Consider the following 55915-nt stretch of genomic DNA (forward strand, 5'->3'; position numbering starts at 1 on the left):
CACACGCGCCAGCGACTCCACCCGATAACCCTGCGCATCCAGCTCCGCGCGGCCACCCTGGAACGACTTCTCGATCACAATCCCCAAGCCGGCAACGGTCGCGCCCGCCTGCTTGATGATCGAAATCAGCGCCTGGGACGCTTTCCCATTGGCCAAAAAGTCATCGATCACCAGCACGCGGTCGCTGCTGGTCAGGTGACGTGGCGAGATGGCTACGGTGCTTTCGGTTTTCTTGGTGAACGAGTACACCGTCGCCGACAGCAGGTTTTCCGTCAGGGTCAACGATTGCTGCTTGCGCGCGAAGATCACCGGTACACCCAGGTTCAGACCGGTCATGATCGCCGGGGCGATGCCAGAGGCTTCGATGGTGACAATCTTGGTGATGCCCGAATCCTTGAACAGCGCGGCGAATTCATCGCCGATCAGTTTCATCAGTGCCGGGTCGATCTGGTGGTTCAAAAAGGCGTCGACCTTGAGTACCTGATCGGAAAGCACGATGCCTTCTTCGCGAATTTTCTTGTGCAGTGCTTCCACGGAAAGCTTCCTCTAATGGCGCGGTGCGCGCCGAAAGTAGATTAAAAAGTAGTCGATTCTAGCGCTTTAACATCGCGCGTATATCCGCCAGGGCGGTGTTGCCGCGAACGGCCTTCACCTCGGTCGGGGTGTCGTCATTGCCTTCCCAGGCCAAGTCGTCCGGCGGCAGTTCATCCAGGAACCGGCTGGGCGCGCAATCGATGATTTCGCCGTACTGCTTGCGCTTGGCTGCAAAGGTGAAGGCCAGGGTCTGACGCGCGCGGGTAATGCCCACGTAGGCCAAGCGGCGCTCTTCTTCGATGGTGTCGGCTTCGATGCTGGAACGGTGCGGGAGGATTTCCTCTTCCATGCCCATGATGAACACGTAGGGGAATTCGAGGCCCTTGGACGCGTGCAAGGTCATCATCTGCACACCTTCGGCGCCGTCTTCCTCTTCTTGCTGGCGCTCGAGCATGTCGCGCAGCACCAGCTTGCCGATGGCATCCTCGACGGTCATCTCGCCGTCTTCGTCTTTTTCCAGGGTGTTCTTCAACGCTTCAATCAGGAACCAGACGTTGCCCATGCGGTAATCCGCGGCCTTGTCGCTGGAACTGTTGGTGCGCAGCCAGTTTTCATAGTCAATGTCCATGACCATGCTGCGCAGGGCGCTGATCGGATCTTCGCCGGCGCATTGCTCGCGCACCTTGTCCATGAAGCGCTTGAAGCGCGACAGGCGGTCGGTGAAGCGCGTGTCCAAGTGTTCGCCCAAGCCGATTTCGTCGGTAGCAGCGTACATCGAGATCTTGCGTTCCGTGGCGTAGTTGCCGAGTTTTTCCAGGGTCGTGGAGCCGATCTCCCGGCGCGGCACGTTGATCACGCGCAGGAACGCGTTGTCGTCGTCCGGGTTCACGATCAGGCGGAAGTAGGCCATCAGGTCTTTCACTTCCTGACGTCCGAAAAAGCTATTGCCGCCCGACAGTCGGTACGGAATCTGGTGGTGCTGCAGCTTCAGCTCGATCAACTTGGCCTGGTAGTTGCCGCGATACAGGATCGCGAAGTCGCTGTAGGGGCGGTCGGTGCGCAGGTGTAAGGTCAGTAACTCGACGGCCACGCGCTCGGCTTCGGCGTCTTCGTTGCGGCAGCGGATCACTCGGATTTCGTCGCCGTGGCCCATCTCGCTCCACAGTTGTTTTTCAAACTCGTGGGGGTTGTTCGAGATCAGCACGTTGGCACAGCGCAGGATGCGGCTGGTGGAGCGGTAATTCTGCTCCAGCATCACCACTTTCAGGGACGGGTAGTCGTCCTTGAGCAGCATCAGGTTTTCCGGGCGGGCGCCACGCCAGGCGTAGATCGACTGGTCATCGTCGCCGACCACGGTGAACTGGTTGCGCTTGCCGATCAGCATCTTCACCAGCAGATACTGGCTGGCGTTGGTGTCCTGGTATTCGTCCACCAGCAGGTAGCGCACCTTGTTCTGCCATTTTTCGAGGACGTCGGCGTGTTCCTCGAACAGCTTGACCGGCTGCAGGATCAGATCATCGAAGTCCACCGCGTTGAACGCTTTGAGCGTGCGCTGGTAGTGGGTGTAGACGATCGCGGCAGTCTGTTCCTTGGGGTTGCGTGCGTTTTCCAGGGCCTGGGCGGGCAGGATCAGGTCGTTTTTCCAGGCGCCGATCATGTTCTTGATCTCATCCACGCCGTCGTCGCCTGCGTATTCCTTTTGCATGATGTCGGTCATCAGCGACTTCACGTCGGTCTCGTCGAAAATCGAGAAACCTGGCTTGTAGCCCAGACGTGCATGCTCCTTGCGGATAATGTTCAGCCCCAGGTTGTGGAACGTACACACGGTGAGCCCGCGGCCTTCGCCACCCTTGAGCAGGGTGCCGACACGTTCTTTCATTTCCCGCGCGGCCTTGTTGGTAAACGTCATGGCGACGATGTACTGGGCGCGGATGCCGCAGTGCTGGATCAGGTGCGCGATCTTGCGGGTGATCACGCTCGTCTTGCCGGAGCCTGCGCCGGCGAGCACCAATAGAGGGCCGCCGACGTAGTTCACGGCTTCTTGCTGCCGGGGATTGAGTCGGGACATACGGAATTCAGGGAGTCGTTGTTCAAAAGGGCGGGCATTTTAACAGGCTGGCAGGATTCTGCCCTGTCAGAACGACAGTGTGACGTACCACTCGATCTAAATTTGCCGGTTTTGATACTTTGCCGCAGGATGTGGGGGTTGTTTGAGACTATTGTTTACATTTTGAGTGTTTGATACCCCCTATCATTGGTGATTCTAAGGGCGCACGTCATAATGCCCGCCGCCAACGAAATATTGCAGAGTCTAGGGAGCTAGCTTGTCTACGCCTGTCGAACCCTTGCGTTTGCTGCTGCTGGCCGATGAGCCCGCGTGGGCAGCGTTATTGCGCGAGTGCCTGGCGCCGATGGGCGATGGGGCTGTGCTGATCAGCGCGCCAAACTGGGAGTCCGTGAGTCGTTTGTTCGATGACGACCACAGCGCCGTGCTATTGACCACGCCCAGCCTGCAACCCGGCCCTGGCCGTTGCAGCCTGCCGTGCGTGTTGCTGCTGGAGCAAGAGCCCCTGGTGTCGCCCCTTGGCGTCAGCGATTGGCTGGTCAGTAATGTATTGGACGCCGATACACTGCGCCGCTGCCTGCGCCACGTTCGCGAGCGCGGGCTGCTGGAAAATACCTTGCAGCGCCTGGCCGAACAGGACCCGCTCACCGGCATTGCCAACCGCCAGGGCTTCCAGACCCTGCTGGCGGCGCGGCTGGCCGAGAATGAGGGGCGCGGCCTGGCCCTCGGTCACCTGGACCTCGACAACTTCCGGCACGCCAACGATGCCCTCGGGCACCAGGCTGGCGACCGGCTGATCCTGCAAGTGGTCTCACGGCTCAAGAGCCAGCTTGAGGTCGGAGACCAATTAGCGCGTCTGGGCAGCGACGAATTCGCCCTGCTGATCGACACCCGCCGTGCACCCCAGCGTGCCGAGTGGATGGCCGAGCGCATCACTGAAGTCATGGCCGAACCTTACTGGGTGGATGGCGAAAGCTTACTGATCGGTTGCAGCCTGGGTGTGGCGCATGCTCGGGCTCGCGCCGGTGCCGACCCGCTGATGTGGCACGCCCATATCGCCATGCAGCAAGCCAAAAGCACCCAGGGCTGCACCTTTCATATCTTCAACGAACGCATCAACCGCAACGCGCGCAGCCTGGCCGACCTGGAAAGCGAGCTGCGCCGCGCCTTGCGTCGTGATGAACTGGAGCTGCATTACCAGCCGCGCCTGGACCTGGACGACGGGCACATCGTCGGCCTGGAAGCCCTGGTGCGCTGGCGTCATGGCGAGCGGGGCCTGTTGCCGCCGAGTGAATTCGTACCGTTGGCCGAGCAAAGCGGCTTGATCGTGCCGCTGGGCTACTGGGTGATTTCCCGAGCCCTGCGCGACATGCAGGACCTGCGTGAACGCGGCCTGCCGCCGCTGCACATGGCGGTCAATCTGTCGTTTCGCCAGTTTCAGGACAGCCAGTTGCTTTCGACCCTCAGCCGGCTGATTTCCGAGCGTGGTGTGGACGCGCAATGGTTGGAGTTCGAACTGACCGAAACGGCCGTGATGCGTCGCAGTGACCTGGTCAAGCAGACCATGGATGCGCTGGGTCGCCTTGGCGTGCGGTTTTCCCTGGACGATTTCGGCACCGGTTTCTCGTCGTTCGTGCACCTCAACAGCCTGCCGATTGCCTTGTTGAAGATCGACAAGAGCTTTGTCGGTGGGATGGAAGAACGTGAAGAAAACCGCAAATTGGTGCACGCCATGATCAACCTGGCCCACAACCTCAACCTGGAAGTGGTTGCCGAGGGGGTGGAAACGCCTGAGCAGCTAGCGTTGTTGCGGCTGTTTGGGTGTGACCAGGCGCAGGGTTACCTGATCAGCAAGCCACTGCCATTACCGGAGTTAGTGGATTACCTGACGTTTGGCAAAGGACAGCAGGCTTTGCTGGGTTGAGCTGTAAACCCAATCCAAATGTGGGATTTCTAGTCCGGCTGCATCGCCTGAAATTCAGCGCGAACCTCCGGCTCCCGCCGAATCATCCGCTTCATCTTCACTTCAAACGCCCATGTCAGGCTGACCGCCGCACACGCCAGGCCCAGCGCCAAACCCCACCACACGCCGGTCGGCCCCCAGCCCAGGGTGAAGGCCATCAGCCAGGCCGAAGGCGCACCGATCAGCCAGTAGCAGCCGAGGCCGACCAGGAAGGTGGTCTTGGCATCTTTCAACCCGCGAATACAGCCCATGGCGATGGTTTGTACGCCATCGAACAACTCGAACCAGGCCGCGACGGCCAACAGGCTGACGGCCAACACGATCACGTCGTGAAACGCCGGGTCGTTATGGTCGAGGAACAGCCCGATCAGCGGGTCGGAGAATAGCCAGAACACCAGCGCAAATCCCAGCATCACGGCAGCACCAAAGCTGATCCCGACGCGACCGGCCATACGCGCCTGCAGCAACTGACCTGCGCCGTAATGTTGGCCGATGCGCATGGTGACCGCGTAGGACATCCCCGCCGGCACCATGAACGCCACCGAGACGATCTGAAGCGCGATCTGATGCGCCGCCAACTGTGTGCTGCCCATGGTGCCCATGCACAGCGCCGCAAAGGCAAACAAACCGACTTCCACCGCGTAGGTGCCCCCAATCGGCAGGCCCAGACGCCACAGCTCGCGCAGATATTGAGTGTTGAGGCGCAGCAGGCCGTTGCTCAGCGGATAGGCGGCATAGGTGCGGTTTTGGTGGATGTACCACATCAACGCCAGTGCCATCCCGTTGGCGACGATGGCCGTGACCAGCCCGATGCCCATGAGGCCGAGCTTCGGCAGGCCGAACATGCCTTCGATCAGTGCATGGTTGAGCAGGTAGTTGGCCACCGCGCCGCCGAGGCTGATCACCATTACCGGCGTCGCCTTGCCTATCGCGCTGGTGAAGCCGCGCAGGGCCATGAAACTCAGGAAGCCGGGTAGGGCGAACGGCAAAATCGTCAGGAATTGCCCGGCCGAGTGCACATTGGTTTCGGTCTGGCCAAACAACAGCAGCAGCGGTTTGAGGTTCCACAGCAACAGGCCGGCCGCCAAAGCCATCAGCCAAGCCAGCCATAGCCCGGCCTGGGTCAGCCGAGTGGCGCCTTCGATATCGCCCGCGCCGTGACGAATAGCCACCAGCGTACCCACGGCGGCGATCACGCCGATGCAGAAAATCGAAACGAACGAATAGCTCGCCGCACCCAGGCCGCCACCGGCCAGCGCTTCGGGGCTGAGACGGGCCATCATCAGGGTGTCGGTCAGCACCATCAGCATGTGCGCCAACTGTGAGGCAATCAACGGCCCCGATAGCCGCAGAATGGCCCAGAGTTCGGTACGCGCCGGATGCTGCATGATCATCACGCTCGAAAAGTCAGAGGGGTGGGGAAGGGTTGATTCTCGGCGCTCTCCGGCCGTTGCACAAAGGGATAAATGCGATCGTTAGCATGACTAATACTCATGGTAGGGTGCGGCATTGCCTTGTAGGAGCTTCCCTATGTCGCGTCGTCTTCCTCCGCTTTATGCCTTGCGCGCATTTGAAGCCGCGTCACGGCACAACTCCTTTACCCGCGCGGCAGAGGAGCTTTCGATTACGCAAAGTGCAGTGAGCAGACATATCCGCACGCTGGAAGAGCATTTCGCCTGCCGCCTGTTCCAGCGCAGTGGGCGCACCTTGCAACTCACCGAAGCCGCGCGCCTGCTATTGCCCGGTGTCCGTGAGGGTTTCGCCGCGCTGGAACGGGCCTGCCATACCCTGAACGCCGAAGATGACATCCTGCGCATGAAGGCACCGTCGACCCTGACCATGCGTTGGCTGTTGGCGCGGCTCAGTCGCTTCCGCGCATTGCAGCCGGGCAATGAAGTGCAATTGACCAGCGCCTGGATGAACATCGACGAAGTGGATTTCAATCAGGAGCCGTTCGATTGCGCGGTACTGCTGAGTAACGGCCACTTCCCGGCAGATTGGGAGGCGTGTTACCTGTTTCCCGAAATGCTGATACCGGTCGGCGCCCCCAACCTGCTGAACGACGGCCCTTGGGATGTGGCACGGCTGGCAACCGCCGAGCTGCTGCATCCGACGCCAGATCGTCGTGACTGGCGTTACTGGTTGGAGCGCATGAGGTTGTCATCCGAAGTGTCGCTCAAGGGCGGCCAGGTATTCGATACCCTCGAGCTGGGCATGATCGCCGCCGCACGGGGTTATGGTGTGTCGATGGGCGACTTGCTGATGGTGGCCGAAGATGTGGCGCAAGGGCGGCTGAGCTTGCCCTGGCCAACCGCCGTGGCCAGTGGCGAAAATTACTACCTGGTGTGGCCGAAAACCCGTCCCGGTGGCGAGCGTTTGCGGCGCTTGGCGGAGTTTCTGCAGGCGGAAGTCAAGGCGATGGAATTGCCTCGGGTCGAATGCCTCGATTAAGGGATGGCAAACCGTTCGTGCAATCGTTTGCGCGATACCCCTGTAGATCGCTCAAGTATTGTCTCGGCCTGCCGAAGTAGGTGTGTTGGAACAATCGTGCACAACGTTCCCCACCCGATAATTTGCCGAGCAGCGCTATGAGATCAGGATGATCCTGGCCTCGGCCAGGAGCCTTCATGTCTCAACCTCGCGCCCGGATAGCCTCACAGTTAGGTATCGCTTTAGCCTTGATTCTGGCTGTCGCCATTGGTGGCAGCACTGTCTTTGCCCTGCGTTCCCTCGACTCAGCCAACCTCGATACCCGCGAGGAACACTTGGCCAGTGAAGCGCGGCTGCTCGCCGACCAACTCAACACGTTCCACAGCACGCTGCGTGAGAGCACCGAGCGCCTGACCGGGCTGTTCGAGAAGCGCTTCAGTGCCGGCTTGAGCGTACGGGCCGATCAACCCGTCGCGGTCGCTGGTGTACAGACGCCAAGCTTGTACTTGGGCAGCGATCTACTGAACAACAACTTCGATGAAGTGGACAAGTTCAAGCAGATGTCAGGTGGTGTGGCCACGGTATTTGTGCGCAGCGGCGACGACTTCATCCGTGTCAGCACCTCCCTGGCCAAGCAGGATGGCAATCGCGCCATTGGCACTGTGCTTGACCGCAATGCGCCGGCCTATTCGCGTGTGTTCAGTGGGCAAACCTACATCGGCCGAGCGGTGTTGTTCGATCGCTCCTACATGACTCAATACAGCCCGGTGCGCGACGCCAGCGGCAAAGTCATCGCGGTGCTGTTCATCGGCTTTGACTATACCGACGCCCAGAACGTGCAGTTCGAGAACCTCAAACGCTTCCGTATCGGTAAGACCGGTTCCCTGGCCTTGCTGGATGAGCAGAAGCGCTGGCTGGTGCCGCCGGCTGGCGTGCAGGCGCTGGATCAAGCAGTGCCCGTCATGTTGGACCTGGCTAAGACGCCAAGTGTCGGCCGCTTTTGGGCTGACAAAAACGAAGACTTCTACAGCGTGTCGGTGCCCTTCGAAGGCGGGCCGTGGGCCGTGGTTGCGAGCATGCCCAAAGCCGAGATTCGCTCGGTGACGTGGGAAGTCGGCATCCGCCTGGTGATTGGCAGCGTGCTGGCGATGCTGCTGGCAGTGGGCGCAACCGTCTGGCTGCTGCGCAGCAAACTGGCGCCACTGGGCGACCTGGTGCGCCAGGCCGAAGCCTTGGGCGCGGGTGATTTGAGCGCACGCCTGAATGTGTCCAGCCATGATGAAATCGGCCAGCTAGCGCGCAGTTTCAACCAGATGGGTGAAGCGCTGTCGACCATGGTCTCGCATATCCGCAACGCCGCCGGAGAGGTCAACAGCCGCGCCCAGGCGTTGTCCGGTTTGTCCGGTGGTGCCTATGAAGGCATGGAGCAGCAGTCCGGCGAGATCACCAGCATGGCCGGCGCGGTAGAAGAGTTCAGCGCCACCTCGCTGAACATCGCCGACAACATGGGCGCCACCGAGCGCCTGGCCCAGGAAAACGCTCAGCAGACCCGCATCGGCCGTAACTCGATGCAAGAGGCATCGTCGTCCCTGGAGCACATCGCCACCGCCCTCAACAGCACGGCCACGGTGATCAACACCCTGGGCCAGCGCTCCCAGGAAATTGGGGGGATCGTCGGGGTGATTACGTCGATCGCCGATCAGACCAACCTGCTGGCACTCAACGCGGCTATCGAGGCCGCACGGGCCGGTGAGCAAGGGCGTGGTTTTGCCGTTGTCGCCGATGAAGTACGCAACTTGGCGTCGCGCACCCGAGAGGCTACGGACGAGATCTCTGGGATGATCCAGAGTATCCAGCAAGAAACCGGCAATGCCATCAGCACCATGGAAGACGGTAACGTGCTGATGCAGGAAGGTCTGTCGCGTAACGCCGACGTGGCTTCAGCCCTGGCGCGTATCGACGAACAAAGCCGTTCGGCCGGTGAGCAGTTCGCTGCGATCACCACCGCCACCCAGGAACAGAGCAGCACCGCGACCTTGCTTAGCAGCAACTTGCAAAGCATTGCGCTGGCCAACAGTGAGCAGCGTGAAGTGGTGTCGAACCTGGCAGTTACCGCCAAGGAACTGGAGACGCTGGCGGCGGGTTTGCGGCATGAGGTGGATCGGTTCCGCTGAAACTCCGCAGATAAATTGTGGGACCTGGCGTGTGTGGGAGCAGGGCTCGACAGCTGCTACGCACGTTCAACCTTGAAGATCTATAGGTGTCGAAGGCAGGCCAGCTCCCCTGTTTGATTATGTGCACGGCTCAGGTGATCGCTGCCGGCCGGTATTGCAGGGCCTCTTTAAGGTGATCGCGCGAAATGGCGACCGCTTGCTCCAGATCTGCCAAGGTGCGCGCCACCTTCAGCAATCGATGGGCTGCACGCAGCGACAGCGTCAGACGCTCGCAAGCGGTCTCCAGCCAGCCCTCATCGACCTTGGTCAGCTTGCAATGCTTGCGTAGCCCCGGCAGATCAAGAAACGCGTTGGCACACCCCTGGCGTTTTTGCTGATGCTCTCGGGCCTGGGCGACCAGCGCCGATGCATGAGCAGTTGTGTCGCCAGCTTGGCGGATTGGGTTCAGCGCAGTCGTTTCCCGTGCCACCGTCAGGTGCAAGTCAATCCGGTCCAGCAATGGCCCGGAGAGTTTGTTGCGGTAACGCTGGATCTGCTCCGGCGTACAACGACAACGCCCGCTGGGTTCGCCCAAGTAGCCGCAAGGGCAGGGGTTCATGGCGGCCACAAGTTGAAAACGCGCCGGGAAACTCACGCGGTCGCGAGCGCGGGAAATCACGATATGGCCAGACTCCAACGGCTCTCGCAGCACCTCCAGCACCTTACGGTCAAACTCCGGCAACTCATCTAGGAACAACACACCATGATGGGCCAGGGTGATCTCCCCTGGTTGCGGTTTTGATCCGCCGCCCACCAGCGCCGGGCCTGAGGCCGAGTGATGTGGCTGGCGAAACGGCCGATGCGGCCAATGACTCAGCGGGGCCAGGCTGACCACGGACTGAATCGCTGCAACCTCCAAGGCTTCCTGCTCACTCAAGGGTGGCAACAATCCAGGCAGACGACTGGCGAGCAACGTTTTACCGGTACCAGGCGGGCCGCTGAACAACAAGTTATGCGCCCCCGCCGCCGCTATCAGTAACGCCCGCTTGGCCGCCAATTGGCCTTGTACTTCACTCAGGTCGGGATAGGGTTTATTCAAGTACAGCAAGCCATCGGACTTGTACGGCTCAATCGGCTGATGCCCATTCAGGTGCGCGACCACCTGAAGCAAATGGTCCACTGCGATCACTTTCAACCCCGACGCCAGGCACGCCTCTTCGGCATTCGCCCTGGGCACTATCACGGTACGCCCGGCCTTGCGCGCCGCCAGCGCCGCCGGTAACACGCCTTTCACGGCGCGTACTTCCCCGGACAGCGCCAACTCCCCCAGGCATTCCACGTCATCGAGCATCAACGCCGGCACCTGCACACTGGCTGCCAGGATGCCCAGGGCAATCGCCAGATCAAAACGCCCGCCGTCCTTGGGCAGGTCGGCGGGCGCGAGGTTGAGGGTGATGCGCCGGGCCGGGTATTGCAGGGCGGAGTTGAGGATAGCGCTGCGCACGCGGTCCTTGCTTTCCTTGACCGCCGTTTCCGGCAGGCCCACCAGCGTCAGGGACGGCAAACCATTGGCCATATGCACTTCAACGGTGACGGCGGGGGCTTCGACGCCAATCTGGGCGCGGCTGTGGACGATCGCGAGGGACATGCTCGTTCCTTGAATGGGAGGCCGCTTCCTGCGGTTTTTCAAGGGTAGACGAGGGATGGCAGGGGTAAGGGATCAGACTTTTACAGGACGTATCAACGCGCAAAGGCGTCGGGATATTTATCCAGGTAAGCATCGCTGAGTTGTGTGTCGGGGGAGCGCATGACTCTGCGCAAGTCGGGAATCAGGAACACCAGCGGCGACAGCCCCAGCACCATCGCACCCAGTGACGTGATGGTCAGTGCGACACCGAGGTGAGCGATCAGGCCGTTCACGGCAAAACTGCCCAGCGGGCTGGCGGCTGCGGAGAGGAAGGACACGGTGGCAAAGATCCGATTGCGATGCTGCTTGGGTGTCGCCAGCAACCTGACGGCAGAGGTAGGAATGTTTATCAGCATCAGGCCTACCCCGCCGCAGAAAAACGCCAGCGGTACCTCGAATATCGACGAGAGCGTGCCTGCCACCCACAGATTGCCTCCCAACAGTGCCGCTCCCAGCATCGCAAAACAGTCGACGGTAAAAGTCAGCAGGGTTCCAAAACCGAAAATCAGCGCGCTGGCGATGACGGGGCCAAGCAAGTTGGCAATGGACGACAGCATGCTTTTGGTGCGAACGGCGAGCGAGACCTGATCGGCGCCTGCGAACAACGGAATAATCGACGATTGCAGCGGGTCGAGCACGCCGGCGACGGCACTGCCGATCAGCATCAGGGCGCCGACGCTCCACGGGTTGAACAACTGCGTAGCGGACAGCACAACCATCAGCAGCGCGGTCAGCACGCTTGTCAGGGAGGCCAGCTTGAGGATCAGAATCTTGTTGTACTTGTCACCCAGCCATCCCAGCAGTGGCCGGGCGAGCACTTCCGCCGCGATTGAACAGGCGATCATGTTGGCGAAGGCGAGGGCGGAGCCGATTTCCTGCAAGGCCCACCACGCCACAGCAAGCTGGTTGCAGCGTCCACCGAGCACGACCAGCAAAAAGCTGAATTGTATTTTCAGCAGGCGCCGGTCAAGGGCGGGTAAGCCCCACATGGAGGGTTTGATGCCGGTTATTCGCCCGCTGGCGTCAACCGTGCTTCCAACTCCGCGACTTTAGCCTCCAGGCTCTCCAATCGCGCACGCGTGCGGGCAAGCACCACCATCTGGCTATCGAACTCTTCCCGGCTGACCAGATCAAGTTTGCTGAAGCCGCTTTGCAGCAATGCCTTGAATTGGCTTTCGATCTCATTGCGAGGCAGCGGGGTATCGCCGTTGAACAAGCGGGAGGCGTGGCCGCTCAGGGCGTCGAGGAGGTCTTTGGGCGCGAGCATGGGAAATATTCCGGAAAACTGTTGGCCGCCAGTGTATCACGCAGCGTCTATAGTCTTTTTCATGGCGGCGCACGCACGCTTTTCGCGCAGGGGGCTGGGCGCTGGCGCACTGTTTTTGTGCGCATTGCCGCCGCCATTAGGCCCAGCAGGTGGACATAAGTGGTCAAAGGACTGATTTCAGTCATTTTTACGGAGCTGGCAAGGTTTCTGCTTAGACGATCATGACCCATGCACTGATGCAGTCGCTGTGACGAATGCAGTGCGCCGACGGATCAGGGGTACAGGTTTCGTCACCAGTGGTTCGCTGGCGTCGCAAAGGCAAATGCCGAGGCGACGACGCGTTACAAAGCCAGGCACTGCGCTTAGACTTGAGACGGGTTTGTTTTCCTGGGGCAAGTCCACCAATTCGGGAGAGAGTTTTCATGAAGCTAGTCACTGCCATCATCAAGCCGTTCAAGTTGGACGATGTACGCGAGTCGTTGTCCGAGATCGGCGTGCAGGGCATTACCGTTACTGAGGTCAAAGGCTTCGGTCGGCAGAAGGGTCACACCGAGCTGTATCGCGGCGCGGAATACGTGGTCGATTTCCTGCCAAAGGTGAAGATTGATGTCGCCATTGACGACAAGGATCTTGACCGGGTTATCGAGGCGATAACCAAGGCTGCCAATACCGGCAAGATCGGTGACGGCAAGATCTTCGTGGTCAATCTGGAACAGGCTATTCGCATCCGTACCGGCGAAACCGATACCGACGCAATCTAAGCCGCCAAACCCCAACGCCCCAGGAGAAAACAATATGACTCTGCGTAAATTCGCAGGGCTCGGAGCCCTGTTGTCCATCGTAATGCCAAGCCTGGCCGTGGCGGCAGACGAAGTGGCGGCTCCAGTCCTCAATTCCGGTGACACCGCGTGGATGCTTACGTCCACCGCGCTGGTGCTGTTCATGACCATTCCAGGCCTGGCGCTGTTCTACGGCGGTATGGTGCGCTCCAAAAACATTCTTTCCGTGATGATGCAGTGCTTTGCCATCACCGGCCTGATCAGCATCCTGTGGGTCGTCTACGGCTACAGCATCGCGTTTGATACGACCGGGATGGAGCAGGGCGTCGTCAACTTCAACTCCTTCTTCGGCGGCATGGGCAAGGCGTTCCTGGCGGGCGTTACCCCGGCCAGCATCACCGGGCCTGCGGCACTGTTTCCGGAAGCCGTGTTCATCACCTTCCAGATGACGTTCGCCATCATCACCCCGGCGCTGATCGTCGGTGCCTTCGCCGAGCGCATGAAGTTCTCCGCGATGCTGATCTTCATGGCTATCTGGTTCACCCTGGTCTATGCGCCAATCGCGCACATGGTCTGGAGCGGTAACGGTGGGCTGTTGTGGGACTGGGGCGTGCTGGACTTCGCTGGCGGCACCGTGGTGCACATCAACGCCGGTGTGGCTGGTCTGGTGGCGTGCATCGTGCTCGGCAAGCGCAAAGGTTTCCCGACCACCCCAATGGCACCGCACAACCTGGGTTACACCCTGATCGGCGCGGCCATGCTGTGGGTGGGCTGGTTCGGCTTCAACGCCGGTTCCGCTGCTGCCGCCAACGGCACCGCCGGCATGGCGATGCTGGTTACCCAGATCGCTACCGCTGCTGCGGCGCTGGGCTGGATGTTCGCTGAGTGGATCACCCACGGTAAGCCAAGCGCACTGGGTATCGCCTCGGGCGTAGTGGCTGGCTTGGTTGCAGTTACCCCAGCTGCCGGCACTGTCGGCCCGATGGGTGCCCTGGTGATCGGTCTGGTCGCCGGTGTGATCTGCTTCTTCTGCGCCACCAGCCTCAAGCGCAAGCTGGGCTACGACGACTCCCTGGACGCGTTCGGCGTGCACGGTATCGGCGGTATCGTCGGCGCAATCCTCACCGGTGTGTTTGCAGCCCCGGCACTGGGCGGCTTCGGCACCGTGACTGACGTGGCTGCACAGGTCTGGATCCAGTGCAAAGGTGTAGGTTTCACCGTGATCTACACAGCTATCGTGACCTACATCATCCTCAAGGTGCTGGACATGGTCATGGGCTTGCGGGTGACCGAAGAGGAAGAGGCTGTCGGCCTCGACCTGGCGCAACACAACGAGCGCGGTTACAACTTGTAATTACGCGAAAAAAGATGCCCGGCTTGCCGGGCATTTTTTTGCCTGGAGTTTGTCAGTCATACCAAGCTGTACCGGTTTTTACGCAGCGTTTGTGATGGGATACACACGGCGCTTTTCAGCGTGCCAATGTCTTACAGGCATGTAGGCGTATTCGGCACTTTGTTTTTTCCCAGAGCGCGCTAGAATGCGCGCCGATGGGCGGAGAACTGTATGTGGCAACAGACCTTGATTACCCTGCGGCCCAAGCCCCGGGGCTTTCACCTGGTGACCGATGAGTTGCTGGCCGGCTTGCCTGAATTGAAGGCCTGTCGCGTGGGCTTGTTGCATTTGTGGCTGCAGCACACCTCGGCCTCGTTGACCATCAACGAGAATGCCGACCCGGCGGTTCGCCGTGACTTCGAACGTTTTTTCAACTCGCTGGTGCCGCAAGGGCGTGCAGGGTTCGAACACAACGACGAAGGTCCGGATGACCTGCCGGCGCATTTCAAGGCCAGTCTCCTGGGCTGCCAGCTGAGTTTGCCGGTGCAGGCCGGCCGCTTGGCGATAGGGACCTGGCAAGGTGTTTATCTGGGCGAGCACCGTGATCATGGCGGTGCTCGTAAAGTCCTCGCCACCTTGCACGGTGATGGGGCGTAAGCCACTGGTTATCCGGTGGATGTTGATTTTTTTCCGGCAGCCGTCGACAGAAGGTGAAGCTGGGCTATAACTAATCTGCTTTTCGCAAGTCATGAGGTAGAACATGAGCGACGATGATCTGGAAAACGACGAACTCGAAGTAGGTGACGACGAGACCGAGGAAGGTCTTGAAGCGGCAGTCGAAGACGTTGCTGACGAAGGTGATGACGGTGGCGATGACGCACCTGTCAAAGCAGCCAAGGGCAAAGCCAAGGCAGCTGTGTCGGTAGATGAATTGCCAAGCGTTGAAGCCAAGAACAAAGAGCGCGATGCCCTGGCCCGTGCGATGGAAGAATTCCTCGCTAAAGGCGGCAAAGTGGTCGAAGTCGAGGCTAACGTGGTGGCAGACCCGCCGAAGAAGCCTGATAACAAGTACGGCAGCCGGCCTATCTAGGGTCAATTGCATGCTTGCGTGAAAAGCCCGCCGTCGCTGCGGGTTTTTTCATGGATGGAATAAATTCGCGGCCTGCCGTAATACTCTGTGGGAGCGGGCAAGCCAGCTCCCACATTCGGCTCTGTGCTAGTTCCAGCTATCCAGCAATGCTGGCAACTCCGTCAGGCTACGAATCTGCGCATCCGGGCGTTTTTCCCCCTCCCACACCTTGCCTGTCGGATTGAACCACACCGCCCGAAGCCCCGCCTGCTGTGCGCCGGCAATGTCATCCCCTGGATGATCGCCAATATGCACCGCTGCGCTGGCGTCCACGCCACCGCGCTGCAACGCTTCCTGAAACAATCGCGCATCCGGCTTGGCGATACCTATGTCTTCGGCACGCAGCGCAAAATGGAAATAATCCGCCAAGCCCACCCGCTGCACATCGGCATTGCCGTTGGTGATCACCCCCAGCAGAAAGTGCTGGCGCAGCGCTTGCAGCATCGGCTCGGCTTCGGGGAATGGGGTGATCTGGTGCCGCGCATGGATGAAGGCTTCGAAACACACGTCCGCCATCTCCGTGGCCTCAGGCTGTGGATAACCGGCCTCTTCAAATGCATGCATCAACACCCGCTGGCGCAGGAGGCTGATACGGTGTTTCAGCTCAGGATAACGCTCCAGCACCTGTTGGCGCAGAGTGGCGAAATGCTCCAGAGGCAGGTCGCCGACCTTGGACGCGTGGGTGGCCAGCCATTCGCGCATCGACGCTTCGGCGCTGATGATGACCGGTACGTTGTCCCAGAGCGTGTCGTCCAGGTCGAAGGTGATCAGCTTGATACTCATGAGTCGCCGCCCTTGATGCGTTTGGCCCGTGGATGGGCGCTGTCGTACACCGTTGCCAAGTGTTGGAAATCCAGATGGGTGTAGATCTGCGTGGTCTTGATGTCAGAGTGGCCGAGCAGCTCTTGAACTGCGCGCAAGTCTTGAGACGATTCCAGCATATGGCTGGCAAAGGAGTGTCGCAGCATGTGTGGGTGCAGGTTTTGCCCCAATTCGCGCTCACCCGCCGCCTTGACCCGCACTTGAATCGCCCGTGGCCCCAGGCGGCGGCCTTGCTGGCTGACAAACACCGCGTCGTCCGCCGGGTTGGTCAACAGGCGCAGCGGTAGCCACAACTGCAAGGCTTCCCGCGCTTTGCGGCCTACGGGCAGCACTCGGGTCTTGCTGCCCTTGCCGAGCACTTGCACCAGGCCGTCGGCGAGGTCGAGTTGATCCAGGTTCAGGCCGGTCAGCTCCGAGAGGCGCAAGCCTGAGGAATAGAACAGCTCCAGGATCGCCTGGTCGCGATGGGCCAGGAAGTCATCCTCGACGGCACCATCGAGCAGTTGCAGGGCGCGGTCGGTGTCCAGGGTCTTGGGCAGGCGCCGTTCGCCCTTGGGGGGCGACAGGCCATTGGCCGGGTCGTGGTCGCACAGGCCTTCACGGTTCAGATAATGATAAAGCCCGCGGACGGCCGAGAGCAGGCGCGACAGGCTGCGCGAAGATTGGCCCGCCTGGTGCAGGCGCGCGACCAGGCTGCGCAGGCTCTGGATATCCAGGGCCTTCCAGCTGCTGATCTGTTGTTTTTCGCAGTACGCCAGGACCTTGTTCAAGTCCCGCCGGTAAGCTTCCAGGGTGTGAGGCGACACCTGGCGCTCGTTGCGCAGGTGAGCGCAGTAAGCGTCCAGTTGCCGTTCCATGGCTAGCGCACCGCGCGCAGGGCGGTGGTGAAACGCGGCAAGACGCGGCCCAATACTTCGGCGATGTAGGTCAAAAACAGCGTGCCTACTGAGCTCTTGTAGTGCTGAGGGTCGCGACTGGCGATCGCCAGCACGCCGTGCAAGCCTTGATGGCTGAGGGCGACCACAGCGGTGGAGCCGATCTGCTGGCGCTGTTCGGCGCCAAACAGGAAGTCCAGCTCATGCTCGCGCAAGGTGCCGCTGATGGTCTTGCCTTCGGAGAGCAGGCCGCCAATCGCCGTTTGTGCTTCGCTGCCGCTGACCCAACGACCTACCGGCATCGGGTTGTCGCTGAACAGGATCAGGCTGACAAAGGGCACCTGGAAGTCCTGGCGCAGGCTGTCTTCCACGGCGATCACCGTTTCTTCCAGGCTGGTGGCGTCCATCAGCGTAAGAATAAGGCGGCGAGTCTTGTCGAACAGGCGGTCGTTGTCGCGGGCGACGTCCATCAGGTGCGAAAGCTTGTGGCGCATTTCGATATTGCGCTCACGCAGGATCTTCATCTGCCGCTCCACCAGCGACACGGTGTCGCCGCGCTGGTGGGGGATGCGCAGGGCCGGCAGCAGTTCTTCGTGTTCGACGAAGAAGTCCGGATTAGCCTCAAGGTACGCCGCGACGGCAGCGGCCTCCAGGCTGTCGCTCGGGGTAGCGTGTGCGGGTACTTGAGGCTTATCGGTCATTGGCTTGGCTCACTCATAGACGGACCTGTCCTTCGTATACGCGCGAAGCCGGCCCGGTCATCATCACCGGGTGGCCAGGGCCTGCCCACTCGATGGACAAACGTCCACCGGGCAGGTCGATCAACAGCGGCGAATCCATCCACCCCTGGCTGATCGCGGCTACGGCAGCGGCGCAGGCGCCAGTGCCGCAGGCCTGGGTTTCGCCGGCGCCGCGTTCCCACACACGCAGTTGCGCGCGGGAACGGTCGATCACCTGTAGGAAGCCCACATTGACCCGTGCCGGAAAGCGCGGGTGGTGTTCGATCTTCGGCCCCAATTCATGCACGTGCGCAGTGTTGATGTCGTTGACCCGCAGGACGGCATGGGGGTTTCCCATGGACACGGCGGCCAGGTCGACGATCTTACCGTCGACCTCAACGGCATAGCTGGAGGCTTGCTCGGTGGCTTGGAACGGAATGTCCGCTGGCACCAGGCGTGGCGCGCCCATGTCGACGCTGATCTGGCCGTCGCTGCGGATGTCCAGCTCGATCACGCCGCTTTTTGTCTCAACGCGGATCTGCCGCTTGGCGGTCAGACGCTTGTCCAGCACAAAGCGCGCGAAGCAGCGCGCACCATTGCCGCACTGTTCCACTTCGGAACCGTCGGAGTTGAAGATCCGGTAACGGAAATCCACCTCCGGGTTGGTCGGTGCTTCCACCAGCAGCAATTGGTCGAAACCAACGCCAGTATGACGGTCGCCCCACTGTTTAGCGTGTTTGGGCAGGATGTGCGCGTGCTGGCTGACCAGGTCGAGGACCATGAAATCATTGCCCAGCCCGTGCATCTTGGTAAAACGCAGCAGCATGGCTTACTCCGGCAGCAGGCTTTCGCCAGCATACAACTCGGCTACCGTCTCGCGGCGACGCACTTCAATCGCTTGTTCACCGTCCACCAGCACCTCGGCGGAACGCCCGCGGGTGTTGTAGTTGGAACTCATGACAAACCCGTAGGCACCGGCCGAATGCACGGCCAGCAGATCGCCTTCCTCCAGCGCAAGCTGACGATCCTTGGCCAGGAAGTCGCCGGTTTCGCAGATCGGACCGACAATGTCATAGGCGCGGGCTTCGCTTGCGCGAGGCGTCACGGCGGTGACATTCATCCAGGCCTGGTACAGCGCCGGGCGGATCAAGTCGTTCATCGCCGCGTCGACGATGGCGAAGTCCTTGTACTCGGTGTGCTTGAGGTACTCGACCTGGGTCAGCAGCACGCCTGCGTTGGCGACGATATAACGGCCCGGCTCAAACATCAGGGTCAGGCCGCGACCTTCAGTGCGCTCGCGCACAGCCTGGATGTAATCGCCGATCAGCGGCGGCTCCTCGTCGCGATACTGCACGCCCACACCACCACCCAGGTCGATGTGTTGCAGGTAGATGCCGCACTCGCCGAGGCGGTCGGTCAGCGCCAGCAGGCGGTCGAGCGCATCGAGGAATGGAGGCAGGCTGGTCAGTTGCGAGCCGATATGGCAGTCGACGCCCAATACTTCCAGGTTCGGCAACTGCGCGGCGCGGATGTATACGTCTTCGGCGTCGGCAATGGCGATGCCGAACTTGTTCTCTTTGAGACCGGTGGAAATGTACGGGTGGGTACCGGCGTCAACGTCCGGGTTGACGCGCAGGGAGATCGGCGCGCGAACGCCCAGCTCGGCGGCCACGACTTGCAGGCGCTCCAGCTCGTCGGTGGACTCGACGTTGAAGCAATGCACGCCGACTTCAAGGGCGCGGCGCATGTCTTCGCGGCTTTTGCCTACGCCGGAGAAGACGATCTTGTCAGCCTTGCCACCGGCAGCCAGTACGCGTTCCAGCTCGCCACGGGACACGATGTCGAAACCAGCGCCCAGGCGCGCCAGGACATTCAGTACGCCCAGGTTGGAGTTGGCCTTGACCGCGTAGCACACCAAGTGCGGCACGCCATTCAGTGCGTCGGTGAAAGAGCGGTACTGGGCTTCGATATGAGCACGGGAGTACACATAGGTCGGGGTACCAAAGCGCTGGGCAATCGCGGACAACGCCACGCCTTCCGCGAACAGCTCGCCGTTCCGGTAGTTAAAAGCATCCATGAGGTTCCCTTAATAGGTATCGTGCTTATGCGCTTTGGCTGGTTTTTGCGACGATTGCGCCTGTTCATTCGGGTCTTTGCTGTCATCGGGCAGGTACAGCGGGCCTTTTTGACCACAGGCACTAACGAGGCAAGCGACCGCGACGAGCGCAGCAAGGGAAGAGATCAGGCGCTTCATGGCGAAATCCTTGAATAGGCATTAATTGCGCCCGAGTATACCGACCACCCGCCAGCTTGCCTATGCGCCGGAATACCCGTCTGGCGGGGGTTTGCCGAGATAGTCGAGAAGCGCACTACGCTGTTTGAGGATATTTCACGCCGTCAATCGTGTTGAAATCGGTATCCTTTGCAATCGGCGGGGCTCGCCCGTATCGTGCGGCGCTTGAGCAAAACCAGACACTTTTGAGGTTGCCACAATGAGTTTGACCGAAGCCCGTTTTCACGACCTGGTGGATTCGACCCAGGAGAAGTTGGAAGATATTTTCGACGACAGCGGCCTGGACGTGGACCTTGAAAGCTCGGCCGGCGTGCTGACCGTCAAGTTCGAGAATGGCACCCAGTTGATCTTCAGTCGCCAGGAACCACTGCGCCAGCTGTGGCTGGCTGCGCGTTCCGGTGGTTTTCACTTCGATTTCAACGAAGAAGACAATAACTGGCAGTGCGATAGCAGCGATGAACTGCTCAGCGAAATGCTCGCGCGCCTGGTCTTGGAACAAGCCGGTGCCGATCTGGATTTCGAAGAGATCTGATAGTGAGCCAGCCAGCCCCAGTACGCCCGCCGAAACCGCTGTTCAGCAATGTCAGCCCGGCGGTGCCGTCACCTTGTATCAGTTTGTGTCGCCTGGACGAGCAGAAAGTCTGCCTCGGTTGCTTCCGACACGTGGAAGATATCCGCGAATGGCGCTCTGCCGACGACGCGCGGCGCCGAGTGATCTGTGCCGAGGCTGAGCAGCGCCGGGCCCACGCCTGAGGCCGTCTTGTTTATTTGTGACGCTGTGGTAGTGTCCGGGTACGCCTCAACTCATCGAGGCCCGTGAGAACCCCGCCTTTTCCTGGCGGGGTTTTGCTTTTTTGTGCAGAAAAAAGGAGTCTGCCTGAATCATGACCACCGCACCGTCCATCATCCTCACCCGTCTTGACGTGCAGCGTCTTGAGCAACTGATCGACCGCTTGGGCGACGAGTTTCCCGGTGTCGAAGCGTTGCAACACGAACTCGACCGCGCCGAAGACGTGGTTGGCCACGATGAAGTGCCTGCCAGTGTCGTGACCATGAACGCCAGCGTGCATTGCCGCGAGCAAGGCAGCGGCAAGGACTATCACCTGACCTTGGTTTATCCCAAGGACGCCAACGCCGACGAAGGCAAGATTTCGATCCTGGCGCCGGTGGGAAGTGCGTTGCTTGGCCTGCAAGTGGGCCAGCATATCGACTGGCCGGCACCCGGCGGCAAGACCCTCAAGCTGGAATTGCTCAGCGTGGAAGGCCAGCCCAAAGACGGCGGCCCTTTCTCTCTTTAAAACAGAGTCGCTCTAGATCTGGCTCAGCGCCTCATTGAGCGACAGCTCCAGTTCGGCCTTGTAACGCAAGTAAAGGTTGCTCGGGCTTTGTACATCACCTAGCAGGCCGGACAGGTCCAGATCGGTGATGTAACAGCGGTAACGCTCGGTTTCCTGGCGTTGCCCGACGATTTGCTGGGCGACCACTGCAAACAGCTGGTCGCCAAACTCCAGTTCGGAAAATTCCCGCTGATTGCAATACAGGGTAATGCCCACCTGGCCCGGCGCGGCCTTGCCGATAATGGCCTGCACGTCATAAAACGGTTTATTTGCCAGATTCACCGGTGCTGGTCGAGGCTCGATGCTCCGTGCGCGCCCGCTGCCGGAGGGCAATAGCTGGTAATACATGATTTGCACGGCCCCCAGCGGATCTTGCTGGTCCAATGGCGACAACGCATTCCGTCGATAAATGATCGAGTGCAAAAAGCGCTGCAACGGCGCCAGCAAGCTCTGCTCGTCATGAAACGGCAGACGTTGTTGCCAGAGTGCGTTGAACTCATCCAGCACATACAATTCGGCAGAGCCTTCGCTGACCCGATAGAACACCTGCACGCAATCGGGCATGCCCATTGGCAGCAGCAGCGCCAGGTCGTGCTCCTCCAAGGCCATGGCATCCAGGTGCAGCGGGCTGTAGCTGGCCAGTTCTTCGCTGAGGTAGGTGATCAGCGCATCCTGGGTCTCCAGGGAAACGTGGGTGGCTTGGCCTGGCATCAACTCCATCACGTGATAGTGCTGCTGCACTTGCAGCAGGTAGCGATGATTGGACTGACCCAGCAGCAGGTGCTGCGCCGTGTCGAAGATTTCTTCCACGCGCTGGGCAATGAACTGCGCACGGTTGTGACAGAAGCAGCGCACTCTCAGCCGTGGCAGGTGGTCCGGCGGCAACTGGTTAAGGTAGTCGCGCAGGCAGTCGAGCAGGGCGTGGGGGCCGTCGTAGCGGCTGACCATCACTTCGTTCCAGCTATTGAGCGTGACCTGGTCCAGCGTCAGCACCAGGTTGTCGCGCACGCCAGCATAACTCAGGGAATCGGTGCGCTCGGTGGTCATCAGGATATTCAGGTCGCGGTGGTGCTTGAGCGGGTCAACGCCGACGTTGATCAGCAGTAACACTTCCTCGGGCACCGCCGAACGCAGCAGGCGTTCTTCATCAACGCTGGTCAAGGGCAGGGCGACGGTCTGTTGCAAGCTGCCCAGCAGGTTGAACAACTCGAACTCAGTCATGTCGCTGGTGCCGGGGTGCAAGGCCAGACGGGTGCTGCTGTCGATCACGCCGTTGCGGTGGCACCAGGTGAGCATCTCCAACAGGTCACGGCTGCGCTTGATCGGCGCGAAGTGTTCCCATTCCAGTGCAGTGAGGTTGCCGTTGTACAAACCCCAGTGGTGCTGGCCGGGCTCCTTGCGGTTGGGCGATTGCACCAGGGTCAAGGTGTCTTCGGCCAAGTCCGGGGCAATGCCGGGGTTTATGAACTCGACTTTGCCGGCCTTGCGTTCAAAGGCGGCGTACAGGCGCCTGCCCAGCACATTGAGGTCACGCTTGTTGATCAGGCTGACGGTCTGCTCGGTGCGGGCGAACTGGGTCAGGAAGCGGTAGCTGTAATTCAGCTCGTTGACCAAGGCGCGACGCTCGGAGGCGACCTGGCGCACTTTCCACTGGCTGCGGCTGTCCAGCAGTGCCAGTTGGCGCTGGTCCCAGTCCCACTCATGCGCCAGGCGTTCGAGCAACAAGCGCTGCCAACTGGTGTTGCGCTGGCCGGCGGTGAGCTTGCAGTTGACCTTCAGGTACAGCGCACGCCGCACCAGTTCCAGACGCTCGGGCTCGTTTCGGGCCTTGAGGTATTCCTCGATGCGGCGGTACACCACGATGTAGGGGTCCAACTCATCCAGGTCCATCTGGTTGGCGAACACCGCCCGCTTGAAGCGCAGGCTCAGGCACTGCACGTTAGGGTGTTCGCTGGCGTAGACCTCGATCAGCAGTAGTTTGAGCACCGATTTGTAGGGAGACTCGATGCCTTTGAACAACTGCCACAGCCCGGCACCGATGAATTCGCCTGGGGGAATCCGTGCCAGATGGCCAAGATCGAGGGTTTCATCGGCGCGGATAAAGCGCTTGGAAATCAGCGTGTGGGTGAACTCGGCGTAGCGGGGTTCTTCATACACCGGCACCAGCCACCAGATTGACGTACGCCCGGCCAGCCAGATGGCGGTGCGATAGAACTCGTCCAGCAGTAGGTAATGCTGGGTGGTGCCGCAGTCTTCCGAGCTGAGCTGGGTGTCGCGCTCGCCGAGCACAAAGCGTGTCGGCTCGATCAGGAAAAAGTGGGCCTCGGCGCCCATGGTCAGCGCCCAGGCTTCCAACAGTTGGCATTTCTTGCGCAGTTCAGCCAGTTCATTTTCGCTGAGGTTCGCCGCGTGGCAGACCCACACGTCCATATCGCTCTGGTCGGCCTGGGCCAGGGTGCCGAGGCTGCCCATCAGAAACAGTCCGTGAATCGGACGTGGCGGGTTGCCGTGGCGTGGTTTGTAGGAGAACGAACGGGTGAGGCGCTGGGCTTCTGTCAGGGCTTGGGCGTCGGGCTCAAAGTTGGATAATCCGGCCGGGGTACTGCCCGACACATAGCCCGGCAGCAGCGGATGGTTGACGTGGAAAAACAGCGGCAACAGGGTCAACACGCTTTGCTGGCGTGGCGTCAGCCCCTCGATGGCCCGCGCCATGCGGCCTTCGTTGAGGGTCATGAACCGCGCGCGCAGTTGGGCCAGCACCTTGCGGTCGATGCCTTCGTCCAGGTCGGGGCGGATTTCATGGGTGCGGGTCATGTCGGAGTCGGTGGCTCGCAGAGCCCGACGCGGGCGGCCATGTAGGAGTTTACAGCCAGCAGCGTAGGAGGTTTAGCGAGAAATGATTTTTGACGTCAGAATTTTCGCACTTGCGCAGCAACACCCGCGGAATCCGCAAGTGGCGGACTCCATGGGCGTAGCGGGTATCAGGCGGCTTCTTTGGCGTTGACGGTGGTCAGGATGGTCAGCAGGGTTTTAGCTTGTTCTGCGGCATCCCGGCCAAGTGGGGTCAGGTAGCCCCCGTCTTTCTGATCGATCAGTCCTTTCTCGAACAGGCGCTTGGCAGCGGCGATGGCAGTAGGGGCAGCGGTCTGATGGACTTTCAGACCTTCCTGGGTGCTATCCAGGCTGAAGAGTACAAGGATTTCCAGTTCGGCAACCAACTCAGGGGTAAACGACATAAGGACTCCAGACTTTCTAAGAATTTATTAGAGGCTAGCAGGCCATAAGGTGAACGCACTTTGCCGAACTGTCCAGTAAGTTGCTGCGTGTTGGATTTATCGTTTTTCGGGCGGCAATTCCGGCAGTGCACGCAGTGCAGTTTCATACCACTCGGTATTGAAAGCACGGTCCTCTTCCAGTAGTGCATCAATCTCGACAGCGAGCACGTGGGCCATCAGTTGCAGGATCTCTTCACGCTCATAACCCACCAGGGTCAGCTTGTTGAACGTTGCCTTGGCGGCGGGTGGGTTTTCGCTCTCGATCTGGTTTTCGATCGCTTCGATCAGGGTGGTTTCAGTGAATTCTTCTTCGTCGTTGTCGATATCGTTCGGCTCGCTCATGGCAGGCTCCTCTAGGAAAGAGCGCCAGTCTACCCCCATTCAAGCCGGTGATGCTGCTGGCAAGGCCCGGCAAGGGGAGCTATAACGCTTGCAGCCAACCCCATTCCCGGCACGGAGGCAACCGCAATGCTCAAGCTCTACGGATTCTCGGTCAGCAACTACTACAACATGGTCAAACTGGCGCTGCTGGAGAAAGGGCTGCCGTTCGAAGAGGTGCCTTTTTATGCCGGGCAAACGCCCGAAGCCCTGGCAGCCAGCCCGCGTGGCAAAGTGCCGGTGTTGGGCGTTAAACAGGGCTTTATCAACGAGACCAGTGTGATCCTCGAATACATCGAGCACACCCAGGAAGGGCCCGCACTGCTGCCGGCCGAGCCGTTCCAGCGTGCACAGGTGCTGGCGCTATGCCGGGAAATTGAGTTGTATATCGAGCTGCCCGCGCGGGCGTGTTTTGCCGAAGCGTTTTTTGGTATGCCGGTGCCGGAGGCGATCAAGGAGAAGTCCAAGGCCGAATTGCTATTGGGCTTGAGTGCGCTGGGCAGGCACGGCAAGTTCGCGCCGTTTGTGGCGGGGGAGAATTTCACGATTGCGGATTTGTATTTCATGTACAGCGTGAACCTCGCCTGTGCGGTGGGCGAGAAGCTGTTTGGAATGGATTTGCTGGCAGAGATGCCGGCGGCCAAGGCGTTGCTGGAAAGGTTGCATGCCATGCCCAACGCTCAGAAAGTGGCGGCGGACAGGGAGGCGGCTATGCCGGCGTTTATGGCGATGATTGCTGCCAAGAAATAGACCTTTGGCGTCTGGCAGGACGCTATCGCGGGCAAGCCCGGCTCCCACCTTGGAATGCGATTTCCTGTGGGAGCTGGCTTGCCTTCGATGCTTTAACGGCTGGCGAGCAGGGCCTGGCCGCGCACGACGGCTGCCTTCACCTGCGCTGGTGCAGTACCGCCGATGTGATTACGGGCATTCACCGAGCCTTCCAGGGTCAGCACGGCAAACACATCCTGCTCGATCTGGTCGCTGAACTTGCGCAGTTCTTCCAGGCTCATTTCCGCCAAGTCCTTGCCGGTGTCTACGCCATATTTCACCGCGTGGCCGACGATTTCGTGGCAGTCGCGGAACGGCAGGCCACGGCGCACCAGGTAGTCCGCCAGGTCGGTCGCGGTGGAGAATCCACGCAGTGCCGCTTCACGCATGATCGCGTGCTTGGGCTTGATCGCCGGGATCATGTCGGCAAACGCGCGCAGCGAGTCACGCAGGGTGTCGGCGGCGTCGAACAGCGGTTCTTTGTCTTCCTGGTTGTCCTTGTTGTAGGCCAGGGGTTGGCCTTTCATCAGGGTCAGCAGGCCCATCAGCGCGCCGAATACACGGCCGCTTTTGCCACGTACCAGTTCTGGTACGTCGGGGTTTTTCTTTTGCGGCATGATCGAGCTGCCGGTGCAGAAGCGGTCCGGCAGGTCGATGAACTGGAACTGCGCGCTGGTCCACAGCACCAGCTCTTCCGAGAAGCGCGACAGGTGCATCATCGCGATACTGGCCGCGGCGCAGAATTCAATGGCGAAGTCACGATCCGACACACCATCCAACGAGTTGCCACCGACGGCATCGAAGCCCAGCAGCTGCGCGGTGTACTCGCGGTCGATCGGGTAGGTGGTGCCAGCCAGCGCTGCGCTGCCCAAGGGCATGCGGTTGGCGCGCTTGCGGCAATCCACCAGGCGTTCGTAGTCGCGGCTGAGCATTTCGAACCAGGCCAGCAGGTGGTGGCCAAAGGTCACGGGCTGGGCGGTCTGCAGGTGAGTGAAGCCCGGCATGATGGTGTCTGATTCACGCTCGGCCTGTTCAAGCAAACCTTTCTGCAGGCGGGTGATTTCGGACAGGATCAGGTCGATTTCATCACGCAGCCACAGGCGGATGTCGGTGGCCACCTGGTCGTTACGGCTGCGGCCGGTGTGCAGCTTCTTACCGGTCACACCGATGCGGTCGGTGAGGCGCGCCTCGATATTCATGTGCACGTCTTCCAAGTCGACGCGCCAGTCGAACGTGCCAGCTTCGATCTCACCACGAATGGTGGTTAGGCCGTCGATGATGCTGTCGCGCTCGGCGTCGGTCAGTACGCCGACCTTGGCCAGCATCGTCGCGTGGGCGATGGAGCCCATGATGTCGTGGCGGTACAGGCGCTGGTCGAAGGTGACGGAGGCGGTGAAGCGGGCGACGAAGGCGTCGACGGGTTCACTGAAGCGGCCGCCCCAGGACTGGTTGGTCTTGTCGGTGCTCATGGATTCGCTCGTGATCTGCTTAATAAAGAGGCATGAAGTTGTGCCGGCGATGATAACAGGGTTGCCCGTGGAGGCGGGGCTGCGGGTCGTCGGCATTTTTATTTACTCCAAGGATGGCTAAGTGCCTTGCCGCCGACCGCGTCCAGGACGAGACTGGGTACAGGGGCTTATTGAAACGATATTTGTCGATTCAGCAATGTCGTCTCAGCGAGCGTCTACAGTTGGACTGATAGTGTGTGAATGCACCAAAGTCGGGTGATGCGGTCATAGCCCAGACTATCCATTAGAAAAAGGGGGGGTATTCGATTGTGTATCAGCAAACCCTACTACGACGCCCGAAGTCAGCCGGTCTTGGGCGTTATTGAACAGGTCCGGGTAAATTTGGGTGCCACTCTCAGGGCACTTTTTGCCGCTCGCGCTAGTCTTAGCGTGGATCGCTGTGACGCAAGTCACCGCACCTGTCTACGCTATCCTTGTGCGAGACTCACGCAGGAATCCAGCGCAATATGAATGTCCTGATCGTTGATGACGAACCCCAAGCCCGCGAGCGACTGAGCCGTCTGGTCAGTGAGCTCGAGGGTTATGCAGTATTAGAGCCGAGCGCCACCACGGGCGAAGAGGCGTTGACGCTGATCGACAGCCTCAAGCCTGATGTGGTGTTGCTCGATATCCGTATGCCGGGCCTTGACGGCCTGCAAGTTGCCGCCCGACTGAGCGAGCGAGAGTCCCCACCGGCCGTAGTGTTCTGTGCAACGGGCGAAGAGTTTTCTGCGCACACGTTGGAAGACAGCGGAGTCAGCTTTCTCATCAAACCGGTGGCAGGCGAAGCATTGATCAAGGCCCTGAAAAAGGCCGAGCGCCCAACCCGCATACAGCTCGCCGCGCTCACTCAGCCAGCCGCCCAAAGTGGTAACGGGCCACGCAGCCATATCAGTGCTCGTACACGCAAAGGCATTGAGCTGATCCCCCTAGGCGAGGTGGTCTATTTTATTGCCGATCACAAGTATGTGACCTTGCGCCACCAAGGCGGCGAAGTGTTGCTTGATGAGCCGCTCAAGGCGCTTGAGGATGAGTTCGGCGACCGCTTCGTGCGTATTCACCGCAACGCGCTGGTGGCCCGCGAGCGAATCGAACGCCTGCAACGCACGCCCCTGGGTCATTTTCAGCTATTCCTGAAAGGCCTTAACGGCGATGCGTTGGTCGTCAGCCGACGGCATGTTGCCGGCGTGCGCAAGATGATGCAGCAGCTTTAGCCCGGCGTCTGTGGCGAGGCCTGCATTCCTTATCCCGGTGCGTCGTGGCCAGGGAGGCCCCGCACTTGCTGATTCAAATCAAAGCGTATTTCCCTGAGCTGTTATTATCCGTCATATATTTTCAGTACGGATTGATCCATGTCCTCTCGCGAAATCCGCATCGCCACCCGTAAAAGCGCCCTGGCCTTGTGGCAGGCCGAATACGTCAAAGCACGCCTGGAGCTGGCCCACCCTGGCCTCAAGGTGTCCCTGGTGCCTATGGTCAGTCGTGGCGATAAGCTGCTCGACTCGCCTCTGTCGAAGATCGGCGGCAAGGGTTTGTTCGTCAAAGAACTGGAAACAGCGCTGCTGGCGAACGAAGCCGACATCGCCGTGCATTCGATGAAAGACGTGCCCATGGACTTCCCAGAAGGCCTGGGTTTGTTTTGCATCTGCGAACGCGAAGACCCGCGCGATGCTTTCGTTTCCAACACCTACGCGTCCCTGGAAGAATTGCCCCTGGGCAGCATCGTCGGCACGTCGAGCCTGCGCCGCCAGGCACAGCTGCTGACTCGCCGCCCGGACCTGCAGATCCGCTTCCTGCGTGGCAACGTCAACACCCGCCTGGCGAAGCTGGACGCCGGCGAATATGACGCGATCATCCTCGCAGCTGCGGGCCTGATCCGCCTGGGTTTCGAAGACCGTATCACCTCGGCCATCAGCGTCGAGGACAGCCTGCCCGCAGGTGGGCAAGGCGCCGTTGGCATCGAGTGTCGCACCGCTGACAGTGAAATCCACGCCCTGCTCAAACCCCTGGATCACCACGACACCGAAGTGCGCGTCACGGCCGAGCGTGCGCTGAACAAGCACCTAAACGGCGGCTGCCAGGTGCCAATCGCCTGCTACGCCGTGCTCGAAGGTGAAAACCTGTGGTTGCGCGGACTGGTAGGGGACCCGGAAGGTGGCACCTTGCTGACTGCCGAGGTGCGCGGCCCGCAGCGTGACGCGACGGCACTGGGCATCCAGGTAGCCGAAGAGCTGTTGGACAAAGGCGCCGGTTCCATCCTGCAAAAAATCTACGGCGAGGCCGGTCCGCAGTGACCGAATGGCGTGTGCTGCTGACGCGGCCTGCCGAGGAGTCGTTGGCCCTGGCGGCGACGTTGGCCGAAGCCGGCATTTTCAGCAGCAGCCTGCCGTTGCTGGACATCGAGCCGCTTCCCGTTACACCTGAACAGCTGCAAGTCTTGCGTGACCTTGGCCGCTATTGTGCGGTGATTGTCGTCAGCAAACCCGCCGCGCGCCTGGCCGTGCGACAGTTGCATCGAGCATGGCCGCAACTGCCGTGGTTCAGCGTCGGCGCAGCCACCGCGCAGGTACTGGCCGAACACGGCCTCAACGTTCACTATCCCCCTACTGGCGATGACAGCGAGGCCTTGCTTCAATTGCCTGCGTTGCGCGAGGCTATCGCACGCCCGGATGCACGCGTGTTAATCCTGCGCGGCGAGGGCGGTCGCGAGCTGCTGGCAGAGCGTTTGCGCGCGAGTGGTGCTAGTGTCGACTATCTGGAATTGTATCGCCGTTTCCTTCCGGCCTACGACGCCGGGGTACTGATGCAACGCATCCAGTTGGAACGCTTGAACGGCCTGACGGTCAGCAGTGGGCAGGGTTTTTTGCACCTGCACGCCTTGGCTGGAGCCGATTGGCCACAGGTGGCACAGTTGCCGTTGTTCGTGCCGAGCCCGCGAGTCTTCGAGATGGCGCGGTGCGCTGGCGCAGAAAAAGTTGTGGATTGCCGCGGTGCGAGTGCCGCGGCTTTGTTAGTGGCGTTACGCAGCTTTGCCCTATGAGGCATGCCGTAGTCACTCTCTGAAACGCAAAGGACGGATACGTGAGCGAAACAGCCTTGCCTAAAGATGAAGCCCAACCCGCACTTGGTGCGCCGGTTGAGTCACCGGTCACCGCGCCGCGCCGTGGCAATGGCCTGGCAGTCGTCGCCTTACTGCTCGGCGCCGCCGGTGTTGCCGCCGGCGGTTGGGGGATCTGGCAGGTCCGCGCCCTGCAAGCCAGCAGCCAGCAACAGCTGGGCCAGGTGCAGACCCTCGATGACCAATCCCAGTCCCTCAAGCAGAGCCAGCAACAACTGGCCGCGCGGCTGGCGCAGTTGCCGGGTGCTGATGAGCTGGAGGAGCGCCGTCGCCTGGTGGCCCAGTTGCAGGGCGATCAGCAGCGCCTGAGCCAGCGCCTTGAGACCGTGTTGGGGTCCAGCCGCAAGGACTGGCGTTTAGCCGAGGCTGAACACTTGATTCGCCTGGCGAGCCTGCGTCTGTCTGCCTTGCAAGATATCAATAGCGCCCAAGCGCTGGTGCAGGGCGCCGACGAGATTCTTCGCGAGCAAAGCGATCCAGGTTCCTATGCCGCCCGTGAGCAGTTGGCCAAGAGCCTTGCAGCGCTGCGCAGCACCGAGCAGCCGGATCGCACTGGGCTGTACCTGCAATTGGCGGCCTTGCGTGACCAGGTCGTGCAACTGGCGGCCATTGCCCCGGAATATCAACTGACCGAGCCGGCTTCCGAGGGGCGTCCGACCACGGATACGGACAGCCATTGGCGCCAATGGTGGGAGCAGATTTCCCGTTACTTCCGCATCGACTTCAATCCGGATGACAACATTCGCCCACTGCTGGCCGGCCAAGGCCTGAACCAGGTGCGCCTGGCGTTGAGCCTGGCCCTGGAGCAGGCGCAATGGGCGGCGCTCAACGGGGAGTCGGCTGTATACAGCCGCTCCCTCGGCGAGGCGCGTAGCGTGTTGCAGGATAACTTTAACCAAGGCAATCCGCAGAGCAAGGCGATGCTCGCGCGTATTGCCGAGCTTGAGCCCAAGGCGGTGTCGGTGGTGACGCCGGACCTAGCCGCGAGCCTGGCTGCCGTGCAGGCGTATCTCGAACGTCGTCATCTGTCTGCTGACGAAGCCAAGGCGGCGGCCACACCGACGGCTACGTCGGCGAAGCAGGAGTAGAGCCGATGAAACGCTTCTATGTGATCCTGGTGCTGGCGATTGCAATCGCGTTGGCGCTGGCTGTGGGCATTTCGAAACACACCGGCTATGTGCTGATTACTTACCCTCATGTGCTGCACTACGAGTCGAGCTTGTGGGCGACGGTGGTGGCGGTGTTTGCCATTGGTTTGGTGATCTACCTGATCCGTGTGCTGTTGAGCCTGGTCACCACCTCCGGTGGCGTGGTCAACCCGTGGTCGCGGCGTAACCGCAGCCGCCGCGTGCAGATCGCCATCGAGCAGGGCCAGATGGACCTCGCCGAGGGCCGCTGGGCCAGTGCCGAGCGCCACCTGCATCGCGCCGCCGAAGCCGAGCGCCAGCCACTTCTGTACTACCTCGGCGCCGCGCGTGCTGCGAATGAGCAGGGTCGTTACGAAGAGTCCGACGGCTTGCTGGAAAGAGCACTGGAGCGTCAGCCCCAGGCCGAGCTGGCAGTTGCCTTGAGCCATGCGCAACTGCAACTGGACCGCGGCGATACCGAGGGTGCACTGACCACCTTGCAGGCGATGCACGAGCGTCATCCGCATAACGGCCAGGTCTTGCGTCAATTGCAGCGCCTGCATCAGCAGCGGGGTGATTGGTCGTCGGTGATCCGTCTGTTGCCGGAGTTGCGCAAAGATAAAGTCCTGCCTGCCAGCGAACTGGCTGAGCTTGAACGCCGTGCCTGGGGTGAGAACCTTAGCCTGGCTGCTCAGCGAGAAGAGCAGGGCGAAGCCGGTTTGCAGTCCCTTGAGCGCGCCTGGCAGCAACTCACTTCCGCCCAGCGCCAAGAGCCGCAACTGGTTCTGGCTTACGCCGAGCAGCTGCGCCAATTGGGCGCCGATGCCAAGGCCGAGGAAGCGCTGCGTGGCGCCATCAAACGCGGCTACGACAGCCACCTGATCCGGCTATACGGCCTGCTGCGTGGCAGTGATCCAGCCCGGCAGTTGAAGTTTGCCGAGGGCTGGCTCAAGGATCACCCGGGCGATGCCAGTCTGCTGTTGACGTTGGGCCGCCTGTGCCTGCAAAACAGCCTGTGGGGCAAGGCGCGGGATTATCTGGAGAGCAGCCTACAAGTGCAGCGTAATCCTGAGGCTTGTGCCGAGCTGGCGCGCTTGTTGGCCCAACTGGGTGACACCGAGCGAAGTAATCAGCTGTTTCAAGAGGGTCTTGGACTGCTGGATAACCGTTTGCTTGCGTCTCCGCTACCTTTCACTGCTCGGGTTTGAGGTAGGAAAGGGGCAAGGGTTGGCTCAGATGTATCTGGCGGCCAACCTTTCGTTAGCTCGAAAAGAGTGAGGGGGGAGCGTTCGGCGGCAAAGTCCGACGCTCGATTGCCCAAGGTCTTCCATCTTCTGACGGGAAGTCCTTACCTTCTCACGGAATCGTCTGCTCTGGCATGTATTGAAAGCGGTCAGGCCTTTCCTCTACCGTAGTGTCCTATCTTTCGCGATGCGGATAAAGCATGTCTTTGGCCCCTTCACGTTCCTTGTTTTTCCTCGCATTCCTGGCGGGTACGCTGACATTGGGCGCGTCCTTTTACCTCGAGTTTGGCGCCTCGTTGCGTCCGTGTTTCCTATGCCAAGTGCAACGGGGGTTCCTGGCCGCGTTCACATTGATCAACCTGGTCGCCGCCCTCCATAACCCCAAGCGATCCGTTATCTGCCTGTATGGGCTGGCAAGCATGGTCTGCGCCTTGCTGGGCGCCCTAACCGCCGTGCGCCAGGTGCTGCTACAAAATGCCGCGCCGGATGAGGCCGCCGATTGCTGGCCCAGCCTGCACTACATGATCGAAAACCTATCGTTTTGGCAGGCCCTGCAGTTGACGTTCAGAGGCACTGTCGACTGCGTGGAAACCAACTGGACACTGTTTGATTTGAGCCTTCCCGAGTGGAGCCTGCTGTTCTTCATCGGGGTGTTGATCCTTGGTCTCATGCAGTTTTCACGACTGTTTTTAAGCCAGTATTCGCGCCCGGCGAGGCGCTGAAAGCCAGTCGCAGTTTGGAGAGCGGGATTAAACACTTGTATGAACTTTCTCTCCTGCGTACCTTGAAGCCATAGTCATGCGGGCATAGTCTGGCCCGCACGTGTTATTGAAACCGTTTGTCAGATGTTGCCTTGCCCAGCGCTGCTTTATCCTTGAAGTGTTGCGCAGGCACCAGGCGGCAGCGCCCCTATAGGGAAGAGAGATCACCATGCTGGAAAGTTGTCAGAATGCTCAGGAACGCTGGGGTGGGGTGCACAAGCTGATCGACAATTGGCTGAAGGCACGCCACGAACTGGTTCGGGCCTTTGATGCTCTCGGTGCCAAGCCTGAGGCGCTGGCTGAGAGCCGCGAGCCGTTGCAGGACTTCTGCGTTGTATTGGTGGACTACGTGTCGGCCGGCCATTTTGGTGTCTATGATCAACTCACCAAGGAGGCGGAGGCCTTTGACGATCAGTGTGGCCTGGATTTGGCTGAGACCATTTACTCGCGCATCGATGTCATTACCGAGAAGCTTCTGGCGTTTACCGACCTGTGTGATGCCGGAAACTGTGTTGCTGAAAAATTCAAAGAGTTGGGCGCGCTGCTGCACGAGCGATTCGAGCTGGAAGATTGCCTGATCGAAGTGCTGCACAACGCTCACAAAGAAGAGTCTGCTACCCAGGCCTGACCCTCGACAGCGGTACGAAAGACGGTGCGCATGGCGCGCCGTTTTTTATGGGTCAAGGGCGGGTACCGAGCAACTCAATCTCGAATACCAGCGGTGTATAAGGTGGGATCAACTCGCCGGCACCGTCGGCGCCATAGGCCTGGGCCGATGGAATCACTAATCGCCATTTCGCACCCACGGGCATTTGTTGCAACGCGCTGCTCCAGCCGCTGATCACACTGTCCAGACGAAACCATTGAGGTTGCGTGCTCTGGTCGAACACTGTCCCATCGGGTAATCGCCCCACGTATTTCACTTCAACCTGGTCGTTGGCCTTGGGCTTTCCACCCGTGCCGGGGGTGAGTTCGGTGAGCAGGATTCCATCAGCCAATTCGCGTACGCCTTTTACGGCTTTTTCTTTGCTCAAAAATTGTTGTTCGGCCACAAGTGCTTTTTCACTTTGAGGTCCCTGCGCTTCGGCTGCGTTTTGTGCTTCGTGCTGGGCAAGAATCTGTTCGATACGTGCGTTGTCCAGCGCCAGCGGTTTGCCCTGATAGGCTTGCTTGAGGCCGTCGATCAACGCCTGGATCTGCAGGTCGGGGACCTCCTGCCGCAGGCGCTCACCGAGACTGGCGCCCACGCTGTAGGCGAGGTCGTGCTGGTTCTGATCAGCGTTTTTTGGCGGCGATTGATCGCTCGCATTGGCCACCGAAATGGCCAAGCCAAGCACAAGAAAAAGGTAACGCGACATGGGCATTCTCCCGCCGAAAGTGCGACGGATTATGCCAGTGTGATGAGGTGAGAAGTGCCGCGTATTTACGTTATATCGACAAGAATTTTTACACGGTGCAACGCAAGTCAAACGATACTGTCAACATGCCCTAGCGGCGGTAAGAGCAGAGGGCTAGTATGAGCCGCACCCAAGTCAGCCAGGAGGTAAACCATGTCGGCCAAACAGAAGCCTGTTAATACCCCGTTGCATTTACTCCAACAACTCTCGGGCAGTTTGCTCGAACACCTGGAAAGCGCTTGTTCCCAAGCCTTGGCCGATGCAGAAAAACTGCTCGCCAAGCTGGAAAAACAACGCGGTAAAGCGCAAGAAAAGCTGCACAAATCCCGCACCAAACTGCAAGATGCTGCCACTGCCGGCAAGGCCAAGGCTCAAGCCAAAGCCAAAGACGCTGTCAAAGAACTTGAGGACCTGCTCGACGCCCTCAAGGATCGCCAAGCTGAAACCCGCACCTACATTTCCCAACTCAAAAAAGATGCTCAGGAAAGCCTGAAGCTGGCCCAGGGCGTTGGTCGTGTGAAGGAAGCTGTAGCTAAGGCGCTGGGCGCTCGTACGCCTGCAAAAGCTGTTGCAGTAAGCGCGGCGAAGAAGCCTGCAAGCAAAGCTGCTGCCGCCAAGGCGCCTGCTAAAGCAGCCTCGAAGCCAGCTACCAAAACCGCCGCTGCTAAACCGGCCGCCAAGCCAGCTGCTAAAACTGCTGCTGCAAAGCCAGCCGCCAAGCCAGTTGCCAAACCTGCTGCTGCAAAACCGGCCGCCAAGCCAGTTGCCAAAACCGCTGCTGCAAAACCAGCCGCCAAGCCAGTTGCTAAAACTGCTGCTGCAAAACCAGCCGCCAAGCCAGCCGCCAAACCTGCTGCTGCAAAACCAGCCGCTAAGCCAACTGCCAAACCTGCTGCCAAGCCAGCCGTTGCCAAGCCAGCCGTTGCCAAGCCAGCCGTTGCCAAACCAGCACTGGCCAAGCCAGCAACACCTGCTGCTGCCCCGGCAGCGTCGAACGCTCCAGCTGCACCGGCCAGCAACACGCCTGCCCCGGTAGCGCCAAGCACCACCCCAACCAGCGCTTCCTAAGTGCTGGTGACCACGAGGCGCAGCTGCTGCAGCGCGTCGTGGTCAAGGTTGGCGGCATCCTCAGCCGCCAGTCCTTCCAGCCACTGTTGATGACCCATCGCCTCACCCGTCGGCCACATTCGCGCCAGTGTTTCCAAGCGCGCGAGCAATTGTCGTTCGGCCTCCAGCTCCAGGGCTTTGACCCGTTCGCGTAACCCCGCCAAATCCTCGTCCTGCTGCGCCATCGCACGCCATTGCATGCGCACCCGTCGTAACGGCTCAACCACGTGCGCCTGCCAAGGCTCGGCGATCTGTTTCAGCGCCTGAATGCGCTCGGCCGTCACGGCCACAGCGCGCTGTTCCAGCCACGCGCCACAGAGCAATAGGCACACATCCGCACCTTGCTCCTGTAAACGCAGACAACCGGCTTCGACGCCCGGGCGGGCGTAAGTCGTGAGGGCAAAGCTCCATAGGTCAGCGCACATATTCACACCCAAGCCAGCGGGCAACGAAGCTGGTAGACTCCGCCGCCATTATGATCCGACTTCAAAGCCTAACATTACAGCGTGGCCCGCAACGTCTTCTCGAAGACGCCGAGCTGACCCTGCACGCCGGTCACAAAGCCGGCTTGATCGGTGCCAATGGCGCCGGCAAATCCACGTTGTTCGCCCTGTTGCTGGGCGAGCTGACCCCGGATTCCGGGGACTGCTTGCTGCCGGCCGACTGGCGTATCGCCCACATGCGCCAGGAGATCGACACCCTGGACCGCATCGCAATCGACTACGTGCTCGATGGCGACCTGCGCCTGCGCCAGGTGCAACACGACCTCGCCGAGGCCGAGAAAGCCCAGGACGGCGCCGCCCAGGCGCGCCTGCACTCGGAACTCGACAGTGCCGACGGCTACACCGCCGACGCCCGCGCCCGCAAAATGCTCGCCGGCCTTGGCTTCACCAACGAGCAGATGGACCGCCCGGTCGCCGACTTCTCCGGTGGCTGGCGCATGCGCCTGAACCTGGCCCAAGCGCTGATGTGCCCCTCGGACCTGTTGCTGCTCGATGAACCGACCAACCACTTGGACCTCGATGCGATCCTGTGGCTGGAAGACTTCCTCAAGAATTACCAGGGCACATTGCTGCTGATTTCCCACGACCGCGATTTCCTCGACGCCGTGGTCGACAACATCGCCCACGTCGAACAGAAGAAGATCACCCTGTACCGTGGCGGCTATAGCGCATTCGAGCGCGCGCGCGCCGAACGCCTGGCCCAGCAACAACAGGCGTTCGAGAAGCAGCAGGCGCAGCGTGCGCACATGGAAAGCTACATCGCCCGGTTCAAGGCCCAGGCCACCAAGGCCCGCCAGGCCCAGAGCCGGATCAAGGCCCTGGAGCGCATGGAAGAGCTATCGGCGGCCCATGTCGATTCGCCGTTCGACTTTGTGTTTCGCGAGTCGGTGAAGATATCCAGCCCGTTGCTGGATCTTTCGGATGCTCGCCTGGGTTATGGCGACAAAACCATCCTGGAAAAAGTGAAGCTGCAGCTCACGCCAGGTGCACGCATCGGCTTGCTCGGTCCTAACGGCGCGGGCAAGTCGACGCTGATCAAAAACCTGTCGGGTGAGCTTGAGCCCTTGGCCGGTCGTTTGATCCGTGGCGAGAACACGGTGGTGGGCTACTTCGCCCAGCATCAGTTGGATTCCCTCGACTCCAAAGCCAGCCCGTTGCTGCACTTGCAGCGCCTGGCGCCGATCGAGCGGGAACAGACCCTGCGCGACTTCCTGGGTGGTTTCGACTTCCGGGGGGCGCGCATCGACGAGCCGGTGCTGAATTTTTCCGGTGGCGAAAAAGCCCGACTGGCCCTGGCGTTGATCGCCTGGGATCGTCCGAACCTGCTGCTGCTCGACGAACCGACCAACCACCTGGACCTGGAAATGCGCCTGGCGCTGACCATGGCCTTGCAGGAGTTCAGCGGTGCGGTACTGGTGGTGTCTCACGATCGCCACTTGCTCAAGAGCACCACCGACAACTTCCTGCTGGTGGCCGATGGCAAAGTCGAAGAGTTTGACGGCGACCTGGATGATTACGCGCGCTGGCTGACGGATTACCGCCTGCGCAACGCGCCGGTCAGCAATACGCCAGTCAACCCGGACAAGACCGACAAAAAAGCCCAGCGTCAGGCCGCCGCTGCACTGCGTCAGCAGTTGGCGCCGCACAAGCGTGAAGCCGACAAGCTGGAAGCCGAGCTGGGCAAGGTGCACGAGCGCCTGGCCAAGATCGAAACCAGCCTGGGCGACAGCGCCGTTTACGAGGCAGCCCGCAAGGACGAGCTGCGTGACCTGCTGGCTGAACAGGCCAAACTCAAGGTGCGCGAAGGGCAGTTGGAGGAAACCTGGATGGAAGCTCTCGAGCTGCTGGAAACCCTGCAAGCGGAGCTGGAGGCGCTGTCCTGATGGAAGCGTTGCATCTGCCGTTACCGGCGCAATGGGTCGAGCCCGTATGGATCGGCGTGCAAATCCTGCTGATTCTGCTGGCCGGCTACCTGGCCCAGCGTTTTGTAGCCAAAGGCCTGACTCGCCTGGGTGAGCGCTACCCATTCCCCCCGCAATTGCTGATGCCGCTGCGCGGTGGCTTGCGCTGGTTGATCATGGGCAGTGCGCTGATCTTTGTGCTGGGCCGCCTGGGTGTCTCCGCCACCGTGTTGTGGACGGCGCTTTCCGGGTTTGTCGCGGTTGCCGCCGTGGCGTTCTTTGCCATGTGGTCGGTGCTGTCCAACCTGCTGTGTGCCATTCTGATCTTCACCGTCGGGCCGTTTCGCCTGGGTGATATTGTCGAGCTAGTGGATACCGTCGACAAACCGGGCGTTAAGGGCCGGGTCGTGGCGATCAATTTGCTCTACACCACACTGGTTGAAGCGGCGGAAGCCGGCACCGACAGCGCGATGGTGCAGGTGCCCAACAGCCTGTTCTTCCAACGCTCGGTGCGACGTTGGCCAGGTACCCACGTGTTTCCGGGCGATCGCTAGCATTCACATCTTGTAAAAATCTATAGCTATCCGTTGGTCGGCGGAGTTAGCTTAAGGGAAAACCGATAACTCCCTCCTGAGGTGTGTAATGGCACTCGACACGTGGCTGGCCTTTTTCCTGGCCAGTTGGATCATCTCCCTTTCCCCTGGCGCCGGCGCCATTGCCTCGATGTCCAGCGGCCTGCGATACGGTTTCCTGCGCGGATATTGGAATGCCATTGGCCTGCAGCTAGGCCTGGCGATGCAGATTGCCGTCGTCGCTTGCGGCCTGGGAGCCATCCTGGCGACGTCGTCCACGGCGTTTTATGCGATCAAATGGTTTGGTGTGGCGTACCTGGTGTACCTGGCCATCAAGCAATGGCGCGCGTTGCCTATGGACATGACCGACGACGCGGCTGTGCGCCCGATCGGCAAGCCGATGGCGATGATGTTCCGAGGCTTTCTGGTCAATGCCAGCAACCCTAAGGCCCTGGTGTTCATGCTGGCGGTGCTGCCGCAGTTTGTGAACCCGCAAGCGCCGTTGCTGATCCAGTACCTGATCCTGGGTGCGACGATGATTTGCGTCGATATGGTGGTGATGGCGGGGTATACGGGGCTGGCGTCGAAAGTGTTGCGTTTGTTGCGCACGCCTAAGCAGCAGAAGCGTATGAACCGTACGTTTGCTGGGTTGTTTGTGGGGGCGGCGGGCTTTCTCGCAAGCCTGCATCGCGCAACGGCATAAACCGCACGCCAACTGAAGAAACCGAATCAAAAAATGTGGGAGCGGGCCTGCTCCCACATTGGTTTTGTGTTGACAGTGAGTTTTAGGCTCAGCGCAGGATCTTCGGCGCTTCATCCCTTGGCAGGTTGTTGCGCAACGGCGGTTGGCTCGGGTCTTGATACCCGCCACCCAATTGCTCCGCCAACTGCCGCGCTACATCCTCACCCAGCGCTTTCGAGACTTCTTTCACCACCCGCGGCCGATTCAGGCTCACACGCACATCGCGGCTGCTCACCAGCTTGGTGTCCTGGCCTTCACCCATGGCGGTGAACGCCGAGGTGATCTCGTAGGTGCGGGTGTTGATCAGGCTGAAGTCCGCCACCAGCGTCAGGCCCAATACCGCCGAGTAGCTGTTGGTGTGGTCCAGGGCGTTGATGTCCTGGGTGAAGTCGATGTCTGAGAGCGTACCGAACAGCACATAGTCAGCCCCCTTGAAGTGGCCGGCCTTGATGCGCTTGATCACGTCGTAGACGTCACCCTTGGCATCGGCGGTGTAGGGCGTACCCTGCACCAGCTGGAACTGGCGGGACTTGAGGATCTCGCCCTTGATGTCACCGCTGAATTTACGCAGCTCGGTCTGTTCGATGTAGCTGGTACGGCTTTCGTACTCGCTGTAATTCGATGCGCCGCTGGCGTGGTAAGCGCTGGCCTGGAAGTTATTGCTCGCCGACACCTGGTGAATGTATTCCTCGACCCGCGCCTCGTAGGCCAGGTCAGTCACCGCGATCTTCGGGGCGGCCGAGGCGCCGAAGGCGCACAGCAGGCCGATCATGCCGATCCATGCACGCATTGCTTAGCGCTCCGTGGTCTTGCGGATTTCTTTTTCGTCCATCCATTCGGCCAGGCCGCTCTCGACGTCGATCAGTTGCAGGCTGAACTTGTAGAACACGTCCTTGTAGTCCGAGCTGCGCTTGACGATTGAGCTGATAGAGCCTTCCAGGCGGTACTTGGCGGCGACCATGTTGCCGGTCTTGCTGACGGTGGACTTCTTGTACAGGCCGCTCTGGTTCTGCAGCTTGAGCTGGTCAACCTGGCTTTGCATGTCGGTGTTGTCGCTGGCGAAGCGGGCGGTGCCGGTCTTCATCAACTGGGTCTTGATTGACGTGGTGATTTCGCGTGTATCGATGTACTCGCTGGTCTTGTTTTTCACGTCATACACCTGCACCACCGGGCGGCCTTGCAGGATGCCGGACTGGGCCAGGGAGCGGGTCATGCTTTCGGCGATCATCTGTAGGTCGGTGGAGCCGAACTCGTTGGTCACCAGTTCTACGGCCTTGGTATCGCCGTAGCTGATGTTTTTACCGCCCAGTACCGGCGAAGTGTTAGAGCAACCGCTGGCCAATACGGCAACTACGGCGAGGATCGAGAAGCGTGCAAACATGGGGGAATCTCTCAGTAGCAAAAAGGGTGAACGGCTCAAGGCGTTTTCACTTCAAGGCGGAAGTCCGCCGCCTGCGGCAAGTTGGCAATCGCTGGCAGGAAGGTCGCCTGGTTGGCGTACAGGTTCAGCACCTTCCAGGTTTCTTCATCGCCCACCGGGAAGCCATCGGCACCCAGCCAGGCAAAGCGGTAATACATCATCTGGTTGCTGCTGGTGATGTTGCTCAACTGCACCTTGGCGGTGAGAAAGCCGTTCTCGCGGGCAACACGAATGGCACCGACCGCGACGCCCTTGAATTTGCCCATTACTACGATTTTGCTCGCGGCGCTGCCGGGCTCCGGCGGTGGTGGGGTGGCACAGCCTGCAAGCAGGACCAGCGCCAGGGCGCCAGGGATGAAATGACGCATAGCGTGCTCCTTAAGGTTGTTTGAGGGCGATGGCTTGGGTGGCCGTGTTCGGCACCACATGGGCGGCCAGGCCGCCCGCGAACACTTGGTTGCCAACCACGCGCAGGGTGATCACCTGATAGCGCTGATCAGCCTTGACCGTCACCAGCGTGCCGCCCAGGGCATTGGGCAGGCTGACCTGGTGTTCGCCGTGCTTGAGGCGCAGGCGGGTCACCTGGGTCATGTCCGGCAGGGTGCGCCAGGTGCGGGTGTCGGCGCCTTCGGTGACGGCCGAGGCGATACCCAGCACCAGGCCCGCCATAGGGTTGGTCTTGTTCAGGTTGTTCTGCGCCACGCCACGGGTAACCGCGCGCACGGTGGTGCGCAGGATGATCCCCGGCATGTCATCGCGCAGTGCGCGGCGGGACATGGCCGTGGTGCTGTTGAGTGCAGTGAGGTTCTGCTGCTGGCCGTCGACGCCGATCTGGGCGAAGGTCGCGGTGGACGTATCCGCCTTGATCACCGGGAACGACAGCGGTGTGATCACCAGGTTGCCATTGATGGGAATCGGCAGCGGCAGGCGAATCGAATCGCGGGCCGGTGCCAGGCCGCTCTGCACCACGATCAGCACGTCGGTTTCATTGGCGCCGACCTTGGATTTATCCAGGTTCAGCAGGGCCTGTTCCAGCAACGGGGTATTGGGGCGCAACTCGGCGGCCTTGCGGTAGCCGGGGGCAGCCAGGTCTTTTTCGCCCAAGGCTTCGTAGACGAAACCGGCCAGGTAATGGCTGAACGCACTCTGGTAGCTGTTTTTCAGGCCGACCACTTCCGGCGCATCCAGGGCTTCCACCGGGTAGCCGCGCAGGTCTTTCATCCGGGTGGTCACGCCTTCACGCTCGGCTTCGTTCTCGCGCTTGAGGTATTCCTTGTCCCTCAGGTCGGCAATCACCGCTTCGCGTTCATGGGTCTTCTTGATTTGGGTGCGCGCGCCGTCGAAGTCGTTCAGGGCCAGGAGGTTCAGGGCCATCTGCGTGGTCAGCATGACCTTTTCGTAGTCATAGCCTTCGTAGCGCCGCACTTTGTCGTTGGCAACGAAACTGCCGAACTGGGCGAGGTACCTTGCGCTGTCGAACTTGACCGAGTCCTCCCACTTGGCGACTTGCAGGTCGGCACTGCGCCAGGCTGTCTGGCTGCCAGTCATGTCGCCTTTAGCCCGCAGCAACTCGCCCTTCTCGAAGAAATAGAGCAGGTCCTTGTCGTCGCCGGTGTTGTTCTTTTCCAGCAGCGTCAGCGCGGCGTCGACATTGCCGGTGGCCAATTGCTGATTGGTGGCTTGCAGTTCGGTGTCGTAGTTGCGGAACATCGAACAGCCGGACAGCAAGGTAACCGCCGCAAGCGCGAGCGAAGGTAAGGCGCGAAATGCCATGCAAACTTCTTCCCTGAAAAGTATCAACCGATGTGGTAATTCCTCATAAGAACGAGGAACGAAACTCCCTTTCGCACTAACAGGGCGCGGCATTATAGGCACCATTACTGGCAAAACAATGGCTATTTGCTCAGATGAAATCGACTGGAGTGCCACCCTCCCGCATTTAAAACGCTCCGCCCCCACAAACGACAAATCACTTACGGCTTGAGTCAAACCCGCAAAGCCTTAACAATGTGTTACTTCGTATTTCCATTTGAGATTCGTTCATGACTGCCCCCTTCCGTTTTCTCGCCTGGCTGATATTGCCGGCGTTGATGTCGTGCAGCTTCAACCTGTTGGCCGCGACTGCCGAGGGCGCCCCACAAGCTCTGCATTTGCTGGACTACATTGGTGCTGACTATCCTCCGACGGTGGAGGCGGGCAAGGTTATCGATGAATCCGAATACCGCGAACAGCTGGAGTTTCTCGGGGTGTTGCAGGGGCTGGTGGCAGAGTTGCCACAGCGCCAGGAACGCGCGGCGTTGGTCAACGGTGTTGATGAACTGTTAGCGGCTGTAACCGCTCATCAGGACGGCGCGACAGTCGCACGCCAAGCCCGGCAATTGGGGGCTCAACTGGCCGTGGCCTATGAAGTCAGTCAGGCCCCGGCGATCACGCCTGATCCAACCCGTGGCGCGCCGCTCTACGCCCAACATTGCTCGGTGTGCCACGGCACAGCGGGCTCCGGTGATGGGCCGGCCAGTGTGGGTATGACGCCGCCGCCCGCTAACCTGCGGGACGCTGTGCGTCTGGATCGCCTGAGCCTCTACGCGATCTACAACACGCTGGGCCTGGGTGTCGAAGGTACCGATATGCCGTCCTTTGCCGACCAACTGGACGATCGCCAACGCTGGGACCTGGCCACTTACATCGCCGGTTTCACCGCCGACCCGGCCGGCGCTAAAAGTGAGCAACCGTTTAACCTCGCCGACCTGGCTCGCCAGACGCCCAATGAAGTGCTGGCCGCTAACGGCCCAGCTGCCGCCGCGACGTTCCGCGCCCAGCGGGCGCAACCGCCGCAGGTCAAGCGGGGGCCAGGGCAGTTGCTTGAATACACCGCTACGACCCTGGATAAGAGTTTGGCGGCGTTCCGCAGCGGAGATCACGAACAGGCCTACGACCTGTCGGTGGCCGCGTACCTGGAAGGCTTCGAGCTGGTGGAAAGCTCCCTGGATAACGTCGACGCCAACGTGCGCAAAGACACCGAGAAGGCGCTGATGGCCTACCGGCAGTCGTTGCAGGACGGTTTGCCGGTCGAGCAGGTTCAACAGCGTCTGGACGTGGCCAAAGGCAAACTCACCGAGTCCGCCGGCTTGCTGGGCAGCGACGGCCTGAGCTGGTCGTTGAGCTACATCTCCGGTTTGTTGATCCTGCTGCGTGAAGGCCTGGAAGCGATCCTGGTGCTGGCCGCGATCCTCGCGTTCCTGCGCAACACTGGCCAGCAGTCGGCGGTGCGCAGCGTCAACGTCGGCTGGGGCCTGGCGCTGTTGGCGGGTTTGGCGACCTGGGCGTTGGCCGCGTATGTGATTGACGTGAGCGGCGCCCAGCGCGAGCTGCTTGAGGGCTGCACGGCGCTGTTCGCCAGCGTGATGGTGCTGTGGCTCGGCGTGTGGATGCATGACCGTCGCCACGCTGCGGCCTGGCAGGATTACATCAAGAGCAGCCTGGTGGGCGGTGGCGGGCGTTTTGGCTTTGCGATGCTGGCGTTCTTCTCGGTGTACCGCGAGCTGTTCGAGGTGATCCTGTTCTACGAAACCCTGTGGCTGCAAGCCGGTCCGGCCGGGCACAACGCTGTGCTGGCGGGTGGCGCCACGGCGTTGGTGCTGTTGGTGGGCCTGGCGTGGGTGATCCTGCGGGGTTCGGCGAAGCTGCCGTTGGCGTTGTTCTTCGGAATCAACGCGGCGCTGCTGTGTGCACTGTCGGTGGTGTTTGCGGGGCACGGCGTGAAGGCGTTGCAGGAAGCCGGGATCTTCGGCACGCGGCCGGTGGCATTCTTTGACTTTGATTGGCTGGGGATTCACGCCGATGCCTACTCGCTGAGTGCGCAGGCAGTAGCGATCCTGGCGATTATGGTGCTGTATGGCCGCAGTCGGATGGCTGAGAAGCGCCGGGTGGCGGCATAAGATGCGCGTGTGGATTGATGCCGACGCCTGCCCTCGGGCGGCCAAGGACCAAGTGGTGAAGTTCGCCCTCAAGCGCCAGTTCGAAGTGGTGCTGGTGGCCGGTCAGAGCCAGATCAAGCCGAGCTTTGCCTGCGTGAAGCTGATTGTGGTGCCCAGTGGCCCGGATGCGGCGGATGACTACCTGGTAGAGCACGCAGAGCCTGGTGAACTGGTGATCTGCAGCGATGTGCCGCTGGCTGACCGTTTGGTGAAAAAGGGTGTTACGGCCCTCGATCCACGGGGCAAGGAGTTCAGCCCGGCCAACATGAGTGAGCGCCTGGCAGTGCGCAATCTGTTCACCGATCTGCGCGAGCAGGGCCAGATGGGCGGCGGTCCACCGCCCCATGGCGAGAAGGACAAGCAGGCGTTTGCCAATGCCCTGGACCGAATCCTCACCCGGTTGATGCGCCAAGCCTGATCTGTGTAGTGAGCGGGCAAGCCCGCTACTACACCCAGTGTTTGGCAAGCTGATCAGTCGTTTTCGTGTGTGAGCTCCAGCAACCGATCCACCAGCTTGTTGATCCCCGAAGCGACCTCGCTGATGTTCTTGCCGAGCATATAGGCCGGGGTACTCACCAGTTTGCGCGCCTGGTCTTCGACGATATCTTCCACCGCGCACTCCTGGTGGGTGGCGCCCATCTTGTCCAGTGCGGCGGCGGTGTCGGCACAGTTGCCAATGGTGCAGGTCACGCCAGGACCGTAGATTTTCGCCGCCAGGGCCGGTGAAATGCAGATCAACCCGACGGGCTTGCCCGCTTCGGCAAAAGCCTCGGCCAGCTCCAGAACCTGCGGGTTGACGCTGCAGCCGGCGCCTTCCACGGCAAAGTTCGACAGGTTCTTCGCCGCACCAAACCCGCCGGGCACGATCAGCGCATCGAAGTCTTCGGCATTGGCTTCGCGGATGTCTTTCACGTCACCCCGGGCGATCCGCGCCGACTCCACCAGCACATTGCGTGACTCGGGCATCGCTTCGCCGGTGAGGTGGTTGATCACGTGCAGTTGCGCGATGTCTGGGGCGAAGCATTGGACCTGAGCGCCGCGCTGGTCCAGGCGCAGCAGCGTGATCACGCTTTCTTGGATCTCTGCGCCGTCGTACACGCCACAGCCGGAAAGGATCACTGCTATCTTTTTGCTCATGGGCATTTCTCCTGGGTTCTTGGCGTTAAATGTCTACTAATTTGTCATCTGTTGCCAATGGGGTCTCGCGCCGCTGCACCTAATCTGATGTAACAAAAATAGACCGGACCAGACCATGGACTTCGTGCCTTACGCGGTACCGTTTTTCATCGCCCTGATTGTGGTGGAGCTGCTCGCCGATCATTGGCGTGGCCAGCGTAACTACCGGGTGGCGGACGCCATCAACAGCCTTAGCACCGGTGTGCTGTCTACCACCACGGGGCTGCTGAGCAAGGGCGTGGGGCTGTTGACCTATGCGTTCGCCCTCAAGCACCTCGCGGTGGTCGAGCTGTCGGCCCAAAGCGTCTGGACCTGGGTGTTCGCCTTTGTGTTCTACGACTTCTGCTACTACTGGCTGCATCGCATGGGGCACGAACGCAACATCTTGTGGGCCGCGCACTCGGTGCATCACCAGAGCGAGGACTACAACCTCAGCACTGCCCTGCGCCAGACCAGCACCGGTTTCCTGCTGAGCTGGATCTTCTACCTGCCGCTGGCCGCACTCGGTGTGCCGTTGGTGGTGTTTATCAGCGTGGCGTCCGTCAACTTGCTGTATCAATTCTGGGTGCACACCCGGCATGTGCCCAAACTCGGCTGGTTCGAATGGTTTTTCGTCACGCCATCCAATCATCGGGCCCACCATGCACAGAACGCTCTCTACATGGATCGCAACTACGGCGGGGTGTTCATTATTTGGGACCGCCTGTTCGGCTCCTTCCAGGAAGAAGACGACAACGAGCCTGTCATTTTCGGCGTGACCACGCCGTTGGCCAGCTGGAACCCGCTGTGGGCCAACCTGCAGTTTTATGCACAGCTGTGGAGTGATGCGCGGCGCACAGAAAACAGGTGGGACAAGCTGCGCATCTGGTTCATGCGCACCGGCTGGCGCCCGGCGGACGTGAAGGCCAAGTACCCGCTGGCGAAACATGAGTTGAGCCAGTTCCGCAAATTCGAGGTAGCGCTGGATGTGCGCCAACAGGTCTACATCGCCCTGCAGTTCGCGGCGTATGTCGGCTTTGGTAGCTATTTGATGAATGTCGGCGAAGGCTTGCCCACGGCGGCGCTGATCCTTGGCTGGAGTGCCATGGCGTTGGGGCTGTTTACATTGGGTGTGGCTTTGGAGAACCGCCCGTGGGCGTTCAACGCCGAGCTTTCACGGCTGGTGCTGAATGTGCCGCTGGTATGGCTGGCACCGTTGGTCGGTCTGTGGCCGGCCAGCAACCTGGAGTGGCTGGGCCTGCTCAGTTACAGCCTGCTCAGCGTGATTGGCCTCTACTGCTGCAGAAGCCGGTTTACTCGACGGGTGTCTTAGGCGCTTCAACCCGTGCTTGCTCGGCGGCAAGCCGGGCCTTTTCATCGGCACAGGCCTGACGAGCGATACGGGCGTTCTTGAAGCGGCGGCGCAGCCAGAGGCCAACGCCTAGTAGCAGCAACGCGCCCAATACCCATAACTCATATTTCTTCACGCTACCGAGCATGCCTTCCAGCACCGCGCCGAAGTGATAGGCCGCTGCGCCCAACGCGGCCGCCCAGATCGCGGCACCAATACCGTTAAGGATCAGGTAACGCAGCGGCGGGTAGCCGGAAAGACCGATCGCCACTGGCATGACCGTGCGTAGCCCGTAGACGAAGCGAAAGCTCAATACCCAGATATCCGGGTGCTTGCGGATATGCTCCAGGGCTTTGTCGCCCATCAATTGCCAGCGCGGCTTGCGCGCCAACAGCTTGCGGCCGTGCTTGCGGCCCATGTAATACCAAAGCTGATCGCCGGCGTAGCTACCGAAAAAGGCAACCACCACCACCAGGTTGATATCCATGTACCCACGGAACGCCAGGAAGCCTGCGAGAACAAGAATGGTCTCGCCTTCAAAGAAGGTGCCTAGGAAGAGGGCAAAGTAGCCGAAGTCATGCAGAAATTGTTGAAGCATGGTCTGGGTGCTGGCGAAATGAACGCGCAGCCTACGCCTTCACGAAGATTCATGAAAGTATCGAGATGTGTCGCGAAGTGAACATTTCCTATGTAAATGGCGAATGCGACTACAGGTCGCATCCTTAAGCACAACTGTCATACCTTCGTCATAATGGCCGCTTATAACTGCAACGCTCGCCCGTGAACCCGGGCTCAGGAGTCTGTCGTGAGCTTTAACCCCTCCAATCGCCTGTTTCCCGCCACCCGTCTGCGTCGCAATCGTCGTGATGATTTTTCTCGTCGTCTGGTGCGTGAAAACGTACTGACGACCGACGATCTGATCCTGCCGGTGTTTGTGCTGGACGGTGAAAATCGTCGGGAAGCGGTGGCTTCGATGCCCGGTGTCGAACGCCTGAGCATTGATCTGCTGCTTGAAGAAGCCGCGGGCTGGGTCGAGTTGGGGATTCCAGCGCTGGCGCTGTTCCCGGTCACACCGTGTGAACTCAAGTCGCTGGACGCTGCCGAAGCCTGGAACCCGCAAGGAATCGCCCAGCGCGCCACGCGTGCCCTGCGCGAGCGTTTCCCGGAGCTGGGGGTGATCACTGACGTGGCGTTGGACCCGTTCACCACCCACGGTCAGGATGGCATTCTTGACCGGGACGGCTATGTTGAAAACGACATCACCGTGGATGCCCTGGTCAAGCAAGCCCTGTCCCATGCAGCAGCCGGTGCCCAGGTGGTTGCACCGTCGGACATGATGGACGGCCGGATCCAGGCGATCCGCGAATCCCTGGAGCTGGCCGGTCACGTCAACGTGCGGATCATGGCCTATTCGGCCAAGTACGCCAGCGCCTATTACGGCCCGTTCCGCGATGCGGTGGGCTCGGCGCTTAACCTGGGCAAGGCCAACAAGGCTTCGTACCAGATGGACCCGGCCAACAGCCATGAAGCCCTGCATGAAGTGGCGGCCGACTTGGCCGAAGGCGCTGACATGGTGATGGTCAAGCCAGGGATGCCCTACTTGGACATCCTTTATCGGGTCAAAGAAGAATTCAAGGTGCCGACCTTTGTGTATCAGGTCAGTGGCGAATACGCCATGCACATGGCAGCAATACAGAATGGATGGCTGAGTGAAGGGGTGATCCTTGAATCCCTCACAGCCTTTAAACGCGCCGGGGCTGATGGCATTCTGACCTACTTCGCCGCCCGCGCCGCCCAATTGCTTAGAGAGCAACAATAGCCCTCACAGGAACACTCGATGAATACCGAAGGACTCACAGAAGTTGCCGTAAAAGACACTCACCCGGTGGTTGAACAAGTCACCGCAACGCCGCCGGAGCACCAGCCCGCCGTGCCTGTCGTGGTGGCCGAGCCACCTGCGCCGGCCCCAGTGGTCGCTGTGACCAACCTGGATGACAGCAGCCTGTACATCCACCGCGAGCTGTCACAACTGCAATTCAACATCCGCGTACTGGAACAGGCGCTGGATGAGTCCTATCCGCTGCTGGAGCGGCTGAAGTTCCTGCTGATCTTCTCCAGCAACCTGGACGAGTTCTTCGAGATTCGCGTCGCCGGCCTCAAGAAACAAATCACCTTTGCCCGCGAACAAGCCGGCGCCGACGGCCTGCAGCCGCATCAGGCGCTGGCGCGCATCAGCGAACTGGTACACGGCCATGTGGACCGCCAATACGCGATCCTCAACGACATCCTGTTGCCGGAACTGGAAAAACATCAGGTCCGCTTCATCCGTCGTCGTCACTGGACCACCAAGATCAAGACCTGGGTGCGCCGTTACTTCCGTGACGAGATTTCGCCGATCATCACCCCCATTGGCCTCGACCCGACGCACCCGTTCCCGTTGCTGGTGAACAAGAGCCTCAACTTTATTGTCGAGCTGGAAGGTATCGACGCCTTCGGCCGTGACTCAGGCCTTGCGATCATCCCGGCACCGCGTCTGTTGCCACGGATCATTAAGGTACCGGAAGAGGTGGGGGGCGCTGGCGATAACTATGTATTCCTGTCGTCGATGATCCATGCGCACGCCGATGACCTGTTCCAGGGCATGAAGGTGAAGGGCTGCTACCAATTCCGCCTGACCCGTAACGCCGACCTGGCGCTGGACTCCGAAGACGTCGAAGACTTGGCCCGTGCTCTGCGCGGCGAGCTGTTCTCGCGGCGCTACGGCGATGCGGTGCGCCTGGAAGTGGCCGACACCTGCCCTAAACACCTGTCGGACTACCTGCTGAAACAGTTCAACCTGGCCGAATCCGAGTTGTACCAGGTCAACGGCCCGGTGAACTTGACGCGCCTGTTCAGCATTACCGGCCTGGACAGCCATCCGGAACTGCAATACACCCCGTTCACCCCGCAGATCCCGAAATTGCTGCAAAACAGCGAGAATATCTTCAGCGTGGTGAGCAAGCAGGACATCCTGCTGCTGCATCCGTTCGAGTCCTTCACGCCAGTGGTCGACTTGCTGCGACAAGCCGCCAAGGACCCACACGTGTTGGCCGTGCGCCAGACCCTGTACCGTTCCGGCGCCAACTCGGAAATCGTCGACGCCCTGGTCGACGCCGCGCGTAACGGCAAGGAAGTCACGGCGGTGATCGAGTTGCGTGCGCGGTTCGACGAAGAGTCCAACCTGCAGTTGGCCAGCCGCCTGCAAGCGGCCGGCGCGGTGGTGATCTACGGTGTGGTCGGCTTCAAGACCCACGCCAAGATGATGCTGATCCTGCGCCGCGAAGCCGGTGAGATCGTGCGCTACGCGCACTTGGGCACTGGTAACTACCACGCCGGTAACGCCAAGCTCTACACCGACTACAGCCTGCTGACGTCCGACGATGCCTTGTGTGAAGACGTCGGCAAGTTGTTCAGCCAGTTGATCGGCATGGGCAAGACCTTGCGCATGAAGAAGCTGCTGCACGCGCCGTTCACCCTCAAGAAGGGCATGCTCGACATGATTGCCCGCGAAACCCAGTTCGCCCTCGACGGCAAACCGGCGCACATCATTGCCAAGTTCAACTCGTTGACCGATCCGAAGATCATTCGCGCGCTGTACAAGGCCAGCCAGTCCGGCGTGCGCATCGATCTGGTGGTGCGCGGCATGTGCTGCCTGCGTCCGGGCATTGTCGGGGTTTCGCACAACATCCATGTGCGCTCGATCATCGGCCGCTTCCTGGAACACACGCGGGTTTTCTACTTCCTCAACGGTGGCGAAGAGCAGATGTTCCTCTCCAGTGCCGACTGGATGGAGCGCAACCTTGATAAGCGTGTGGAAACATGCTTCCCGGTGGAAGGCAAGAAGTTGATCATGCGGGTCAAGAAGGAGCTGGAAAGCTACCTCACCGACAACACCCACAGCTGGAGCCTGCAGTCGGACGGCCGCTATATTCGCAACACGCCGACCGGCAACCAGAACCCGCGCAGTGCGCAGGCGACGTTGCTGGAGCGCTTGGGTAGCCCGATCCTGACGGTTAACTAACAGCCGAAACAAACCTAATAATGTGGGAGCGAGCAAGTCTGCTCCCACATTTGTTTTTGCAGTGTTCTTTGGACCGGCTCAGCGCATGTTCAGGCTGAACCCCACCCGCGTCAGCCACTCCGCTTCCTGGGCGAAATCCGCCTGGGTCAGCTGATTCTCATCCAGCCAACCTTTCGGGAACACTACGTCCAGGCTGTCGCCGTCGGCGCGCAGGGTCACCTGGGGCATTTCCTGGGTGCCACGGATATGGTGGAACAGGATTGCAAAGCGCAGCAGCACGCACAGGCGAATCAGCTTGATGCCTTCGTCGCCGAACTCTGCGAATTTGTCCTTAGGGATGTTACGGCGGTGGCCACGCACCAACAGCGCCAGCATTTGCTGGTCTTCCCGGGAGAAGCCGGCAAGGTCCGAGTGCTCAATCAGATAGGCACCGTGCTTGTGGTAATGGTAGTGGGCGATATCCAGGCCCACCTCATGCACCTTGGCCGCCCAGCCCAACAACTCGCGCCATACGCCGTCTTCCAGGTCCCAATCCTCGGCGACCTGGTCGAAGGCGTGCAGGGCTTTACGCTCCACCCGGGCTGCTTGTTCCAAGTCGACGTGGTAACGCTCCATCAACGAAGTGAGCGTGCGCTCCCGCACGTCCTCGTGGTGGTGGCGGCCCAGCAGGTCGTAGAGCACACCTTCGCGCAGGGCGCCGTCGCAGTGGTCCATGCGTTGCAACTCGAGGGCGTCGAAGATCGCTTCAAGAATCGCCAGGCCGGCCGGGAAGATGGTACGACGATCCGGCTTGATGCCGTCGAAGTCGATTTTCTCGGCGTCCCCCAGCTTGAACAGTTTGCGTTTTAGCCACGCCAGGCCTTCGGCATTTACTTCACCGGTGCCATGGCCGCCGGCTTTCAGGGCCAGGCCGATGGCACGGATGGTGCCGGACGAGCCGATGGCTTCATCCCAGGACAGGCGGTGCAGGGCGTGCTCGATGCTCATGATCTCCAGTCGCGCCGCCGTGTAAGCCTGGGCGTAGCGCGCCGGGGTGATCTTGCCATCCTTGAAATAGCGTTGGGTAAAGCTGACGCAGCCCATCTGCAGGCTTTCGCGCAGTAGCGGTTCGAAGCGCTGGCCAATGATGAATTCGGTACTGCCCCCGCCGATGTCGGCGACCAGGCGTTTGCCGGGCGTATCGGCCAGGGTGTGGGACACGCCGAGGTAGATCAGGCGCGCTTCTTCACGGCCAGAGATGACTTCAACGGGATGCCCAAGGATCTCCTCGGCGCGGCGGATGAATTCGCCACGGTTTCGGGCTTCGCGCAGGGCGTTGGTGCCGACGATTCGCACGGCGCCCAGGGGCATGCCGTTGATCAACTGGGCAAATCGCTTGAGGCAATCGAGCCCGCGCTGCATGGATTCTTCGTTGAGTTGGCGCTCATCGTCGATTCCGGCAGCCAGTTGCACTTTTTCGCCGAGCCGCTCAAGGATGCGGATTTCGCCGTTCTGGGCCTTGGCCACGACCATGTGAAAGCTGTTGGAGCCCAGGTCGATGGCGGCGATCAGGGACAGATTCTTGGCTTTGGATTGCGGCATGGTTAGGGGGTCTCGGTCGATAACCCAGCCATCGTGCCACGATCGACCTTTGGTGCCAACGCGTACTGCTTCGGTAATTTTTCTTTGGCTGTGTGTAAGGAATTCTTGTGGGGAATGTAGGACGGTTTTCTAAGCCCGTAGCGAATGATGTTTCATCTTTGTAGGCGTAATTAAGCGCTTGTTGTTTTCAGGCTGTTTATGATTTTGCCTACACTAAGTCGGGTAATCACTAATTTGTTTTGTACTTAAGCCTACTCGACGATGAATTCTGGCCCACTTTCTCTATTTACGCCTCCCACGAACAGTGGCGTGTTCTCTCATTCTTTATTCGGGCGGCAAAGCGACAGACTGTCACTCGGCAATTTCGCCGTGGTGTTATTTATTTATGGTCCTATGTTCAGGATGAAGAAAAGATGGGTAAAGGATACCCGGCCATCGTAAACGCACCTGCCCACTATGAATGACAGGTTAAACATGAAAAAAATGCTTGGTTTGACAGTAGGTACTCTGTGTCTGGTCGCGAGTATCGGCGCTCATGCAACAACGGCTGCTGAACTGATTGTACGAGGGACGATCAAGCCGTTGGCTTGCAACCTCAGCCTCGCCGGTGGCGGCATCGTGGATTACGGAATAATTCCCTCCGGCAGTCTGTCCGCCACTAACTTCAATCCTCTAACAGAGAAACCTGTCAGCTTGTCCGTCAGTTGCGGCAAGGCGCCAGCCCAGTTCGGCCTGACGCTGACTGACCTGCAATCGGGCAGCAAGGTGACCGGGATTCTCGGTTCCGGGTTCACCGAGGCGCAGAACTTCGGGCTTGGCCTTGCCAACGGCAAGCGTACGGGTGGCTACTCCGTGAGGCTGACGAATCTGAGCTCGTCCACCGGGCCCTTGAACCCTCTGGTGCGTGTTGGTACCACAGGTTCCTGGCAGCGCAGTGACGGCAAAGTCGCGCAAAGGCCGAGTCAATATTCGTGGGGCAACGGCTCCAGCCTGCAACCCGCATCCATCACCCAACTTACGGGCACTCTGGCTGTGAAAGCCGTTATCAACCGCACGCAAGATCTGGACCTGACCCGCGATACGACGCTGGACGGCCGCGCCACTCTGGAATTGAGTTACATCTAAATACGTTATTAACGGCCGACATTAACGCACAGGCAGTGATGCGTCTCTGTTAAGTGTCGGCTGTTTTTGCGTGGGTGTTCGTTGATTATTGGCTTTATGGCGGTGAGGGAACTCAGTGAAGGCTCTTTCAATAATACTGATGGCGTTTCTACGGTATGTAAGCGTGTGCCTTTGCTTGTGTGGTATGGCCGTAGCTGACGGGATGCAACCCGAGACAACAGTTGTGATTTTGAATGAAGAGGACGGTGAGGCGACACTTAATATCAAAAATACTGACCCTGGTGCGGCGTTACTGCATTCGGTCATACAAAACATACCTGAAGATTTGGAATCCTTATTGATCGTTACGCCGCCCATTACTAGGGTCGAGGCGGGCGACACTCAACTTGTACGCTTCATCATGACCGCGAAGGCACCGCTCAAGACCCAACGCCTGAAGCGAGTTTCCTTTGAAGGTATCCCCCAGGCTCGCGCGCCCGGCGGTGCGACCATCGGTATCACCCTGCGCCAGAACCTGCCGTTGATCCTGCATCCCAAAGGCTTGCCCAAGCACGATGCGCCGTGGCAGTTGCTCACCTGGAAGCGCGAAGGTGACCAGATAAAGGCTTATAACAACAGCGCTTACGTTGTGCGGATGGCACTGGAAGTCCAACTGCATCCGCTGGCGCGTCTGGGAAAGTTACCGCGTACCTACATTCTGCCGGGTGAAGTGCTCACGGTAGCGACAGACAACTCAGTGGCGGGAGTGGTCGCGGTGGAGATTCAACCGGCCACGGTCTACGGGTTTACGGTGGACAGCTACCGCGCACCCGTTACGGCAGATGCGGACTGACAAGCCTATGAAAAAGATCAGGCACTCAGGTCGCTCTGCCAAAAGCGCGTCTGGCAAGGTATTACAGGCGCGTTCCAGGGTCTTGCTGGGGCTCGCGACGCTGTGGGGGTTGCCAGGCTCCAGCGCAGCCGTGGCGCTCGGAGAAGGTTTTGACCTGGCCGCGTTGACAACCCTTGGGATCGACCCGCAGGTGTCCGAATACTTTCGCAGCGCGGCGCGCTTTCGCGAAGGTGTGCATGTGGTCGGGCTGCGGGTCAATGGCGCCCCGCTGGGGTTGGTGGACGCGCGGTTCGATTACCAGGGCCAGTTGTGCTTCACCGAGGCGTTACTGGCGAAGGCGGGTCTGGTCAAACCCTCCCGTGTGATACGCGAAGGCATCAGCCCTGACCAGGCCTGCCATGATTTCGTTGGTGAATACCCGGCGACCATGGTACGGCTGCGCCCGAGCAGCGATGAGGTCACCCTGGTAGTGCCGACCCAGTCCCTGCGCGCGCCAGAGTGGGAGGCCGGGAATTTTTCTCAGGGCGGCGCGGCAGCCATCTTCAACTATGACGTGTTGGGTTTCGATACCCGTTCGCGAAGTGGGCCAAGTCGCTTTGTATCGGCCTATACCGAGGCAGGGTTCAA

Annotated in this window: 55 protein-coding genes (2 of these 55 cut by a window edge); 30 read left to right on the forward strand and 25 right to left on the reverse strand. The window is 60.3% G+C overall.

Going from position 1 to position 55915, the window contains the following annotated elements; all coding sequences use genetic code 11:
• Positions 1 to 534 carry the 5' portion of a xanthine phosphoribosyltransferase gene (locus AACY30_RS09780; RefSeq protein WP_003195447.1) on the reverse strand. The gene continues 39 nt to the left of window position 1, outside the view, so 534 of the gene's 573 nt are visible here — the first part of the coding sequence; the start codon lies at positions 532 to 534; the stop codon falls past the left edge of the window.
• Positions 535 to 592: 58 nt separating this feature from the next.
• Entirely contained in the window at positions 593 to 2602 is a 2010-nt protein-coding gene (gene rep, locus AACY30_RS09785; protein WP_339415104.1) for a DNA helicase Rep, read from the reverse strand.
• Between the two features lie 256 nt (positions 2603 to 2858).
• On the opposite strand from rep, the gene AACY30_RS09790 reads away from it, so the two are divergent.
• A complete protein-coding gene (locus tag AACY30_RS09790; protein WP_339471045.1) occupies positions 2859 to 4523 on the forward strand; it encodes a putative bifunctional diguanylate cyclase/phosphodiesterase in 1665 nt (554 codons plus the stop codon).
• Between the two features lie 29 nt (positions 4524 to 4552).
• On the opposite strand, the gene AACY30_RS09795 is transcribed toward AACY30_RS09790, so the two are convergent.
• Positions 4553 to 5956 carry a NorM family multidrug efflux MATE transporter gene (locus AACY30_RS09795; protein ID WP_339471044.1) on the reverse strand — a complete coding sequence of 468 codons (1404 nt, stop codon included), beginning with the start codon at positions 5954 to 5956 and terminating at the stop codon, positions 4553 to 4555.
• Between the two features lie 136 nt (positions 5957 to 6092).
• Between AACY30_RS09795 and AACY30_RS09800 the strand changes: the two genes are divergently transcribed.
• Positions 6093 to 7013: a LysR substrate-binding domain-containing protein gene (locus AACY30_RS09800; protein ID WP_339415106.1), complete on the forward strand. Its 921-nt coding sequence runs from the start codon at positions 6093 to 6095 to the stop codon at positions 7011 to 7013.
• A gap of 176 nt (positions 7014 to 7189) precedes the next feature.
• Entirely contained in the window at positions 7190 to 9166 is a 1977-nt protein-coding gene (locus AACY30_RS09805) for a methyl-accepting chemotaxis protein (protein WP_339471042.1), read from the forward strand.
• A gap of 130 nt (positions 9167 to 9296) precedes the next feature.
• On the opposite strand, the gene AACY30_RS09810 is transcribed toward AACY30_RS09805, so the two are convergent.
• The 3 genes from AACY30_RS09810 to AACY30_RS09820 form a co-directional block, all read right to left on the reverse strand.
• Entirely contained in the window at positions 9297 to 10793 is a 1497-nt protein-coding gene (locus AACY30_RS09810; protein WP_339471040.1) for a YifB family Mg chelatase-like AAA ATPase, read from the reverse strand.
• A 92-nt stretch (positions 10794 to 10885) separates the two neighbouring features.
• Positions 10886 to 11821, reverse strand: coding sequence for an MFS transporter (locus AACY30_RS09815; RefSeq protein WP_339471039.1), 936 nt, complete (start codon positions 11819 to 11821; stop codon positions 10886 to 10888).
• Positions 11822 to 11838: 17 nt separating this feature from the next.
• Positions 11839 to 12099: an accessory factor UbiK family protein gene (locus AACY30_RS09820; RefSeq protein WP_339415117.1), complete on the reverse strand. Its 261-nt coding sequence runs from the start codon at positions 12097 to 12099 to the stop codon at positions 11839 to 11841.
• A 422-nt stretch (positions 12100 to 12521) separates the two neighbouring features.
• On the opposite strand from AACY30_RS09820, the gene glnK reads away from it, so the two are divergent.
• The 4 genes from glnK (at position 12522) to sutA (ending at position 15301) form a co-directional block, all read left to right on the forward strand.
• Entirely contained in the window at positions 12522 to 12860 is a 339-nt protein-coding gene (gene glnK / locus AACY30_RS09825) for a P-II family nitrogen regulator (RefSeq protein WP_002555808.1), read from the forward strand.
• 34 nt (positions 12861 to 12894) lie between these two features.
• The gene (locus AACY30_RS09830; RefSeq protein WP_339540226.1) at positions 12895 to 14232 is read left to right on the forward strand and encodes an ammonium transporter; all 1338 of its coding nucleotides are present in this window, start codon (positions 12895 to 12897) and stop codon (positions 14230 to 14232) included.
• Positions 14233 to 14442: 210 nt separating this feature from the next.
• Positions 14443 to 14868 (forward strand): secondary thiamine-phosphate synthase enzyme YjbQ, encoded by a 426-nt coding sequence (locus AACY30_RS09835; RefSeq protein WP_339428305.1) that lies wholly within the window; start codon positions 14443 to 14445, stop codon positions 14866 to 14868.
• A 103-nt stretch (positions 14869 to 14971) separates the two neighbouring features.
• Entirely contained in the window at positions 14972 to 15301 is a 330-nt protein-coding gene (sutA, locus tag AACY30_RS09840; protein WP_339415119.1) for a transcriptional regulator SutA, read from the forward strand.
• Positions 15302 to 15427: 126 nt separating this feature from the next.
• On the opposite strand, the gene AACY30_RS09845 is transcribed toward sutA, so the two are convergent.
• The 6 genes from AACY30_RS09845 to lptM are packed head-to-tail and all read right to left on the reverse strand — an operon-like array spanning position 15428 to position 20010.
• Complete coding sequence (locus AACY30_RS09845) at positions 15428 to 16123, reverse strand: HAD family hydrolase (protein ID WP_339471038.1); 696 nt, start codon at positions 16121 to 16123, stop codon at positions 15428 to 15430.
• Positions 16120 to 17019: a tyrosine recombinase XerC gene (gene xerC, locus AACY30_RS09850; protein ID WP_049710959.1), complete on the reverse strand. Its 900-nt coding sequence runs from the start codon at positions 17017 to 17019 to the stop codon at positions 16120 to 16122. The genes AACY30_RS09845 and xerC overlap by 4 nt, the downstream gene beginning before the upstream one ends.
• 2 nt (positions 17020 to 17021) lie before the next feature.
• Entirely contained in the window at positions 17022 to 17738 is a 717-nt protein-coding gene (locus AACY30_RS09855; protein WP_049710960.1) for a DUF484 family protein, read from the reverse strand.
• Positions 17739 to 17751: 13 nt separating this feature from the next.
• Positions 17752 to 18582 (reverse strand): diaminopimelate epimerase, encoded by an 831-nt coding sequence (dapF, locus tag AACY30_RS09860; protein ID WP_339471036.1) that lies wholly within the window; start codon positions 18580 to 18582, stop codon positions 17752 to 17754.
• A gap of 3 nt (positions 18583 to 18585) precedes the next feature.
• Entirely contained in the window at positions 18586 to 19833 is a 1248-nt protein-coding gene (gene lysA, locus AACY30_RS09865; protein ID WP_339540227.1) for a diaminopimelate decarboxylase, read from the reverse strand.
• A gap of 9 nt (positions 19834 to 19842) precedes the next feature.
• Complete coding sequence (lptM, locus tag AACY30_RS09870; protein ID WP_017845169.1) at positions 19843 to 20010, reverse strand: LPS translocon maturation chaperone LptM; 168 nt, start codon at positions 20008 to 20010, stop codon at positions 19843 to 19845.
• 238 nt (positions 20011 to 20248) lie between these two features.
• Between lptM and cyaY the strand changes: the two genes are divergently transcribed.
• The 3 genes from cyaY (at position 20249) to rnk (ending at position 21347) form a co-directional block, all read left to right on the forward strand.
• Entirely contained in the window at positions 20249 to 20581 is a 333-nt protein-coding gene (cyaY, locus tag AACY30_RS09875) for an iron donor protein CyaY (protein ID WP_339540228.1), read from the forward strand.
• Positions 20582 to 20583: 2 nt separating this feature from the next.
• Positions 20584 to 20802, forward strand: coding sequence for a DUF1289 domain-containing protein (locus tag AACY30_RS09880; RefSeq protein ID WP_082224400.1), 219 nt, complete (start codon positions 20584 to 20586; stop codon positions 20800 to 20802).
• A gap of 131 nt (positions 20803 to 20933) precedes the next feature.
• Positions 20934 to 21347, forward strand: a complete 414-nt coding sequence (gene rnk, locus AACY30_RS09885) for a nucleoside diphosphate kinase regulator (protein ID WP_314564452.1) — start codon at positions 20934 to 20936, stop codon at positions 21345 to 21347.
• 12 nt (positions 21348 to 21359) lie between these two features.
• Here the strand turns inward: rnk and AACY30_RS09890 are convergent, their stop codons facing one another.
• The 3 genes from AACY30_RS09890 to AACY30_RS09900 all read right to left on the reverse strand — a co-directional run bounded on the left by AACY30_RS09890 (position 21360) and on the right by AACY30_RS09900 (position 25003).
• Entirely contained in the window at positions 21360 to 24200 is a 2841-nt protein-coding gene (locus AACY30_RS09890) for a class I adenylate cyclase (RefSeq protein WP_339540229.1), read from the reverse strand.
• A 167-nt stretch (positions 24201 to 24367) separates the two neighbouring features.
• Complete coding sequence (locus tag AACY30_RS09895) at positions 24368 to 24622, reverse strand: TIGR02647 family protein (RefSeq protein WP_339415125.1); 255 nt, start codon at positions 24620 to 24622, stop codon at positions 24368 to 24370.
• A 96-nt stretch (positions 24623 to 24718) separates the two neighbouring features.
• Positions 24719 to 25003 carry a hypothetical protein gene (locus AACY30_RS09900; protein ID WP_339540230.1) on the reverse strand — a complete coding sequence of 95 codons (285 nt, stop codon included), beginning with the start codon at positions 25001 to 25003 and terminating at the stop codon, positions 24719 to 24721.
• Between the two features lie 126 nt (positions 25004 to 25129).
• Between AACY30_RS09900 and AACY30_RS09905 the strand changes: the two genes are divergently transcribed.
• Positions 25130 to 25789, forward strand: coding sequence for a glutathione S-transferase family protein (locus AACY30_RS09905; RefSeq protein WP_339471030.1), 660 nt, complete (start codon positions 25130 to 25132; stop codon positions 25787 to 25789).
• A gap of 92 nt (positions 25790 to 25881) precedes the next feature.
• Here the strand turns inward: AACY30_RS09905 and argH are convergent, their stop codons facing one another.
• Positions 25882 to 27276: an argininosuccinate lyase gene (gene argH / locus AACY30_RS09910; RefSeq protein WP_339415127.1), complete on the reverse strand. Its 1395-nt coding sequence runs from the start codon at positions 27274 to 27276 to the stop codon at positions 25882 to 25884.
• Between the two features lie 506 nt (positions 27277 to 27782).
• Here argH and AACY30_RS09915 point away from each other — a divergent pair.
• The 7 genes from AACY30_RS09915 to rsd all read left to right on the forward strand — a co-directional run bounded on the left by AACY30_RS09915 (position 27783) and on the right by rsd (position 34193).
• Positions 27783 to 28529, forward strand: coding sequence for a LytR/AlgR family response regulator transcription factor (locus AACY30_RS09915; protein ID WP_339540231.1), 747 nt, complete (start codon positions 27783 to 27785; stop codon positions 28527 to 28529).
• Positions 28530 to 28667: 138 nt separating this feature from the next.
• Positions 28668 to 29609, forward strand: a complete 942-nt coding sequence (hemC, locus tag AACY30_RS09920; RefSeq protein WP_339471027.1) for a hydroxymethylbilane synthase — start codon at positions 28668 to 28670, stop codon at positions 29607 to 29609.
• The gene (locus AACY30_RS09925; protein ID WP_339471025.1) at positions 29606 to 30355 is read left to right on the forward strand and encodes a uroporphyrinogen-III synthase; all 750 of its coding nucleotides are present in this window, start codon (positions 29606 to 29608) and stop codon (positions 30353 to 30355) included. The genes hemC and AACY30_RS09925 overlap by 4 nt, the downstream gene beginning before the upstream one ends.
• 41 nt (positions 30356 to 30396) lie before the next feature.
• Positions 30397 to 31521: a uroporphyrinogen-III C-methyltransferase gene (locus AACY30_RS09930; protein WP_339540232.1), complete on the forward strand. Its 1125-nt coding sequence runs from the start codon at positions 30397 to 30399 to the stop codon at positions 31519 to 31521.
• A 5-nt stretch (positions 31522 to 31526) separates the two neighbouring features.
• Complete coding sequence (locus AACY30_RS09935) at positions 31527 to 32768, forward strand: heme biosynthesis protein HemY (RefSeq protein ID WP_339540233.1); 1242 nt, start codon at positions 31527 to 31529, stop codon at positions 32766 to 32768.
• Between the two features lie 236 nt (positions 32769 to 33004).
• Positions 33005 to 33526: a disulfide bond formation protein B gene (locus tag AACY30_RS09940; RefSeq protein ID WP_339471021.1), complete on the forward strand. Its 522-nt coding sequence runs from the start codon at positions 33005 to 33007 to the stop codon at positions 33524 to 33526.
• Between the two features lie 208 nt (positions 33527 to 33734).
• On the forward strand, positions 33735 to 34193 hold the full coding sequence (gene rsd, locus AACY30_RS09945) for a sigma D regulator (RefSeq protein ID WP_339471020.1): 459 nt from the start codon (positions 33735 to 33737) through the stop codon (positions 34191 to 34193).
• A 52-nt stretch (positions 34194 to 34245) separates the two neighbouring features.
• On the opposite strand, the gene AACY30_RS09950 is transcribed toward rsd, so the two are convergent.
• Complete coding sequence (locus AACY30_RS09950) at positions 34246 to 34923, reverse strand: FKBP-type peptidyl-prolyl cis-trans isomerase (protein WP_339471018.1); 678 nt, start codon at positions 34921 to 34923, stop codon at positions 34246 to 34248.
• A gap of 192 nt (positions 34924 to 35115) precedes the next feature.
• On the opposite strand from AACY30_RS09950, the gene AACY30_RS09955 reads away from it, so the two are divergent.
• Positions 35116 to 36030, forward strand: coding sequence for an AlgP family protein (locus tag AACY30_RS09955; protein ID WP_339540234.1), 915 nt, complete (start codon positions 35116 to 35118; stop codon positions 36028 to 36030).
• Here AACY30_RS09955 and AACY30_RS09960 read toward each other — a convergent pair.
• Positions 36027 to 36494, reverse strand: a complete 468-nt coding sequence (locus AACY30_RS09960) for a TIGR02444 family protein (RefSeq protein WP_339540235.1) — start codon at positions 36492 to 36494, stop codon at positions 36027 to 36029. The genes AACY30_RS09955 and AACY30_RS09960 overlap by 4 nt on opposite strands.
• Before the next feature lie 50 nt (positions 36495 to 36544).
• On the opposite strand from AACY30_RS09960, the gene AACY30_RS09965 reads away from it, so the two are divergent.
• From AACY30_RS09965 to AACY30_RS09975, 3 genes are all read left to right on the forward strand, one after another.
• Complete coding sequence (locus tag AACY30_RS09965; RefSeq protein ID WP_339471014.1) at positions 36545 to 38455, forward strand: ATP-binding cassette domain-containing protein; 1911 nt, start codon at positions 36545 to 36547, stop codon at positions 38453 to 38455.
• Positions 38455 to 39027: a mechanosensitive ion channel family protein gene (locus AACY30_RS09970; protein ID WP_339471013.1), complete on the forward strand. Its 573-nt coding sequence runs from the start codon at positions 38455 to 38457 to the stop codon at positions 39025 to 39027. The genes AACY30_RS09965 and AACY30_RS09970 overlap by 1 nt, the downstream gene beginning before the upstream one ends.
• Positions 39028 to 39115: 88 nt before the next feature.
• Positions 39116 to 39748, forward strand: a complete 633-nt coding sequence (locus tag AACY30_RS09975) for a LysE family transporter (protein WP_025857437.1) — start codon at positions 39116 to 39118, stop codon at positions 39746 to 39748.
• A gap of 88 nt (positions 39749 to 39836) precedes the next feature.
• Here the strand turns inward: AACY30_RS09975 and AACY30_RS09980 are convergent, their stop codons facing one another.
• From AACY30_RS09980 to AACY30_RS09995, 4 genes are read right to left on the reverse strand one after another with little or no spacing between them, the layout of a single operon-like run.
• On the reverse strand, positions 39837 to 40577 hold the full coding sequence (locus tag AACY30_RS09980; protein ID WP_339540236.1) for a penicillin-binding protein activator LpoB: 741 nt from the start codon (positions 40575 to 40577) through the stop codon (positions 39837 to 39839).
• Positions 40578 to 40580: 3 nt separating this feature from the next.
• Entirely contained in the window at positions 40581 to 41168 is a 588-nt protein-coding gene (gene lpoB, locus AACY30_RS09985; RefSeq protein WP_049710984.1) for a penicillin-binding protein activator LpoB, read from the reverse strand.
• A 35-nt stretch (positions 41169 to 41203) separates the two neighbouring features.
• A complete protein-coding gene (locus tag AACY30_RS09990) occupies positions 41204 to 41575 on the reverse strand; it encodes a YcfL family protein (protein ID WP_339415143.1) in 372 nt (123 codons plus the stop codon).
• A 10-nt stretch (positions 41576 to 41585) separates the two neighbouring features.
• Positions 41586 to 42980: a COG3014 family protein gene (locus tag AACY30_RS09995; protein ID WP_339471009.1), complete on the reverse strand. Its 1395-nt coding sequence runs from the start codon at positions 42978 to 42980 to the stop codon at positions 41586 to 41588.
• Positions 42981 to 43249: 269 nt separating this feature from the next.
• Here AACY30_RS09995 and AACY30_RS10000 point away from each other — a divergent pair, with 269 nt between their 5' ends.
• Complete coding sequence (locus AACY30_RS10000) at positions 43250 to 45145, forward strand: FTR1 family protein (protein ID WP_339540237.1); 1896 nt, start codon at positions 43250 to 43252, stop codon at positions 45143 to 45145.
• A gap of 1 nt (position 45146) precedes the next feature.
• Positions 45147 to 45602 (forward strand): YaiI/YqxD family protein, encoded by a 456-nt coding sequence (locus tag AACY30_RS10005; protein ID WP_065875426.1) that lies wholly within the window; start codon positions 45147 to 45149, stop codon positions 45600 to 45602.
• Between the two features lie 53 nt (positions 45603 to 45655).
• Here AACY30_RS10005 and elbB read toward each other — a convergent pair whose 3' ends face one another.
• Entirely contained in the window at positions 45656 to 46321 is a 666-nt protein-coding gene (gene elbB / locus AACY30_RS10010; protein WP_339471007.1) for an isoprenoid biosynthesis glyoxalase ElbB, read from the reverse strand.
• A 115-nt stretch (positions 46322 to 46436) separates the two neighbouring features.
• Here elbB and AACY30_RS10015 point away from each other — a divergent pair, with 115 nt between their 5' ends.
• Positions 46437 to 47672, forward strand: a complete 1236-nt coding sequence (locus tag AACY30_RS10015; protein WP_339540238.1) for a sterol desaturase family protein — start codon at positions 46437 to 46439, stop codon at positions 47670 to 47672.
• Here the strand turns inward: AACY30_RS10015 and AACY30_RS10020 are convergent.
• On the reverse strand, positions 47653 to 48288 hold the full coding sequence (locus AACY30_RS10020) for a DedA family protein (RefSeq protein WP_339415149.1): 636 nt from the start codon (positions 48286 to 48288) through the stop codon (positions 47653 to 47655). The two genes, AACY30_RS10015 and AACY30_RS10020, sit on opposite strands and share 20 nt — an antisense overlap.
• A 207-nt stretch (positions 48289 to 48495) precedes the next feature.
• Between AACY30_RS10020 and hemB the strand changes: the two genes are divergently transcribed.
• Both hemB and ppk1 read left to right on the forward strand, forming a co-directional pair.
• Positions 48496 to 49509 (forward strand): porphobilinogen synthase, encoded by a 1014-nt coding sequence (gene hemB, locus AACY30_RS10025; RefSeq protein WP_339471005.1) that lies wholly within the window; start codon positions 48496 to 48498, stop codon positions 49507 to 49509.
• Between the two features lie 18 nt (positions 49510 to 49527).
• Complete coding sequence (gene ppk1 / locus AACY30_RS10030) at positions 49528 to 51750, forward strand: polyphosphate kinase 1 (protein WP_339436185.1); 2223 nt, start codon at positions 49528 to 49530, stop codon at positions 51748 to 51750.
• 78 nt (positions 51751 to 51828) lie between these two features.
• Here ppk1 and ppx read toward each other — a convergent pair whose 3' ends face one another.
• Positions 51829 to 53331 carry an exopolyphosphatase gene (gene ppx / locus AACY30_RS10035; protein ID WP_339471003.1) on the reverse strand — a complete coding sequence of 501 codons (1503 nt, stop codon included), beginning with the start codon at positions 53329 to 53331 and terminating at the stop codon, positions 51829 to 51831.
• A gap of 474 nt (positions 53332 to 53805) precedes the next feature.
• Between ppx and AACY30_RS10040 the strand changes: the two genes are divergently transcribed.
• From AACY30_RS10040 to AACY30_RS10050, 3 genes are all read left to right on the forward strand, one after another.
• Positions 53806 to 54456: a DUF1120 domain-containing protein gene (locus AACY30_RS10040; RefSeq protein ID WP_339471002.1), complete on the forward strand. Its 651-nt coding sequence runs from the start codon at positions 53806 to 53808 to the stop codon at positions 54454 to 54456.
• Between the two features lie 139 nt (positions 54457 to 54595).
• Entirely contained in the window at positions 54596 to 55288 is a 693-nt protein-coding gene (locus AACY30_RS10045; RefSeq protein ID WP_339540297.1) for a fimbria/pilus chaperone family protein, read from the forward strand.
• A gap of 7 nt (positions 55289 to 55295) precedes the next feature.
• On the forward strand, positions 55296 to 55915 hold the 5' end (the start) of the coding sequence (locus AACY30_RS10050) for a fimbria/pilus outer membrane usher protein (protein ID WP_339540239.1). It continues 1897 nt past the right edge of the window; only the first 620 of its 2517 coding nucleotides appear in the window; it begins with the start codon at positions 55296 to 55298; the stop codon falls past the right edge of the window.

It is taken from the genome of Pseudomonas sp. RA_5y_Pfl1_P24 (assembly GCF_963970945.1).
GTDB lineage: Bacteria > Pseudomonadota > Gammaproteobacteria > Pseudomonadales > Pseudomonadaceae > Aquipseudomonas > Aquipseudomonas tritici.

Bases quoted from the DNA above. Each gene is read 5' to 3' on its own strand.
- rep (WP_339415104.1), bottom strand. From the start codon at position 2,602: ATGTCCCGACTCAATCCCCGGCAGCAAGAAGCCGTGAACTACGTCGGC.
- AACY30_RS09795 (WP_339471044.1), bottom strand. From the start codon at position 5,956: ATGATCATGCAGCATCCGGCGCGTACCGAACTCTGGGCCATTCTGCGG.
- AACY30_RS09800 (WP_339415106.1), top strand. From the start codon at position 6,093: ATGTCGCGTCGTCTTCCTCCGCTTTATGCCTTGCGCGCATTTGAAGCC.
- AACY30_RS09805 (WP_339471042.1), top strand. From the start codon at position 7,190: ATGTCTCAACCTCGCGCCCGGATAGCCTCACAGTTAGGTATCGCTTTA.
- AACY30_RS09810 (WP_339471040.1), bottom strand. From the start codon at position 10,793: ATGTCCCTCGCGATCGTCCACAGCCGCGCCCAGATTGGCGTCGAAGCC.
- AACY30_RS09815 (WP_339471039.1), bottom strand. From the start codon at position 11,821: ATGTGGGGCTTACCCGCCCTTGACCGGCGCCTGCTGAAAATACAATTC.
- AACY30_RS09820 (WP_339415117.1), bottom strand. From the start codon at position 12,099: ATGCTCGCGCCCAAAGACCTCCTCGACGCCCTGAGCGGCCACGCCTCC.
- glnK (WP_002555808.1), top strand. From the start codon at position 12,522: ATGAAGCTAGTCACTGCCATCATCAAGCCGTTCAAGTTGGACGATGTA.
- AACY30_RS09830 (WP_339540226.1), top strand. From the start codon at position 12,895: ATGACTCTGCGTAAATTCGCAGGGCTCGGAGCCCTGTTGTCCATCGTA.
- AACY30_RS09835 (WP_339428305.1), top strand. From the start codon at position 14,443: ATGTGGCAACAGACCTTGATTACCCTGCGGCCCAAGCCCCGGGGCTTT.
- sutA (WP_339415119.1), top strand. From the start codon at position 14,972: ATGAGCGACGATGATCTGGAAAACGACGAACTCGAAGTAGGTGACGAC.
- AACY30_RS09845 (WP_339471038.1), bottom strand. From the start codon at position 16,123: ATGAGTATCAAGCTGATCACCTTCGACCTGGACGACACGCTCTGGGAC.
- xerC (WP_049710959.1), bottom strand. From the start codon at position 17,019: ATGGAACGGCAACTGGACGCTTACTGCGCTCACCTGCGCAACGAGCGC.
- AACY30_RS09855 (WP_049710960.1), bottom strand. From the start codon at position 17,738: ATGACCGATAAGCCTCAAGTACCCGCACACGCTACCCCGAGCGACAGC.
- dapF (WP_339471036.1), bottom strand. From the start codon at position 18,582: ATGCTGCTGCGTTTTACCAAGATGCACGGGCTGGGCAATGATTTCATG.
- lysA (WP_339540227.1), bottom strand. From the start codon at position 19,833: ATGGATGCTTTTAACTACCGGAACGGCGAGCTGTTCGCGGAAGGCGTG.
- lptM (WP_017845169.1), bottom strand. From the start codon at position 20,010: ATGAAGCGCCTGATCTCTTCCCTTGCTGCGCTCGTCGCGGTCGCTTGC.
- cyaY (WP_339540228.1), top strand. From the start codon at position 20,249: ATGAGTTTGACCGAAGCCCGTTTTCACGACCTGGTGGATTCGACCCAG.
- rnk (WP_314564452.1), top strand. From the start codon at position 20,934: ATGACCACCGCACCGTCCATCATCCTCACCCGTCTTGACGTGCAGCGT.
- AACY30_RS09890 (WP_339540229.1), bottom strand. From the start codon at position 24,200: ATGACCCGCACCCATGAAATCCGCCCCGACCTGGACGAAGGCATCGAC.
- AACY30_RS09895 (WP_339415125.1), bottom strand. From the start codon at position 24,622: ATGTCGTTTACCCCTGAGTTGGTTGCCGAACTGGAAATCCTTGTACTC.
- AACY30_RS09900 (WP_339540230.1), bottom strand. From the start codon at position 25,003: ATGAGCGAGCCGAACGATATCGACAACGACGAAGAAGAATTCACTGAA.
- AACY30_RS09905 (WP_339471030.1), top strand. From the start codon at position 25,130: ATGCTCAAGCTCTACGGATTCTCGGTCAGCAACTACTACAACATGGTC.
- argH (WP_339415127.1), bottom strand. From the start codon at position 27,276: ATGAGCACCGACAAGACCAACCAGTCCTGGGGCGGCCGCTTCAGTGAA.
- AACY30_RS09915 (WP_339540231.1), top strand. From the start codon at position 27,783: ATGAATGTCCTGATCGTTGATGACGAACCCCAAGCCCGCGAGCGACTG.
- hemC (WP_339471027.1), top strand. From the start codon at position 28,668: ATGTCCTCTCGCGAAATCCGCATCGCCACCCGTAAAAGCGCCCTGGCC.
- AACY30_RS09935 (WP_339540233.1), top strand. From the start codon at position 31,527: ATGAAACGCTTCTATGTGATCCTGGTGCTGGCGATTGCAATCGCGTTG.
- AACY30_RS09940 (WP_339471021.1), top strand. From the start codon at position 33,005: ATGTCTTTGGCCCCTTCACGTTCCTTGTTTTTCCTCGCATTCCTGGCG.
- rsd (WP_339471020.1), top strand. From the start codon at position 33,735: ATGCTGGAAAGTTGTCAGAATGCTCAGGAACGCTGGGGTGGGGTGCAC.
- AACY30_RS09950 (WP_339471018.1), bottom strand. From the start codon at position 34,923: ATGTCGCGTTACCTTTTTCTTGTGCTTGGCTTGGCCATTTCGGTGGCC.
- AACY30_RS09955 (WP_339540234.1), top strand. From the start codon at position 35,116: ATGTCGGCCAAACAGAAGCCTGTTAATACCCCGTTGCATTTACTCCAA.
- AACY30_RS09960 (WP_339540235.1), bottom strand. From the start codon at position 36,494: ATGTGCGCTGACCTATGGAGCTTTGCCCTCACGACTTACGCCCGCCCG.
- AACY30_RS09965 (WP_339471014.1), top strand. From the start codon at position 36,545: ATGATCCGACTTCAAAGCCTAACATTACAGCGTGGCCCGCAACGTCTT.
- AACY30_RS09970 (WP_339471013.1), top strand. From the start codon at position 38,455: ATGGAAGCGTTGCATCTGCCGTTACCGGCGCAATGGGTCGAGCCCGTA.
- AACY30_RS09975 (WP_025857437.1), top strand. From the start codon at position 39,116: ATGGCACTCGACACGTGGCTGGCCTTTTTCCTGGCCAGTTGGATCATC.
- AACY30_RS09980 (WP_339540236.1), bottom strand. From the start codon at position 40,577: ATGCGTGCATGGATCGGCATGATCGGCCTGCTGTGCGCCTTCGGCGCC.
- lpoB (WP_049710984.1), bottom strand. From the start codon at position 41,168: ATGTTTGCACGCTTCTCGATCCTCGCCGTAGTTGCCGTATTGGCCAGC.
- AACY30_RS09990 (WP_339415143.1), bottom strand. From the start codon at position 41,575: ATGCGTCATTTCATCCCTGGCGCCCTGGCGCTGGTCCTGCTTGCAGGC.
- AACY30_RS09995 (WP_339471009.1), bottom strand. From the start codon at position 42,980: ATGGCATTTCGCGCCTTACCTTCGCTCGCGCTTGCGGCGGTTACCTTG.
- AACY30_RS10000 (WP_339540237.1), top strand. From the start codon at position 43,250: ATGACTGCCCCCTTCCGTTTTCTCGCCTGGCTGATATTGCCGGCGTTG.
- AACY30_RS10005 (WP_065875426.1), top strand. From the start codon at position 45,147: ATGCGCGTGTGGATTGATGCCGACGCCTGCCCTCGGGCGGCCAAGGAC.
- elbB (WP_339471007.1), bottom strand. From the start codon at position 46,321: ATGAGCAAAAAGATAGCAGTGATCCTTTCCGGCTGTGGCGTGTACGAC.
- AACY30_RS10015 (WP_339540238.1), top strand. From the start codon at position 46,437: ATGGACTTCGTGCCTTACGCGGTACCGTTTTTCATCGCCCTGATTGTG.
- AACY30_RS10020 (WP_339415149.1), bottom strand. From the start codon at position 48,288: ATGCTTCAACAATTTCTGCATGACTTCGGCTACTTTGCCCTCTTCCTA.
- ppk1 (WP_339436185.1), top strand. From the start codon at position 49,528: ATGAATACCGAAGGACTCACAGAAGTTGCCGTAAAAGACACTCACCCG.
- ppx (WP_339471003.1), bottom strand. From the start codon at position 53,331: ATGCCGCAATCCAAAGCCAAGAATCTGTCCCTGATCGCCGCCATCGAC.
- AACY30_RS10040 (WP_339471002.1), top strand. From the start codon at position 53,806: ATGAAAAAAATGCTTGGTTTGACAGTAGGTACTCTGTGTCTGGTCGCG.
- AACY30_RS10045 (WP_339540297.1), top strand. From the start codon at position 54,596: ATGGCGTTTCTACGGTATGTAAGCGTGTGCCTTTGCTTGTGTGGTATG.